General features: G+C 58.9%; 37 protein-coding genes and 1 tRNA gene (1 of these 38 cut by a window edge). 9 read left to right on the top strand and 29 right to left on the bottom strand.

Features of this window, described 5'->3' with window-relative positions; translation table 11 throughout:
- From UH5x_RS14880 to UH5x_RS14855, 6 genes are all read right to left on the bottom strand, one after another.
- Positions 1 to 907, bottom strand: the beginning of a protein-coding gene (locus UH5x_RS14880; RefSeq protein ID WP_482632853.1) for a hypothetical protein. The gene continues 2,378 nt to the left of window position 1, outside the view; 907 of the gene's 3,285 nt are visible here — the first part of the coding sequence; the start codon lies at positions 905 to 907; the stop codon falls past the left edge of the window.
- Positions 904 to 3,168 (bottom strand): hypothetical protein, encoded by a 2,265-nt coding sequence (locus UH5x_RS14875; RefSeq protein ID WP_482632852.1) that lies wholly within the window; start codon positions 3,166 to 3,168, stop codon positions 904 to 906. Before UH5x_RS14875 ends, UH5x_RS14880 begins: the two co-directional genes overlap by 4 nt.
- The gene (locus tag UH5x_RS14870) at positions 3,165 to 5,225 is read right to left on the bottom strand and encodes a BatA domain-containing protein (RefSeq protein ID WP_482632851.1); all 2,061 of its coding nucleotides are present in this window, start codon (positions 5,223 to 5,225) and stop codon (positions 3,165 to 3,167) included. Before UH5x_RS14870 ends, UH5x_RS14875 begins: the two co-directional genes overlap by 4 nt.
- Positions 5,222 to 6,046, bottom strand: a complete 825-nt coding sequence (locus UH5x_RS14865) for a DUF58 domain-containing protein (protein WP_482632850.1) — start codon at positions 6,044 to 6,046, stop codon at positions 5,222 to 5,224. Before UH5x_RS14865 ends, UH5x_RS14870 begins: the two co-directional genes overlap by 4 nt.
- A gap of 371 nt (positions 6,047 to 6,417) precedes the next feature.
- Positions 6,418 to 6,786: an endonuclease domain-containing protein gene (locus UH5x_RS14860; protein ID WP_482632849.1), complete on the bottom strand. Its 369-nt coding sequence runs from the start codon at positions 6,784 to 6,786 to the stop codon at positions 6,418 to 6,420.
- Positions 6,787 to 6,971: 185 nt separating this feature from the next.
- Positions 6,972 to 8,009 (bottom strand): AAA family ATPase, encoded by a 1,038-nt coding sequence (locus tag UH5x_RS14855; protein ID WP_482632848.1) that lies wholly within the window; start codon positions 8,007 to 8,009, stop codon positions 6,972 to 6,974.
- 174 nt (positions 8,010 to 8,183) lie between these two features.
- Between UH5x_RS14855 and UH5x_RS14850 the strand changes: the two genes are divergently transcribed.
- A complete protein-coding gene (locus UH5x_RS14850; protein ID WP_482632847.1) occupies positions 8,184 to 9,950 on the top strand; it encodes a DUF1559 domain-containing protein in 1,767 nt (588 codons plus the stop codon).
- A gap of 235 nt (positions 9,951 to 10,185) precedes the next feature.
- Here the strand turns inward: UH5x_RS14850 and UH5x_RS14845 are convergent, their stop codons facing one another.
- The 8 genes from UH5x_RS14845 to groL (UH5x_RS14810) form a co-directional block, all read right to left on the bottom strand.
- Complete coding sequence (locus tag UH5x_RS14845) at positions 10,186 to 11,826, bottom strand: L-serine ammonia-lyase, iron-sulfur-dependent, subunit alpha (protein WP_047817466.1); 1,641 nt, start codon at positions 11,824 to 11,826, stop codon at positions 10,186 to 10,188.
- An 843-nt stretch (positions 11,827 to 12,669) separates the two neighbouring features.
- The gene (locus tag UH5x_RS14840; protein ID WP_047815669.1) at positions 12,670 to 13,476 is read right to left on the bottom strand and encodes an MBL fold metallo-hydrolase; all 807 of its coding nucleotides are present in this window, start codon (positions 13,474 to 13,476) and stop codon (positions 12,670 to 12,672) included.
- Positions 13,477 to 13,755: 279 nt separating this feature from the next.
- Complete coding sequence (locus UH5x_RS14835; RefSeq protein WP_482632846.1) at positions 13,756 to 14,037, bottom strand: FmdB family zinc ribbon protein; 282 nt, start codon at positions 14,035 to 14,037, stop codon at positions 13,756 to 13,758.
- 90 nt (positions 14,038 to 14,127) lie between these two features.
- The gene (locus UH5x_RS14830; RefSeq protein WP_047815671.1) at positions 14,128 to 14,730 is read right to left on the bottom strand and encodes a nucleotide exchange factor GrpE; all 603 of its coding nucleotides are present in this window, start codon (positions 14,728 to 14,730) and stop codon (positions 14,128 to 14,130) included.
- Positions 14,727 to 15,905: a molecular chaperone DnaJ gene (gene dnaJ, locus UH5x_RS14825; RefSeq protein ID WP_047815672.1), complete on the bottom strand. Its 1,179-nt coding sequence runs from the start codon at positions 15,903 to 15,905 to the stop codon at positions 14,727 to 14,729. Before dnaJ ends, UH5x_RS14830 begins: the two co-directional genes overlap by 4 nt.
- Positions 15,906 to 16,110: 205 nt before the next feature.
- On the bottom strand, positions 16,111 to 17,733 hold the full coding sequence (gene groL / locus UH5x_RS14820; protein ID WP_047815673.1) for a chaperonin GroEL: 1,623 nt from the start codon (positions 17,731 to 17,733) through the stop codon (positions 16,111 to 16,113).
- A gap of 45 nt (positions 17,734 to 17,778) precedes the next feature.
- Positions 17,779 to 18,084, bottom strand: a complete 306-nt coding sequence (gene groES, locus UH5x_RS14815; RefSeq protein ID WP_007330007.1) for a co-chaperone GroES — start codon at positions 18,082 to 18,084, stop codon at positions 17,779 to 17,781.
- A 79-nt stretch (positions 18,085 to 18,163) separates the two neighbouring features.
- The gene (groL, locus tag UH5x_RS14810) at positions 18,164 to 19,879 is read right to left on the bottom strand and encodes a chaperonin GroEL (RefSeq protein WP_482632845.1); all 1,716 of its coding nucleotides are present in this window, start codon (positions 19,877 to 19,879) and stop codon (positions 18,164 to 18,166) included.
- A 587-nt stretch (positions 19,880 to 20,466) separates the two neighbouring features.
- On the opposite strand from groL (UH5x_RS14810), the gene UH5x_RS14805 reads away from it, so the two are divergent.
- On the top strand, positions 20,467 to 22,446 hold the full coding sequence (locus UH5x_RS14805; RefSeq protein WP_482632844.1) for a hypothetical protein: 1,980 nt from the start codon (positions 20,467 to 20,469) through the stop codon (positions 22,444 to 22,446).
- Positions 22,447 to 22,665: 219 nt separating this feature from the next.
- On the opposite strand, the gene UH5x_RS14800 is transcribed toward UH5x_RS14805, so the two are convergent.
- The 6 genes from UH5x_RS14800 to UH5x_RS14775 all read right to left on the bottom strand — a co-directional run bounded on the left by UH5x_RS14800 (position 22,666) and on the right by UH5x_RS14775 (position 34,141).
- The gene (locus UH5x_RS14800) at positions 22,666 to 23,397 is read right to left on the bottom strand and encodes a hypothetical protein (RefSeq protein WP_047815675.1); all 732 of its coding nucleotides are present in this window, start codon (positions 23,395 to 23,397) and stop codon (positions 22,666 to 22,668) included.
- Positions 23,398 to 23,666: 269 nt separating this feature from the next.
- Positions 23,667 to 29,894 carry a hypothetical protein gene (locus UH5x_RS14795; protein ID WP_482632843.1) on the bottom strand — a complete coding sequence of 2,076 codons (6,228 nt, stop codon included), beginning with the start codon at positions 29,892 to 29,894 and terminating at the stop codon, positions 23,667 to 23,669.
- Positions 29,895 to 30,142: 248 nt separating this feature from the next.
- Complete coding sequence (locus UH5x_RS14790) at positions 30,143 to 31,354, bottom strand: DUF1559 family PulG-like putative transporter (RefSeq protein WP_482632842.1); 1,212 nt, start codon at positions 31,352 to 31,354, stop codon at positions 30,143 to 30,145.
- Between the two features lie 198 nt (positions 31,355 to 31,552).
- Positions 31,553 to 31,738 (bottom strand): hypothetical protein, encoded by a 186-nt coding sequence (locus UH5x_RS14785; protein WP_047815678.1) that lies wholly within the window; start codon positions 31,736 to 31,738, stop codon positions 31,553 to 31,555.
- Positions 31,739 to 32,035: 297 nt separating this feature from the next.
- Positions 32,036 to 33,631, bottom strand: a complete 1,596-nt coding sequence (locus UH5x_RS14780; protein ID WP_482632841.1) for an aldehyde dehydrogenase (NADP(+)) — start codon at positions 33,629 to 33,631, stop codon at positions 32,036 to 32,038.
- A 162-nt stretch (positions 33,632 to 33,793) separates the two neighbouring features.
- Complete coding sequence (locus UH5x_RS14775) at positions 33,794 to 34,141, bottom strand: ArsR/SmtB family transcription factor (protein ID WP_047815681.1); 348 nt, start codon at positions 34,139 to 34,141, stop codon at positions 33,794 to 33,796.
- An 85-nt stretch (positions 34,142 to 34,226) separates the two neighbouring features.
- Here UH5x_RS14775 and UH5x_RS14770 point away from each other — a divergent pair, with 85 nt between their 5' ends.
- The gene (locus UH5x_RS14770) at positions 34,227 to 35,909 is read left to right on the top strand and encodes an FAD-dependent oxidoreductase (RefSeq protein ID WP_482632840.1); all 1,683 of its coding nucleotides are present in this window, start codon (positions 34,227 to 34,229) and stop codon (positions 35,907 to 35,909) included.
- Between the two features lie 30 nt (positions 35,910 to 35,939).
- Here the strand turns inward: UH5x_RS14770 and UH5x_RS14765 are convergent, their stop codons facing one another.
- Positions 35,940 to 37,154: an NAD(P)/FAD-dependent oxidoreductase gene (locus UH5x_RS14765; protein ID WP_482632839.1), complete on the bottom strand. Its 1,215-nt coding sequence runs from the start codon at positions 37,152 to 37,154 to the stop codon at positions 35,940 to 35,942.
- 9 nt (positions 37,155 to 37,163) lie between these two features.
- Positions 37,164 to 37,919, bottom strand: coding sequence for a TIGR04282 family arsenosugar biosynthesis glycosyltransferase (locus tag UH5x_RS14760; RefSeq protein WP_482632838.1), 756 nt, complete (start codon positions 37,917 to 37,919; stop codon positions 37,164 to 37,166).
- Positions 37,920 to 38,179: 260 nt separating this feature from the next.
- Here UH5x_RS14760 and UH5x_RS14755 point away from each other — a divergent pair, with 260 nt between their 5' ends.
- Genes UH5x_RS14755 through UH5x_RS14745 form a run of 3 tightly spaced genes read left to right on the top strand, consistent with a single transcriptional unit; the run spans position 38,180 to position 42,393 of the window.
- Positions 38,180 to 39,712 carry a serine/threonine protein kinase gene (locus UH5x_RS14755; RefSeq protein ID WP_047815684.1) on the top strand — a complete coding sequence of 511 codons (1,533 nt, stop codon included), beginning with the start codon at positions 38,180 to 38,182 and terminating at the stop codon, positions 39,710 to 39,712.
- On the top strand, positions 39,709 to 40,935 hold the full coding sequence (locus UH5x_RS14750; protein ID WP_047815685.1) for a 1-acyl-sn-glycerol-3-phosphate acyltransferase: 1,227 nt from the start codon (positions 39,709 to 39,711) through the stop codon (positions 40,933 to 40,935). Before UH5x_RS14755 ends, UH5x_RS14750 begins: the two co-directional genes overlap by 4 nt.
- A 33-nt stretch (positions 40,936 to 40,968) precedes the next feature.
- Positions 40,969 to 42,393 (top strand): c-type cytochrome, encoded by a 1,425-nt coding sequence (locus UH5x_RS14745; protein WP_482632837.1) that lies wholly within the window; start codon positions 40,969 to 40,971, stop codon positions 42,391 to 42,393.
- A gap of 722 nt (positions 42,394 to 43,115) precedes the next feature.
- On the opposite strand, the gene UH5x_RS14740 is transcribed toward UH5x_RS14745, so the two are convergent.
- Together UH5x_RS14740 and UH5x_RS14735 are read right to left on the bottom strand one after the other, a co-directional pair.
- Positions 43,116 to 44,903, bottom strand: a complete 1,788-nt coding sequence (locus tag UH5x_RS14740; protein ID WP_482632836.1) for an aspartate kinase — start codon at positions 44,901 to 44,903, stop codon at positions 43,116 to 43,118.
- A 72-nt stretch (positions 44,904 to 44,975) separates the two neighbouring features.
- Positions 44,976 to 46,217: a cofactor-independent phosphoglycerate mutase gene (locus UH5x_RS14735; RefSeq protein ID WP_482632835.1), complete on the bottom strand. Its 1,242-nt coding sequence runs from the start codon at positions 46,215 to 46,217 to the stop codon at positions 44,976 to 44,978.
- 405 nt (positions 46,218 to 46,622) lie between these two features.
- Between UH5x_RS14735 and UH5x_RS14730 the strand changes: the two genes are divergently transcribed.
- Positions 46,623 to 47,807: an acyltransferase family protein gene (locus UH5x_RS14730; protein WP_482636000.1), complete on the top strand. Its 1,185-nt coding sequence runs from the start codon at positions 46,623 to 46,625 to the stop codon at positions 47,805 to 47,807.
- Positions 47,808 to 47,951: 144 nt separating this feature from the next.
- On the opposite strand, the gene leuS is transcribed toward UH5x_RS14730, so the two are convergent.
- On the bottom strand, positions 47,952 to 50,804 hold the full coding sequence (gene leuS / locus UH5x_RS14725; protein WP_482632834.1) for a leucine--tRNA ligase: 2,853 nt from the start codon (positions 50,802 to 50,804) through the stop codon (positions 47,952 to 47,954).
- Between the two features lie 330 nt (positions 50,805 to 51,134).
- Positions 51,135 to 52,178 (bottom strand): hypothetical protein, encoded by a 1,044-nt coding sequence (locus tag UH5x_RS14720; RefSeq protein WP_482632833.1) that lies wholly within the window; start codon positions 52,176 to 52,178, stop codon positions 51,135 to 51,137.
- Positions 52,179 to 52,201: 23 nt separating this feature from the next.
- Between UH5x_RS14720 and UH5x_RS14715 the strand changes: the two genes are divergently transcribed.
- Both UH5x_RS14715 and UH5x_RS14710 read left to right on the top strand, forming a co-directional pair.
- Positions 52,202 to 52,855: a phosphoribosylanthranilate isomerase gene (locus UH5x_RS14715; RefSeq protein WP_482632832.1), complete on the top strand. Its 654-nt coding sequence runs from the start codon at positions 52,202 to 52,204 to the stop codon at positions 52,853 to 52,855.
- Positions 52,856 to 52,931: 76 nt separating this feature from the next.
- A tRNA-Leu gene (locus UH5x_RS14710) sits at positions 52,932 to 53,016 on the top strand.
- A gap of 442 nt (positions 53,017 to 53,458) precedes the next feature.
- Here UH5x_RS14710 and UH5x_RS14705 read toward each other — a convergent pair.
- The 3 genes from UH5x_RS14705 to UH5x_RS14695 form a co-directional block, all read right to left on the bottom strand.
- Positions 53,459 to 55,117, bottom strand: a complete 1,659-nt coding sequence (locus tag UH5x_RS14705; protein ID WP_047815719.1) for a Na/Pi cotransporter family protein — start codon at positions 55,115 to 55,117, stop codon at positions 53,459 to 53,461.
- A 217-nt stretch (positions 55,118 to 55,334) separates the two neighbouring features.
- Entirely contained in the window at positions 55,335 to 56,294 is a 960-nt protein-coding gene (locus UH5x_RS14700; protein WP_482632831.1) for an acetyltransferase, read from the bottom strand.
- A 106-nt stretch (positions 56,295 to 56,400) separates the two neighbouring features.
- Positions 56,401 to 57,573, bottom strand: coding sequence for a sialidase family protein (locus UH5x_RS14695; RefSeq protein WP_482632830.1), 1,173 nt, complete (start codon positions 57,571 to 57,573; stop codon positions 56,401 to 56,403).
- Between the last annotated feature and the right edge of the window lie 98 nt (positions 57,574 to 57,671).

Below are 57,671 nucleotides of genomic sequence, written 5' to 3'. Positions count from 1 at the left end.
ATTCGGGCAAGTTCACGTCCGCGACGATCTTGGAAAGTTCGGGACGCAGCGTGGGTTTCAGCTTCACCGACTGCTTCACGTCGCCAACGGTGAGCGACATAGGATGTTCGCTGAGTTGAGGCGGCACCGCAAAGGCGTACTGCCCGTCGCGAAGGGTGGCTTGGATGGGCTTTTGTTGACCGATGTGCAGTTCGGCGGACTCGGGTTGCCAACGCGAATCCTCACTCAAGGCAACTGGCAGAACAACCGGTTCGCCGTGTGGGATGTAGACGTCGTTTGCCAACGCATCGATCCGGGTGAACGTGTAACGAGGCGTGGATCCCCAGGGGGCCAGCAACCGAGTCATCGCGTTGCCCGTTGCGGCGGGGTAGGTCACCGCCAAGGCTCCGATGGCCAGAACCGTTGCGGCGGCCAATCCGGTCCAGGCTTTGTACCAGGAGTTCGGTGCCGCGCCGCGGAAGTCTTTGCCGGCCGCGTCGTCAGCGACTTGCGTCATCGCCGCTTGGCAAAGCTGGGGCGAGCGGGCTTGTTCGGATGCGTTGTGAGTCAGCTCGATCACGCCCAACAATCGGTCCCCGATCGAGGGCATCTTTTGGCTCAGCAATTTGGCCAGCGGCTCGAGGGCTTGGTGCTTGTAGACCCATTTGTAGATGGCCCACGGCACGATTGCCATCAAGGCGAATCCGCCGAGCCAGAGCAGGCCGCGGAGAACCGCCGGCGTGTCGGTGAAGCGGTCCATCCCGTAGACGAGCAGGAACGCCAGCCCGATTCCGGCGACCACGATCGCGACGGCCTCGGTCAGCTTGATCTGCCAAACGCGACGCCGGTACGCCAGCAATTGCTGCTTGAGCGAATCGGGAATGCGCAGATTTGTTTGCGCGGGTGAATGGTTGTCTGCAATCTTCATATCAATCCGACTCCCTTGCGACCGATCCAAAACAATGCCAACAGAGCGATGAATCCACCGACGATTGCCGGGTGACTCCAAAGTGCGATGCGACGAATCGAAGGCGGACGATCGGGCATGGCGGACAGCCACGCGATCACGTCTTCCACTCGATCGACGGTGAAGACTTGCCCATTGGTGACGCGAGCGATTTCTTGCATCACGTCGGGGCGAGCCGGTTTTCCAATTTGTTCCAACGCGACTCCTTGAGCAAACACCGTGGTCTGCAGTGAGTCACCGGTTTGTTTGCAAAACAAAGTCAACTTGTGTTCGCCGGGTTCTTCCGGTGTGAAGCGGCCTGCGAACGCACCCCAGGCTTCACCCGAGGATTGCAATTGAATCGTTTGCGAACGACCCGACGGAGCCACAATTTGCAGCGTCACGTCACCACCGGAAAGAGGTTCGCCACTGGCTTCCATCACGTTTGCATTGACGCTGACCGTTTGACGGACTTGCGGTTGTTCGGGGGAGTAATACAGCCGCATCGTTTCGCCCTGCGCCATGTTCCGGCGATACGCCATCCAGCGAACAACTTGGCCCCAGAACCGATAGTGGTACAAATCCTCGACGCCTTTTCGCCAACGCCAGGCACCGTCGGTTCCCATGAACAGAACCTTGCCCGCCCCATACGTTCGCGTGACCAGCAGCGGCAGGCGGCCGAATCGGTTGCTGACCTCTTGGTGAACGAGCAGCGTTTCCGACCCCGGTTTCGCGGCCAGCACTGGGGCGTACCACTGGAAGCCAGGCAGGTTGCCCCAGACTTCCAGGTTGTCGTCGGCGGTGTCGGCGAGTTTGGTCAGCAGACTGCGACGACCCAGTTGTGTGAGTTCGAAGTGCTGTGCGGTGCGTGATCCCCAACCGCCCGGTTGGCCTTCGTCGAGCGTGACGGGCAGCAGGTCCTTCAGCGGTGTTTCCTGCAAGCTGAACTGGCGACCTTCCCAACCGGGAATGAAGACGAGACCGCTGGCCTGTTGTTCGACCAAGCCATGCAACCACTCGCATTGTTCGAGCGTCAGTTGATCGTCGTCCAAGCCCACGTCGCCGAGGAACACGACGTCGTACTTCGATAGCTCTTCTTTGGTGTCCGGGAAGGTCTCGATGTAATCGGCGTTGCCTCCGCCGCGAGCGTCGAGGCCCGGGTGAAAGAGCAAGCACGAAACTTCGACACCGGGGTCTCGCGACAAAGCGTTTCGTAGATAGCGGTATTCCCAGCGAGGCACCGATTCAATCACCAGCACTCGAAGTTTCTCTTCTCGAATCGAGATCGGGGCGGCGATCTCGTTGTTGTCATCGAGCAGTTCGTTGGGATGTTTGCTGATCGTCAGCGTCAGCGTTTCATCGCCGAGGTCTTCTGGTTCCCAGTCGACTGAATCGTTGGTGCGGCCCATCGCGGCGATGCGAATGTCCTTGGTGATCGCCTCACCTTTCGAGGTGGTCATGGTGACCGTCGCGGCGTGGTCTCGCGGCAGCGAACTTTCGATCGAAAATGGGATGCGAACTTTCTTGCCGCCGATTGCAAACGTTGGCACATCGAAGCTGAGCAGTTCGACATCGGGCAAACGTTCTTCGCTGCCAACGGGAACGGTGAACACGGGAATGCCCATCGATCGCAGACGTCCCGCGGCACGCACGGGCGCGTCGCCTTGGTTCCAATCACCGTCCGATGCCAGCACGACACCGAGCAAATGCTGGTGCTTGCGAACGACGTCCAGCAATGGACTGGAAAGGTCGGTGCCTTTCTCTTCCGCGAACTCAGCGGGCTCACCAGGGGTGACTCCGGCGGGGTTGGAGATTGGATTGATGCGGTTGGGATTGTTGGGGTCTGGTTTGGTTTCGGCGAAAGGTTCGATGACCACTTCGGCGCGTGACTCGAGCGACTTCCAAGCATCCATTTGCGTTAGCGATGCGATGGCTTCTTCGCGGGTTTGAGGTTCGGACTGCACCACGTCCCGTGTTTGCATGCTGCCGGAATCGTCGTACAGCACCGCGACGACGGGTTTGTCATCAGGGACGTACTGTTCGACCCATTCGGGACCGCCCAGCAAGATCGCGGCGATCACAACCACGATCAAACGCAACGCTTCCAGCAGCACGGTCGCTTTGCGGAAATGGTTCCGCCAGCATGCCAGGAATCCAACCACGAGCGTCAACACAATTGCCACCACCGCGATCGCGATGGTCCACGGTGTCCAGGCAAACGAGAGCGAATGGGTTTCGATCATGCCGTGGCACCTCCGACGGATGGGGAGGCCGCTTGGGCGGATTGCCGCGGCAAACACAAGATGGCTTCACCGATCATGGCGATCAGCATCAGAATCAGAAACGCTCGCCAGACTTCGTCGACCAAGGAATTGGATTCGCCCGCGGTTTGGTTGACGCGTTCCAACACCAAGCCTTGAAAGAGGTCATCGATCTGAGATTCTTTCAGCGTGTCGGTGGCGTCTTCGCCTGCCGAGCGATTGATGGCGTTGAAGCGATCGCCGTCGGCGTAGACCCCTGCGGTGAAAGCATGTTCGGTGGACAGTGAATTGTCAGGACCTTGCAGTTGTTTCCAGTTCGCCGCCAGTTCTGCATCAATGGTTCCCGCATCCAGGCGACCGGTGTTGGCGAGCGAAGCGGCACCGTCGACCAAGGCTCGCTGGATCATCACGTACAACACCACACCGTCGGACGAAAGAGTCGAATCCTTGCCGGCCGGTGTTGTGCCGCAGAAGTAAACGCCGCCGCGTGGCGTGGGGACTCGGACCAGCACCGGTTCGTCGTTGGATAACTTGGCCAGCGGGGTGGTTTCGCCAGAGAGTGCCGCAAGGCGATGCACCTTCAGCTTTCCAACTGGCAGGGAGGCTCCCGCCAATGTCTTGCCGAGCAAATCCGCTTCGCCTCGCCAAGTCGCGATGGACACGTCGTCTTTCAGGTCCGTCCAGGGAGCATATGAGACGCCGAATAATTCTGCCTTGGGATCCGGGTTGGCGGGAGGGAAGAAGATCACTCGGCCGCCGCGGTCCAAGAATGATTCCAAGCGTTTGCGAAGCTCGGCATTGGGAGCACCGGTGGGCAACGGGGCTTGCCAAAGCAAGAGTGCGGTTTCGTCCCAGGCGATCGATGGAACTTCGGCGGGCAGGAGGACCTCGGCGGATGCGTCAATGTTTGGGTCGGGCGTGATCTCGGCGGCCAATCGCAGCACGTTGGCAACGTCTTCGTTTGAAGACACGACCACTGTTTTTCGAGGCGGTGGTTGGTCGAAGACGAAGTAGTACGTGTTGTCAGCGTTGTTGCCATCGGCGGGCAAAGACACGTGCCCGAGTCCGCGTTCTTGCTCGCGATCCAAGGGGACTCGCAAGTCCGTGAATTCACCTGAACCAGAATCAAGTGGCAGCTCGACAATCGATTCGGCTCCATCGAGATCCATGCGGATGGATGTGTTCGCCGGTGTGTTCGACGTGTCGCTGTCTTCAGAATCGCTTTGAAGTTTTCCTGACAGCGTCAACACTCGCTCGTCGCCTTCGGTTCGCAGAGCAATGTCGTCGATGCGAATCGATCGGTTGGGCTGGTCCGTTCCCGCGACGGTCAGCAATCGGAAACGAACTCGGCGTCCGAATTGGGCCAGTGCTTCGCGAAGCGTGGGCCAACGCCCGTCTCGTGATTGCCAATCATGCTCACGAGCGTCGGAGCAAATCCAAACGTCGGTTTGCCCCATCGAGTTGGCTTGGATGGTGTCCAGTGCTGCCAACATCATCGCCGGGATGTCCGCCGATGCATCGGATGGTCCGGTCTGAGGGAGGTCCAGCAGTTCCTCGGGCGACGCCAGTTCTCGAGCCGGAGAGGAGTCCGATGCCGCGACGGTGTTGCTGTCGATCAGCAGGACTCGGCCTGCACCGAGTGTTTGCAGCGTTTCCGCAATTTGAGCGACGCCGGCTTCGAGTTTGGTTCGCGAGTCGCCCGCTGCATTGGCGTTCATGGAAGGCGAACGATCCAGCAACACGATCGTGTTCGCGGACGAACCTCCTGAGAGCGAGCTGACCAATCCACCACCCAGTGAACCGCTGGCGAGTGGTCGGCCGATGGCGATGATCAAGGCCAGCAACACCAGCGTTCGCAACGCCAGGATGGCCCATTGTCGAATGCGAGCGTAGCCACGATTCATCCGGTTTGCGGCCAGCAGAAACATCATCGCGGCCCACTGCGTCGTTTGATAACGACGCTGGTTGATCAAATGAATGATGATCGGTAGCAGGGCGATCGGCAGGGCAAACAGCATCCAGGGTTGAAGAAAGCTCATCGTCCCCCCTTTGCCATGGCGCGACGCGTCAGGAAGTTGGTCAGCACTTCCGGATAGGGTTGGTCGATGCTGACCCGGTGGTAGTCAACTCCGGAGGACACCACGATTCGTTGCAGTTGATCGAGGTAGTCTTGCAAGGCGTCGTGATACCGATCTGCGATCTCACTGGGTTCGGCGAAGATGGCTGTGCCATCTTCCATGTCAAGGAAGCGTGTGGGGCGAGAGAACTCAAAGTTCAGTTCCATCGGATCCAAGAGATGGAAGAGTGATAGATCGTGTTTGCGGAAACGCAGGTGTTCGAAGCAACTTCGCAGTTGATTGGGATCGACAAAGAAGTCCGAGATCACGATCACCATCGCGGCTTGGCGGGTTGTTTCGGCCAGTTCGTGCAAGACGTCGGCGAGATGGGTTTCGCCTTGGCCGCGAGTTTCTTCGAGGGCATCGAAAATGGTTTTCAGGTGAGCCGGGTTGCGGCGTGGAGGCAGGTGACCGGTGATGCCATTGGAAACACATGACAGCCCCACGGCGTCGCCCTGTTGCACCGCCAAGTATCCAATCGCGGCGGCGATGCGACGGGCGTACTGCAGTTTCGTGAGTTCGCCGGAGCCGTATTCCATCGAACCGCTGGTGTCCAAAACCAATTGCAAACGCAGGTTGGTGTCGGCTTCGAATTCTTTGACGTAATAGCGATCGCTGCGTCCGTGTGCACGCCAGTCCAATCGTCTCAGGTCATCGCCGGGAACGTACTTCCGGTACTCAGCAAACTCCACACTCGCGCCCCGCATGGGGCTGGTGTGCCGACCGGAAACATTGCCTCGCATGGGCCGGCGCAAACAACGGCAACCCCGACAAGCCTGCCAAGACCTTCGGTTCCAAAAATTCGCGAGGGGTGTGTTGTTCTGACAAAGTGCTGAGTTGTGAGTTGTGAGTTGTGAGTTGTGAGTTGTGAGTTGCGAGTTGCGAGTTGCGAGTTGCGAGTTGCGAGTTGCGAGCTAGGACTAGGACTAGGACTAGGAGCTAGGAGCTAGGAGCTAGGAGCTAGGAGCTAGGAGCTAGGAGCTAGGAGCTAGGAGCTAGGAGCTAGGAGCTAGGAGCTAGGAGCTAGGAGCCCCAAGGAGCAAAGCGACGCGTCGTCCCCTCTCCCCCGGTTTCCGGGGGAGAGGGCAAGGGTGAGGGGGCATTCCAAACACCATCATTCACGCCCCCTCCATTCCTCACCCATCGCCCGCAAAATCGCGACACCAACGGCTTCGGTGTTTTCCAAGACATCCGCATTGCAAAACCGGATCACGGTCCAACCTTCGCGATTCAAGTGGGCGGTTCGGCTCATGTCTTGTTTGGCTTGCTGTTCGTGGTGGTCGCCATCGAGTTCCACGATCAATCGTTTCTCGGCGCAGGCGAAGTCGGCGATGAAGGGTGGGATTGGACACTGGCGTCGGAATTTGTGTCCGTTGAGTCGACGGTTGCGAAGCAGAGTCCAGACGAGTGATTCGGGTTCGGTTTGGTTCGTGCGGAGCTTGCGAGCGTGGTGGGTGAGTTGAGGTGGTTGGCGGATTGGCATGGCTGGTTCTTGTTGGTGGATTCCCCCTCACCCTTGCCCTCTCCCCCGGAAACCGGGGGAGAGGGGACGACGCGTCGCTGACGCTCCTTTGCTAACAGCTAACAGCTAACAGCTAACAGCTAACAGCTAACAGCTAACAGCTAGTAGCTAGTAGCTAGTAGCTAGTAGCTAGTAGCTAGTAGCTCTCATTCCTCTTCGAGTAATCTTGTCACGATGTCTCGGGCGGACATGCCTTCGGCTTGGGCGGCGAAGGTGGTGATCAGCCGGTGCGTCAGGACGGGCAGAGCCACGGCGCGGACGTCTTCTGTGCGGACCATGTAGGAACCTTCCAAGGCAGCGCGAGACTTGGCACCCAAGATCAAATCTTGAACCGCTCGCGGGCCGGCTCCCCAGGACACCAAGGGCAGCAACCACGACGGCGCGGTGCCGCCAGCCGGTCGAGTCTTGCGGACCAATTGGGCGGCTTCCGTGTAGATGTGATCTGGCACCGGGATCCGGCGGACGAGGTCTTGATTGGCGATGATGTTTTCAGCCGTCATCAAGTGCTGGAGTTCAGGCAGGCGTCCGCCGGTGGTCGTGCGAGCGATCGTGATCTCTTCTTCTTCGGATGGGTAGTCCAGTTCAATCAAGGCCATGAAGCGATCCAGTTGTGCTTCTGGCAACGGGTACGTGCCTTCTTGTTCGACAGGGTTTTGTGTCGCGAGCACCATGAATGGTGGGGGCAAGTCAAAGCCTTTGCCGACGACGGTGATGCGTTGCTCTTGCATCGCTTCCAGCATCGCGGCTTGTGTCTTGGGTGGAGCCCGGTTGATTTCATCGGCCAACACAATGTTGGCGAACACGGGCCCATGAGCGAATTGGAACTCGCGACGCCCATCACCGTTGTCTTGCAAGATGTCGGTGCCGGTGATGTCCATCGGCATCAAGTCCGGTGTGAACTGGATGCGACTGAACTGCAGCGACATCGTTTCGGCGAGCTTGCTGACCAGCAATGTCTTGGCGAGTCCCGGGACACCCATCAGCAAAGCGTGCCGCCGCGCAAACAGACACACCAACAACAAATCGACCGTTTCCCGTTGGCCGACAATCACCCGAGCCAGCTCGTCTCGGAGTTGCTGTGTCAAACGTCCGAGGCGGTCGACGGCTTGGACATCGTCATCGCTCAGCGATGGTTCCGTCACCGAGGAAACGGATGAACTATTGGAGACCGCCGATTGCGACATCTGGAATATCCCGTCGTGAACATGGTTGTAGCGAGCAGGTTACTATAACGCCCATCTGTTGGACGAAGCAAAGTTTGAATGGGGAGTGGCCGTTGTTTTTTCCAAGACGAAAGAACAAATGCCGCCGTGCACCATTGAGTCTGGAACAAAACTTTTTTTGCCTTGAGGGGAGTGATGATGCAGGACACTGTTTGCAAAGGCCGCGGAAAACAGCGGCAAAATGGATTTGACGGGCACTCGAAGTGGCTGGGGATGATCCTGGTGCTCGCCGCGACGGCGGTGCCGGGCGGTTCCTCGAAAACTCATGCACAAGACGCTCTTCGCGCGGTGGTGCAGACGGACTTGTTGGCGGATCCATCGCCCGTCGAGAAGGTCGGTGGGCGATATGTCCCCGATGATGCGATTGGGCTGTTGATGATTTCATCCGAATCCTTGTGGAACAATGAGATGTTCCAACTGTTTCCAACGGAAGTCTTTCGGGTGCAGGCGATGGAGACGGTGGGCTTTGATCCGATGGAGGTCCGTGAGATCCGCGCCTCATTCGCTTTGTCTCCGACAACCGGCCAGCCCGAGTTTGGTGGCGTCGTGACGGTGGATGGATCGGTTGACGAGGCGGTGCTGCTGGAGGCCCTGGATGTGAACGCCCAGCCCATGCAGTTGGGTGGTCGCACGGTGTATCAGGTGCAACCTTCGCCACCGGTGGTTCTATGTCAGTTGGAAAAGAACGCTGCCGATTCAGAAGTTTGGTACATCGGGACCTTGGAATACATGGACCGGGTGGTGGCGGCGAAGGCGGAAGTGATCGAAGCCGAGCGAGGTCCCTTGCCCAATCGAGTCGCGAAGTTGCCGGCTCGCGATGGAGTGTCGCTGGTCGTTGAGATGCAATCGATCCGGCCGATGGTGAGTGGGTTGGCGATGAATGCGGCGGGAAGTTTGCCGCCGCGGTTGCAGCCGCTGGGGCAGATCCCCGGTTTGACCGATGCGGTGCTCTTGCATCTCGGTCTGATCGACGAGGCGACCTCAATGGAGTTGACCGTGGTTGCGATCGACGATTCCGCAGCGGAGCAGATCGAGTCCATTGTTCAAGATTCGTTGATCGAGGCGGAAGCGATGGCCGACGCTGCGATTCAGAGAGAACTCAACGCGTCGGAGATGTCCCCAGCAATGCGGCAGGCAACGGAAGCGTATGCCGAGCGAGTCTCAGCCTTGGTGAAGGAGGCGATTCAACCCATTCGCGAGGACACGGAATTGACCATCGCGGTGGAGTCGCAGATGGGGATCGCATCCACCGGTGTGTTGGTTGGATTGTTGTTGCCGGCGGTGCAAGCTGCCAGGCAAGCGGCGCGTCGGATGCAGTCATCCAACAACATCAAGCAGATCATGTTGGCGATGCACAATCACCACGCCGCTTTTAGCGAACTGCCTCTCTCTGCCATCGTGGATGACGATGGGAACCCGTTGCTGAGTTGGCGAGTGGCTTTGTTGCCCTTCCATGACGAGAATGAGCTGTACCAGCAATTCCGATTGGACGAACCCTGGGACAGCGAGCACAACCTTCCCTTGGCTCAGCAGATTCCTTCGGTCTATCAGCCGCCCGGCGTGATCGTCCCGCCAGGGCACACGATCTACCAAGCCGTCGTTGGCGACACGATTGGTCTGAAACCGAGGCAGCGAACTGGGTTTCGGGAATTCTTGGACGGACTTTCGAATTCCGTTTTGGTTTTGGAAACGAATGCGGAGCAAGCCGTTGTCTGGACCAAGCCGGAAGACATTGCGATTGACCTGGACGATCCGCTGAAGGGACTGGGGCAGGCTTGGCAGGGAGGCTTTCATGTCGGCATGGGCGACGGCGCCGTGAAGTTCATCACTGATCAGATCGATCCCGAGCTGTTTCGGAAACTGCTCACTCGAGCAGGGAAGGAGCGGGTCGAGATTCCTTAGTGATTCGGAATGGGGCTGGGGGCTTCGCAACGCCTGGTCAATTGCTGAACGCCCGGTCAATTGCTGTTGGTGCCGACAAGGTGACACGTCCCTTCCGCAGCCTGACGCTGATTGCTCGAGTGTTGCTGGCCTGTTTTTGAGCCAGGTTGGAAAAAAGGGGACGTGGAAAAAAGGGGACGGGGGTCTTTTAGGAAAAGACCCCCGTCCCCTTTTTGCGTGGGTTGGTGTGGCGACGTTAGGTTGCCGTCGGCACCTTGGCGTCCAACTGCACGGGTGCGGGGCCGCCGCTGCATCCACAGCCCGTGCCGCATTGTTGCAGTCGTTTTTCGATCTGCAGCGATGTCGGTGTGGTTGCCAAGCCGCCCAGTGCAGTGCAGCGGTGTTCGCGGGGCATGCGTTCGGAAACTCGGCGTGCCGCGTCGATGGTTTCGTCCAGTGGAATGACGGGATCGAATCCAGCCAAGCACATGTTGGCACATGAGATTGCGTTGCTGGCCGCGATCACGTTTTTGCCCAAGCAGGGGACCTCGACACGATTGGCAACGGGGTCGCAAATCAAACCCAACATGTTTTGCAGTGCCATCGATGCGGCGCCGGCGGCCTGTGTGGTGGTTCCGCCCGCCATCGTGACCAGTGCTGCCGCGGACATCGCTGCGGCCGAACCGCCTTCGGCTTGGCATCCGCCGACTTCGGCAGCGAAGCTCCAAGCGGTCGCGATGAACACGCCGATCAAACCGGCCGCCAGAAACGCTTTGGCGATTTCTTCGTCGGAGAGAGACAGGGACTCGCCCATCGCCAAGCAGGTTGCAGGCAGTGCCGCGCAGGCTCCCGCAGTGGGGGCGGCAATGATGACGCCCATTGAGCTTTTCACTTCCATCATCGCGGTGGTGTAAAGCACGATTTGGTTGAGTGCACCTGCATCAAGCAGTTGTCCCGACTGCAACTTGTCGCGAAAACCGCCGGACTGGTATCCGAGCACTCGGTCGGCGTACTCGGTGCCGTTCAGGCCGGACTCAATGCTGGTGCGAGCGATCTGGACGATCTCGATCATGCGGTCCAAGACTTCACGCTCGGTCAAACCGCCACGCTGCATTTCATATTCGACCGCCCATTTCCAAAGTGGCTTGGAATCCACATCGGCTTGCGATGTCAGTGTGTTGCAATCTTGGAACGGGAGTGTTGCGTTGGGGCGCGAGCGGATGGGAAGCACTGGTGCCAGGTGCACCATCGGCTCGATGATTTTCCAGGGCAGGGCGGTTTGCAACGCGGTCGAGTCGAGTGGCCTGCTCGATTGAATCTGCAGCATCACATTGTTGTCCAGCGTTCGCACGTGAACGCAATCGGCTGACAATGCTTGAGCGAGGGCGCCGCCGTCGAGCGACTGAATGGTTGTGCTGGAGGCGAGTTCATCGAGGCGAACGAGGGTCTCGTCAAAGCCACCGTCCATGGAGACCTCGAAGTCATCGATTGAGGTGACTTCAATCATTCCCCCGCCGGTTGAGATTGCGATCAAGGTGTGTGATTCTTGCTCGCCGCAAACCGTCAGGCGGTAAGTGTTCGGATGAGCGTCGCCGAAGTCGCCGTATTCGAATTCAAAGGCGATGCCATTGTCGATCAAGTGTTGGCGAGAGTTGGGCAGGCGTTCGTCGTGGGCTTCCCATCCGAGCAGCCCGCCGAACAGGCCCATGTCAGATCCTTGGCTGGTGTGGGTCGCTGGCAGCGATCCGGATTCGTCGAACTGGATCAGCACATGCTGGAGATCGCCTCCCACCAAGTCACGGGCCAGACGCCCAATGCGGAGTGCCGCGGCGCAGTGCGAACTGCTGGGGCCACGCATCACTGGGCCGATGACGTCATTGAAGATGCTGACGGTCATGGAATCGCTCAACTGCAGCAAGAAAAGGAGAAGGAGGAAGCGAAGACTCTGACTCAATTGATTAGCTGCGTCAAATTATCGGCGGTTCGACGGCGGCGGATGGATGCTTGTTTCCCCTAAGGGGTCGATTCGGGAGTCGTCGGCGTTGTGCGTTTGGTTGTGTGGCGAAACGTCGGGTTGTGTAGCGAAACTCGTCAAGGGTTTCGACTGGCTCAAAGAACTCTCCATGCCGCCGTGGCCAAGGACCATGGCGGCATGGAGAGTGGCGGCGTGAGGGGGGCCATGTCCGTCGGTGGCGCTGTCGCATACCGACGGCTACCATCTGCCATCCCTCCCGGGATGGAAACTCGCGCAACCATAGTGCGTCACAACCCCAGACATTTGGGCAGGTACGCAGGTGTCATCGGGGATGTGAGCCGTTTGGCGTTAGCCACGGTTCCCACGCAAAACCGGGGCGAGCGCTGGGCTGTCAAAAGGTTGGTATTGACGCGGAAAATGCGACGTTGATTTTTGTTCTGTCCTACGCCCCAACGGGGCAGCTCTAAGATAGCCCCAGGCATCGCCTGGGGTTTCGTTACGGAGATTCCGACAGCAGCCCCAACGGGGCGGCCCTAAGAAAGACTCCCCAAAACCCGCTAGGACCGCCCCCGTTGGGGCTTTGTAATCTTGGTCCCGCCACAACCCAGGGCGTTGCCCTGGGCTGGCATAGGGCTGCCCCGTTGGGGCGAAGTCGAGGAACAAAACCTGCGCAGTCCAAAGCGGTGTCAATACCAACCTTTTGACAGCCCAGGCGAACGCTCAAACGGCTCGCATGGTGGTGCGCGATCATTCCTGCCGACCTGCTTAGAAGAACATCTGCTGCGTCAGCTTCAGGTTCTTGGAGGGGGAGATTCGCAGCGGCTGAGTGGCGAGATAGCGGTCGGCACAGATCAGGTGCAGTTGATCGCCGAGGCATTCGCGGTGCGTTCGCAGTGTCACGTCGGGATCGTTGTTCTCGTCGGAAAGGTGAGCCAAGCAAGCCCACTGCAGGTGCTCGCTGGCGTGCGAGATCACTTCCGCAGCTTCCCGGTTGGAGATGTGCCCGCCAGAACCCGAGATGCGATCGCGAAGGAAGTCGGGGTAGGCCGAGGCGGCCAACATGCCTTCGTCGTAGTTGCTCTCGATGAGCAAGGCATCCAGCGTGTTGACACTGGCGAGCAGGTCATCGAAGACGCATCCCAGATCCGTCCACAATCCAAATCGAGAGCATCCGTTGTCGAGCGTGAAGGCGGCTCCGTCGACACCGTCATGCGGCGTGGGCATGGTTTCGATGGAAGTCTCGCCGACGGTGAATGTTTCGCCGGGAACGAAGTGCTGGATGTCTTGGACCGGGCCAAGTGGAACACGGTGCTCAGTCGCTCGCAGGGTGCGCCGGCTGATGTGAATCGGCACATTCAGTTTGCGGTTCAGGACGCCCAGGCAACCGATGTGGTCGCGGTGCTCGTGCGAGATCACAATGGCATCGATTTCCGATGCGTCACGCCCGGCTTCGTTCAAGCGTGTTTGGACTTTGCGGAAACTGATTCCCGCATCAAAGAGCAAGCATTCCGAGCCCGTGTCGACGAAGACACAGTTGCCGCTGCTTCCTGATTGCAAACACAGAACATCCATGCGTGCAATCGTAGCAGGTTCTCAAGCGATGTTCGACAACGGGTTTTGAACGCCGATTGCCGCGTTTGAGCTGGTAGCAAACGCTGCGTCAATGCTGAAATGAGGTTTCCGTCTGAAGCGACACTCGTCAAGAGTTTCGACCGTCAGGAGATCTTCGAAAGTCTTGACGACTTTCGCTACGTCATTCTCCGGAAAATAAGCTGCATCGGGCCACGAGCGAGTTCTGGCGAATCTGGTTTTGCCGAACGACTTTTGTTCGCATTTCAGTGTGCAAGCGGATCAGTCCTTCGACTTCTTCGCTTTGCTGTCGCCCTTTTTCGCATCGCCTTTGGGTTCCGCCTTGGGTTTGTCGGCGCTTTGGCCTTTTTTGTAGCTCTCGCTGCGGTAGTCGGTTTGGTAGAAGCCGCTGCCTTTGAAGACGATGGCGGCCCCGGTTCCAAACTGGCGTTGCAGTTTGTTCTTTTTGCATTCCGGGCACTTCTTCAGCACTTCGTCGTTGATGCCTTGGAACACTTCCAACTCGTGACCACAGGCTTCACACAGATAATCGTAAGTCGGCATAGGAAGGGATTGAAAGAAGAAGGGAGAGGGAGGAATGGTTTCAAAATCGAGTCGGTGATCTTCGAAATTCTTGACGACTTTCGCTACGGATCAGGCGGAACCATCACCGGTGCTGACGACGACTTGAGCCGGACGCACAACGCGGTCGTGCATTTGGAAGCCAGGTGTGGCGACGTGAGCGACCATGCCCGATGCAATCTCGGGATGAGGCATCTGCGAGATGGCTTCGTGAAAGTTCGGATCGAACAGTTCGCCTTCGGCGGGGATCTCTTTGATCGCGTGTTTGGCCAGCACATCATCGAGTTGCTTGCGAACCATGGAAACACCTTCGATCAATCCGCCGACGGATTCCCCTTCCCCCGCAGCCTTTGCCGCGTCGATTGCCCGCAACAGATTGTCCCGGACTTGGAGAATGTCGGTGACCAGCGGCATGCCAGCAAATTTCAGTTGGGCTTCGGTGTCGCGGCGCAAGCGTTTGCGGAAGTTTTCCGCTTCGGCTTGGGCTTGCAAAACACGCTTGTTCGCTTCTTCCACTTCGCCTCGTAGACGCATCATTTCTTCATCGCGAGTTTCCTCGCCGGCCTGCGTGAACGCTTCGTCGTTGGAGGCGGAATCGTTTTCAAACGAAGCGTTGGCTTGCGATTCCAATGCTTCGTCTTCGGATTGGAATTCTTCTTTGGATGGTTCGTTCATGAGTCTTTCTCCGTGTCGGTTGAGCCGGTGTTGGCGTCTTCCGGTTCGGGGTCAAAAAAGTGGCGAAGTTTGTCGAGAAACGAAGTGCGTTCGGGAAGCACGGAGTCGTGGTCGAGTTCGGCCAATTCGCGAAGCAATTTTTGTTGTTTGTCGCTGAGCTTCTTGGGGACTTCGATGAAGACCTGGACCAGCAAGTCGCCGGTTCGTCCGCTGCGAGGGTCCACGATCCCCTGGCCACGAATGGTGAAGACGTGCCCGGTCTGTGTTCCGGCGGGGACGGTCAGTTCGTGCGGTCCATCGAGAGTCGGCACATTGATCGCAGCGCCGAGTGCGGCCTGGGCGTAGGAAATGGGCATCTGCAAAATCAGATGCTGGCCTTCGCGTTTGAACAGGTTGTGTTCTTTGACGGAGATGAAGCAGTAGCAATCGCCGTTGGGGCCGCCATCGGGGCTGGGTTCGCCTTCGCCCTGCAAGCGGACTCGCATGCCGTCGTCGACCCCAGCAGGGATCTCGACGTTCATCTCGGCTTTTTCGTTTTGTGTTCCCGTGCCACGGCACTTGCCGCAGGGTTCGCCGATTTGTTTGCCGGCTCCTTTGCAGGTCGGGCACGTCGTTTGGACACGCAGGATGCCTGCCGATTGGATGACTTGTCCCTGCCCGCCGCACATGGTGCAGGTGACGGGTTCGCTGCCCGCGGCGGCGCCACTGCCGTCGCAGGTGTCGCAGGAAACGCGGCGTCGGAAGACGATGTCTTTGTGGCATCCCCGAGCGGCTTCTTCCAAAGTCAGCGTGACATCGCAGCGAACATCGGCGCCGCGTCGAACGCGTCGTCGTCCGCCACCGCCTCGCCGGGAGCCTCCGCCGAAGAAGTCGCCAAAGCCGCCACCGAACAGGTCGCCGAAGGCTTCGAAGATGTCCTCGACATCGCCGTATTGTTGCGTGGTGCCTTCGACCCCGGCGTGGCCGTATTGGTCGTAGCGGGCTCGCTTGTTCGCGTCGCTAAGGACTTCGTAGGCTTCGGTGGCTTCTTTGAATTTTGTCGTCGCGGAATCGTCGTCACGGTTGCTATCGGGGTGGTACTTGATAGCAAGTTTGCGATACGCGCGATCGACCTGCTGCTTCGTGGCCGTTCGCTCGACCTTCAGCACTTCGTAGTAGCAGGTTTGGGTGGCCATGAGGAATCAAACAGTGTGTGTTCGTGGTCGGTGATCACCTCGGCGCCGAGTCGTCCATCGGTCCGGCAGGGATGAGATGGAAAGACGCTGGGAGGGTCATGAAAACGGGCCGCTCACCGATGGCGAACGGCCCATTTATAAATTGCAGTGCCGGAGGCGGAATCGATGATCCCGTCCTTCGACGCTGGCGAATTTGGAAAGGCGATTAGCTAATCATGCCTTCGACAGGACGCTTGTCCTTGTCTTCTTGCTCGAAGTTCGTGACCAAGGCTTCGGTCGTGAGCAACAAGCCTGCGATGCTGGCGGCATTGGTCAATGCGGTGCGAACCACTTTGACCGGGTCGATGACGCCGGCTTTGACCATGTCGGTGTATTCGCCCGTGTGAGCGTTGAAACCGATCTTAGGATTGTTCTTTTGCAAGACTTCGTCGACGACAACGCTGCCGTCGATGCCGCCGTTGTCAGCGATTTGACGCATGGGAGCATCCAAGGCTCTCAGGACAATCTCGACGCCGACTTTTTCGTCGCCTTTGGCCTTCTTCTTGGCTGCTTCCACGGCTTCGCGGCAGTGAACCAAAGCCACACCGCCACCAGGCAGGATGCCTTCTTCGACTGCAGCGCGGGTGGCGTGCAAAGCGTCTTCCAGGCGAGCCTTGGTTTGCTTCATTTCAGCTTCGGTTTCGGCACCGACGCTGATGACAGCCACACCGCCGGCCAGTTTGGCCAAACGCTCTTGGAACTTTTCCTTGTCGTAATCGCTGTCCGTTTGCTCAATTTGAGCGCGGATTTGAGCGACACGTTTGTCGATGTCTTCGCGTTTGCCGGCACCTTCGACAATGGTCGTGTTCGACTTGTCGACGGTGACTTTCTTCGCGCGACCGAGGTGTTCCAGGGTGACGTTCTCGAGCTGCATGCCGAGGTCTTCGCTGATCAGCGTTCCGCCGGTCAACGTGGCGATGTCGCCCAGCATGGATTTGCGACGATCGCCGAAGCCAGGAGCCTTGACCGCACACACGTTCAGCGTGCCACGCAATTTGTTCACCACCAACAACGTCAATGCTTCCGCGTCGACGTCTTCGGCGATGATCAGCAAGGGCTGACCGGTTTGAGCGGTCTTCTCGAGCAACGGCACGAGGTCGCGGATGTTGCTGACTTTCTTTTCGTACAGCAACACCAACGCGTCTTCGAGGCTCGCTTCCATGGTGCTGGAATCGTTGATGAAGTACGGCGAGACGTAGCCTTTGTCGAACTGCATCCCGTCGACGTATTCGACCTCGGTGTTCCGGCTCTTGCCTTCTTCCACGGTGATGACGCCGTCTTTGCCGACTCGTTCCAGCGCGTCGGCGAGCAATTCGCCGATCACGTTGTCGTTGTTGGCCGAGATCGCACCGACGTGAGCGACTTCTTGTTTCCCGTTGACTGGGCGTCCCATTTCAACCAAGTGATCGCAAGCGGCTTCGACAGCCTTTTCGATCCCGCGACGAATCGCGGTGGGGTTGCTACCGGCAACGATGTTTCGCAGGCCTTCTTTGAAGATGGCACGAGCGAGCACGGTGGCGGTGGTGGTTCCATCGCCGGCCAAGTCGCTGGTCTTTTGAGCGACTTCGATGACGAGTTTCGCACCCATGTTCTCGAAGCGATCTTCGAGTTCGATTTCTTTGGCAACGGTCACGCCGTCTTTGGTCACGGTGGGACCGCCAAAGGATTTGTCGATGATCACATTCCGACCGGTGGGGCCCATCGTCGTTGCGACGGCCTTGGCCAGTTTTTCAACGCCGGCCAACATGCGGGCCCGAGCGTGATCGTCAAAAAGCAATTGTTTTGCCACGACTGAATTCCTCGTAGATGTTTTGGGGTGAAAGAACGAACCGGATCAGCCGATCTTGGCCAAAATATCGCTTTCGCGAAGAATCTTCATTTCGTGTCCGTCGACTTCGATTTCGCTTCCGCCGTACTTGCCGTAGATCACGACGTCGCCGACCGAAACGCTGAGTTCACCGCGGTTGCCGCTATCGAGCAACTTGCCAGGTCCAACAGCGACGACGGTGCCGCGTTGTGGCTTTTCTTTGGCCGAATCGGGGAGCACGATGCCGCCAGCGGTGGTTTCTTCGGCTTCGCTGGGTTGAACCACGACGCGGTCATCGAGAGGACGCAGGTTGATTTTTTTAGCAGTGGCCATGAGTTGATTCCTGTGAGTTGAAAGTTGAGTTTGATGTGGGGGTGAAAAAAGGATTGAAAGGAGGGTCGCGGGCAGCGGCTTACATCATGCCGCCCATGCCACCCATGCCTCCCATTCCGCCCATGCCACCCATTCCCATGCCGCCCATGTCTGGCATTCCGCCGCCCATGCCGTGATCGTGATGATCGCCACCGGCTGGTTCTTCTTCGACGGGGATTTCAGCGACCAACGATTCGGTGGTCAGCAACAAAGCGGCGACCGATGCGGCGTTGGTCAGCGAGGTGCGAACCACTTTGGCGGGGTCGACGATGCCGGCTGCGACGAGATCGCAGTACTTGTCAGCGTTGGCGTCGTAGCCTTCTGTTTTGCCCTTCATCTGAAGCACGCGGTTGACGACCACGGCTCCGTCGAGGCCAGCGTTGTTGGCGATCGCCCGCATGGGCTGATCGAGCACGTTGCGAATGATTCGCACGCCGAGCTTTTGATCGCCTTCGGTTGCTTTTTCCAGTTTTTCAACGGCAGCACGGCAACGCAGGAGGGCGGTTCCGCCACCGGGGACGATGCCTTCTTCGAGTGCCGCTTGGGTTGCGGCACGCGCGTCGTCGATGAGGGCTTTGCGTTCCTTCATCTCGGTTTCGGTTGCTGCACCGACGTTGATCTGAGCCACACCGCCGGCGAGTTTCGCCAAACGCTCTTGCAGTTTTTCGCGGTCGTAATCGCTGTCGGTCGCTTCGATCTCGCGACGGATTTGAGCGACTCGGCCTTCGATGTCAGCTTTCTTGCCAGCACCACCGACGATGGTGGTGGCTTCGCTGTTGATGCGAATTTGCTTGGCGCGGCCGAGGTCGGAAACCTTGACGCTTTCCAGGTCGATGCCGAGGTCCTTGAAGATCGCCTTGCCGCCGGTCAGGGCAGCGATGTCGCCGAGGATGGCTTTGCGGCGATCGCCGTAACCAGGAGCCTTCACAGCACAGGCCGACAGGATGCCACGCATCTTGTTGACGACCAAGGTTGCGAGCGCTTCGCCTTCGGTGTCTTCGGCGATGATCAACAAGGGCTTCTTGGCTTTGCTGATCGCTTCCAGCAAAGGAATCATCTTCTTGTTGTTGCTGATCTTCTCTTCGAACAAGAGGATGTAGCAATCGTCCAATTCGACGGTGACATCGTCTTGGTTGGTGACGAAGTGAGGCGACAAGAATCCGCGATCGAATTGCATGCCTTCGACAACGTCGACGTAAGTCTCGTTGCTGCGGCCTTCTTCGACTGTGATCACGCCGTTTTTGCCGACTTTGGTGAAGGCGTCTGCGAGGACGTCACCAATTTGTGGGTCGTTGTTGCCGGCGATCGTGGCGACTTGCTTGATGTCGCTCTTGCTCTTTTCGTTGATCGGGGTCGCCATTTTGGCGATGTGAGCGATCGCGGTGTCGACAGCCTTTTGGATGCCGCGAGACAGTGCCATGGGATCGGCTCCGGTCGCGACCATTTTCAGGCCTTCGCGGAAGATGGCTTCGCTGAGCACCGTTGCGGTGGTCGTGCCGTCACCAGCCACGTCGTTGGTCTTGCTGGCAGCTTCTTTGACCAGTTGAGCACCGAGGTTTTCGAATGGATCGTCCAGTTCGATGTCCTCGGCAACGGTCACGCCGTCCTTGGTGACTTTGGGGGAGCCCCATCCTTTGTCCAAAACGGCGTTGCGGCCGCGAGGGCCAAGTGTGCTGCGGACAGCACGGGCCAGCTTGCTGACGCCGGCAAGCAATGGGCCGCGTGCGTCATCGTCGAAAACGATCTGCTTTGCCACGATGTAGTTCTCCTGAGGTGGTTTGGATCCGACAGGCACGCGGGGTTGGACGATCGCAAAGTGCGAGTCCAGGCGGCCACGGATTCGATGCCAAGAGGGAAAGAGACGGGGGAATGTGTTCGGGTCGAACGAGGCGGTTCGGCCATTCGGGCACGAATGCGTTCGTTGGGGCTCGCAGGTAGCAATCGCCGTACCGAGCGTTTTGGATTTGTTGTAAGTCGCTAGCTGTGAGTGGGTTACGGAATTGGTGTGGTTGCCAGGCCAAAGTCAGGGGCCTGGTTCTTCGGTCCGCGGTTGCCAACGTGGCAGGAGGCCCTTGGAGGGCGTGAAATCACCACGTGTCCGGCCAGGATCTTTCCCAACCGCTGCAATCGTTTCGACCGGCAGCCAACGGCCCGAAATGCTTGCCAAGCGGTGAACTGCCGCTCAAGAATCATTGACCTTTGGGCTTTCAAAACCTTCACTTGCGGCAACTGCGCGTCGTTGCGTGGTTTTCAAAAAGTTGAGTTCGAGTTTGATCTGGCCCCTGAGATGCGGTCGGTCAGTCCGTTCATCCCGATATGATTCAAACCTGATTGGTTGTGCTGATGCGTTGGTGTCATCGCCGATATGTGTTGCCGTTTGCCGTCCTGAGCCAGTTGGTGGGCTCCTTTGCCGCGCCCGTTGCCAACGCGTGCTGCTTGACGGATTGGCTGTATGGCAAGCAACCCGCTTACGTCGCCGGGTACACGCCGGTCGTGGGTGCGCCTGTCACAACGATCACCACGATGCCTGGGCCCGCCATGGGGGCTCCCGCGATTGCGCCTCCGCCTGGTTATGCCGCCAATTACCCGGGCTACACGGCGGGTTACACACCGCTGATGACCGCCGCGCCAACTTCGTCGGTGTTGCCGCTCAATCCGACCAGCATTTACACTCCGTCGCCGTCTTATTCGTTGCAGCGTCCCGCTTACGGAGCCGTGCCGCTGGACAATCCATCGGTCTACACCGGGTTGCCGACCGCGAATTCACCCGTCGTTTCGGGGTACCGAGGCGCCGTTTCCACGGGCGCCAACTTCATGGGGGCGGGCAACGTGTATCCCAACAGCAGTTACGCGGCCAACCCCGCAGGTGTCCAGCCCGTCACGGCCTATCGGCCCGCCACTGGTTATCCACCAACGACCGGTTACCCCACCCCAATCCGAAGTGGACTGTCGCGGTTTTTCAATTCGTTGCTGGGCACGGGCTATCGCAGTTCCTATTACACGGCACCGATCACCTACTATCGGCCTGCCACGACGTTGGATCCTGTCACCGGGACCACGGTCACGGTTCAACGAGCGTGTGATTCAACCGTTCAGCAGTTGCAGCGAACCCCTTACACCACGTTCCAAGGCATGGCATCGCAACCCGCCATGGTCGCTCCCACCACGATGGATCCGTGCATGACCACGGTCGATTCGTGCGGCGTTGCGACTTCGGTGGCTCCGGTCACCAGTCCCTACGGGGCTTCGCCTTACGCGGGCTCGCCTTCGACTCAGTTGGCACCTGCCGGGTCGTACGCGGCTCAGCCGAGTTGGGGCGGTGCGCCGTCCGCTTCGGCAATCCCCAGCACCATTGATCCGAATGGCTACGGCGGAGTCGCCCAAACGGGAGACCTGCAGCCGATGGCGCCGCCAGCTTCGGCTCCTTCGAACTTGCAGCCATTCGACGCTCAGCAGCAAACGCTTTCGCCGTTGACGGGGTCGCCCTACGCCAGTGAACCGTCTGTTGAGTCGCAGCCTTCGCCGTCGGATCAGCCGCCTGCATCGCAGTACCGTTACAGCATCGAGCCACCGGCTCCGTCGAACAGTCCTGCCTACGATCCGCCCGAAGCGGAAAGCAAGGATCCCAGCGATGCCTACGACAGCTATCGATACCAAAGCGAACCAGAAGAGCAGGGTGGCAGCGAAGGAAGCACTCCAGACTCGCTGGACGACTACCTCAGTCGAAGCCGGCAAGAGGTCCAGCGGGATCGCGAGGACTTGCGACGTTTGACCGCCGGAAACACTTCTGCCAATCCGTCTGCCGCTCCTCGTGTGCGACCCATTCCGGCACCGGAAGGTTATCGCCATGCGTTTGACGAAGGTTCCGCTCCAGCGGTCGCACCGGTTGCCCGTCCGAGCACTTCGCCGGTCCGTTCGATCCCTTCGCTGACACCGCCATCCACCTCGGGATCGGGGCAATTGCAGGCACCTGATTTGTTGCCTGCCCTGCCGCCTCCACCTCGCACCAGCGGTGGAGCTTACGAGCAAGCTCAATCACGAACGGTTCCTTCGTTGGAGGAGGAAGGTCCGGTTCAGTGGGGATACAAAGTCCGTGAAGCGTCGTTGACGGAACGTCGGCCCTCGATGCCAGAAACGACTGCGTTGTCCGAGCCTGCTGGCGACTACCAGCCTGTTCGACAGCCCGTTCAAGAGCGATTGAATCGCGTGCAAAATCGACGTCCCGCCTTGGCTCCCGTCCAGGCGACTCCTCGGGCTTTGCAACCTGCCAAACCAAAAGCCACCCAGCATCAAGAGTCGGGCTGGCACGCACTGAATCGCTGAGCCTGGTGCTGCGTCACAGCTTCGTCGTCTGGTGAGCCGTTTTGACGCCAGCGGGCTGTTGATTTAGTCGGTTTTCGATCTTTCATGTGAGCCGTTTGGCGTTCGCCCCGGTTTCATCGCAATCACCGGGTTCGTCCAAAGTTGCAAATCAGAATCGCCGCAGTTGGATGAATCAGCCGATGCCCATTGGCTCGGCTCGACTCATCACTTTGCGTTGGTTCACTCTGCAGAATCGATTCGCACCATCGAGTTCTCTTCACTGAGGTCGATCTCTTCGTCCAGTTCGAAGTCATCGAAGCTTGGGGCACCCGACGTGGCCATTGCGAATTCGAAATTGCCTTCGCCGAGGGTCTCGAGCAGGCGATTGTAGATCCGCGTTTGTCGGCCCATGTCGTCATACGGGCCCGCGATGTACGTCGGTTTGCCGTTCATTCCAAAGGCAAGTGTGTCGCCCACGGACGCGGGCTCGATGTGATGCCACAGCGGTGCGAATTTGCTGTAGTCGGGGTGCGGTTGCAGGCCACATGATTCGGCATACGCGATCGCGGCTTCCACCACCCCGCGAGCGAACTCGGGCTCGCAAGGTTGCAGCATCTGACGCGACTGCATGTCGGAGATCACATCGTTGTATTCCGTCTGGGTGCGATAGTTGCCAGCCACGTCTTTGACGCCCATGCAACCCAAGTCGACCAGGAAGAACGCCGCGGCAATTTGGCTGCCGGGTGCCGTTCGCGAAAGCATCACGTGCCCGATCGCGGGGCTGGTTGGATTGGGGGCCAGCAGATCCGGGCTGATCATGCAGTCCTTGATTGTTCCGGTGGCGGCAGCTCGCATTTTGCCGGCCATCGACGTCAGCATTTGCTGCTGGCGGGCCAGTTCTTTCTTTTTGCGAAGTTCTTTGGCCTTCAGCTTGGCCAGTTTTTTTTGCTTTTGTTGTTCTGATTTTGCCATCGTCGATCCTCCGTGGTTGAGACAAGTTCGTTGTTGGTTCAGGTACCTTCGAAGCGAATCCGCCTTGCCTAGTCGTTCGGCGGATGAGCGAAGGATTGGTTGTGGTCCCTCGCTCACGCGTCGGGTTGTGAGTCACTTCAACAGCAGGGCGTCACCCGTTGGGTTTCCTTCGCTGTCAACAACGCGATTTTGTTTCGTTGGCACTTGCGAGGCGGGTCAGTGTAGCGAACTTGGTTGCTTCGATGAGAGGCCAGGTTTGACCAATCGGACTAACTTTCCCAACTCGCCAATTGGTTGGCCCATTGGTTCAGTCGCGGTCGATGCTTTTCAATCATCGCCAATCCTGTCAGCAGCAGCAGTCCGGTCGTGATCCCAAACGCCCACCACGGCCACACCGCATCGATCGCTTGCGTGGAATGCCAGACCATGCTGGTCACGCCGAGGAACACGAAGATGGTGCCGAGATACAGGAACGGTTTGACTCGCAGCACCACGCCGAGCGCCATGCCGGCCAGAGCAAGCAGCACCAAAATCACCGGCCCCCATAGCGAGCGACCGATTTCAGACAGCAGCATGTCGGCCGTGCTGCTGAGGTAGATCACCAAGGTGCAAGCGTACCGAATCGCAGATCCCATGGCCGCCTCCAAACGCTCGCGTTGCAGGTGAGCGACCAGCAAGACGCAGGCGGCGGGCGGGATCAGCCAGGCTTGCGGGTGCGTGATGAAGTCCCAGCCAGGCACCTGGGTGAGCGTTACCCACAGGGCTGCGTTGGCAAGCACGACGGTGGCGATTCGAGGCAGCCCATTCTTCCACAGCAGCGACATCATTCCGTAGTAAATCGCACCGACCAGCAGCAGGCCTTGGTAGGACGTTGTGCCACGAAAAAAGGTCCAGGACCAACTCTCGGACTGGGTCACAACCGCGTACGAACCGCTCAGCCAGAACCCCACGACGGGAATCATCGGCAAGAACATGGAGGTGCGACGCATCACGTCGGCCAACACTTTGTCGTCGCGTCGCATCGCCCACTGGGTCAGACCAACACTGGCGAATGCGATCACCATCACCACGTACGGCCAGACCTGTCGCAGGCCCATGAAAGCGATTCCGGTTCGGCACAGGAACAAGTGCAACCAAGTTGTCGCGGCAACCCCTTGGGCGATGTACAGCAACCATTTCCGCTGCGAATCATCGAGCTGCACGCTCAGCAGAGAATTGGACAACCGGGAGTTGGGCAGTCCGGTGTTCGGGCCCGTCAGGATTGCCAAGGCACCCGCCATCGCCGCCAGTCCGCCCAGCGTGATCGCGACGGCGATCACCACCGGCATGCTGATGCCAGGGATGCCAACCACTGGCATCCGTACTGCAGACTCCAGCGCCAGCATGATGACCAGGGATCCGATGGCGACGATGCCCGAGATCAGCCCGCCGCGGGTCAAGGCTTCGCTCCAGCGATCCAGGAAAGGACCCTTGAGCAACTTGGGGATCGCTAGCAACAACACCGCCACCATCAAGACGCCGGCAATCAGCAGTCGCATCACCGCGATCAAGGCGGGGTGCTGCAGCGGCAGGCCGGTCAGCAACGCCATCAAAGCGATCGACCACAAGGCAATCGCGACGGTGATGTGACGTCTTCGCGAGGTGATGGCAGCGTTGTTGGCGAGGTTTCTTTCGGACAGTTCAAAGAACACCCAGGCGAGAGCGCCGGTGGCCAGGATGCAAACCCGCGGCCATGGTTCATGGGTGTGATCCAGTACCAGCCAGCAGGCCAGCAGGGAACTCAGTCCAGCCCACAGCAGCGTCACCTGTTCGAGCGAATTGGCCAATCGCAGGCGAGCGTGTCCAAGCAGGGAAGTGCCAAACGTCCAAGCCACCAAGGCCGCCGACACTGCCAGGTGAGTCACCGCCAACCCTTCGTTGGTTGTCAGGCCAGTTTGCGATCCAATCCAAAGGGCGACTTCGCTGACCGCGATGCAGGAGAGCACCACGCTGACAAACCAAACCGTTCGTCCGCTCGGCCGCAGCCAGGCGGACGCGGCGACCAATCCGAGCGAAGCCAATGTCAACGTGCCGCTGGTGACGCCAATCCAACCGGAATCAGCGAAGGCCGAGTTGGGCAGTGCAAGGTGCGACTCGATCCAACCGAATGCCGCGATGGGGACCATGGCACAAGCGGTTTCGATGTCGGCCAACGGTGCCGATCGATCGTTTCTCACGCTTCGCCAGACGATCACCCACAGCGCCATCCAAGCCAGCCAAATGGATGTCGGATCAAACTTGGCCACGGCAACGACGGGATCCAAGACTGTGTTCCAGAGCAAGAACCCACCCACCCCAACGGTCATCCATCCCAGCATTCGCGGCAGGATGAAACGCCAGTCCCAGCCGGCGAGTGAGGTGACCGAACCGATTGATTGCCAGGCTGGACGATGGTCGCTGATGACGTTGTTTTTCGAGTCGTCGTCGCTGGTGTTCACTCGCCCCAGCCGAGTGCAAAGGAGCCCTGCCACGGACAGTCCAAGGACCGCCAGGAAAGACAGTTCCCAAGGGGCAGTGTGGTTGTCAAACAACGCAACCCAAGCCATCGAGAATGTCAGTGAAGTCAGGTGCCACGCGTGCAGTGGGATGTTTCGAATCCAGTGCAGCACCGCCGACCCAATGGACGCGGCGAGCCAAAGACCGCTCAGGACAACCAGTGCTGATTCAGGCTGAACCCACTGCATCCAAACAATGAAGACGGTTGCGTGCCCGGACAACAGGCTGATTGCAAACGGCCAAGCGTCGCGAGCCGGTGTGACGACGCATCTCAACGCGATCGCGGCGGCAATCACGGATACCAAGCCACCGACGGGCAGCGTCCACAATGAAGAGAGGGGGTGCAGCATCGTTCCGGTCGATGAATAGGCCGCCAGCCCAGCTCCGATGCAGGATGCCAATCCAACGGTCAAAATCCAACCCCGCGAAAAATGGGGTCCCGCGGTGGAGCGCGGTGGGCCGTCGGCAGGTGAACCCAAGGTGCTGCGAACCAACCGATGCAGCAACCACCACGCCAGTGACCCCAGCACCGACATTTGTGTCCACACCAAAGGCTCGTTCGCAAACGGAACTCGCGTGGCGATCGCTGGGGTGGCAACACCAATCGCCAGAGGCAGCAAGGTGCTGGAAAGAAGCGAATGGGAATTCGCTTCGCGTTTGGAGTCCGCCTTGGAGGACAGCAGCCCGACCGATGCGATCACCCACCAACTGGTCACCGCGAGCGTGCTGAATCGATCCGGTGAAAGGTTGTTCGACAGAGGTGCGAACCAGCCTGTCGCCAGCAACACAATTGATCCGGCTGCGACCAGCCCGACGAGCATCGCGTGGATCACCGAACGCTCGGACGTGCTCGGCAGCAAGAATGCAGTCAGCGGATTTGGATGGCTCGATGCAAGCGATCCGCTGCCGAGTGGCAGCCAGGGGCTGAGCATGGCTTGGGACCGAAATTTCCAGGTCAACAAAAACGCACAGGCGAGCGTGGTGGTGATGACCAAACAGGCGGCGGCGGAGTTGGTCCACGCCAGAGAAAGTTGGCTCGCGAGATACAAGCTGGCTGCGCCAAGCAATCCTAGGAACCAATCTTGCCAGCCGTTTTCGGACCAGAGTGAATCTTCGGTGTGACGTCGTGAGAGAACGAACAACGCGGCCGTTCCCGCGATCAATCCCAAGCAGGCTGCTGATTCAAACCAAGCAAAATTCGCCGCGGCAATCCATTCGTTGGTGGGCCACTGCGCAATCGCTTCCAAGGGTGCCGCCACAATCGCGGCGTACTGGCGAGCGACGGTGAAGATGAGCGTGCCGGTCGCCAGCATGGCGAACAGGCCATCAGGCAGTTGAGCCCAATTCAGTTTGCGATCAGGAAACCAACTTCGAAGTGGTGCGACCATTCGAATGAGCATCCAGATCGCCGATGTCGCCGCGAAGATTGCCGCGACCCACCACGTTGCAATTCCGCCCAGCCACGATTCGGAATGCCAAGTCCTCACGCCCAGCGAAGCGGTGAGGGTGGTCGCGACGGTGATCGCGGAGAGGCCCATCGAAGTCTGCAGCCAACTTCTTTCTCGCAGCAAGATCGCGACCCCGAACAACGCGGTCACCAGCAGCCAAAGTTGACCGCTGGCGGACCACCACCCGGGCGCTGTGATCTCGTTGGATGAGAGCGACAGCAATCCAATCCCGCCGAGTGCCGCAGCAGACAGGCATGCCGTCACTCCTGCCGACAAAGCATGACGTCGCAGCGACACTTTGCTTGCTCGCGAAAGCGAGTTGGGTGGCTCGGTTGAGAGGTGTTGTTCGTTGACGTTGGATTGCCGGTGGAGCAGGTGCTTCGCGAGCAACGCGGCCGTCATCAACGACATCGTGACCGCGAGTCCGATCCAAGGTGTTAGGGTGAGGTCAGTGTGGAGACGCCCATCCGTCCAGGTGAAAAATCCGAGCACCGAGGTCCAAAAGGCGACCAAGATCACCGGTGTTGCCAGGGAGGCTCGCGAATCTTTGAAGGAACCCAGGATGCATCCCAAGGCGGACAATCCGAGCACCACATCGACCAGCATCGGCGGGACCTGACCAAGCCACGCGACCGGGGCAACGCTGAGTACCAACGCTTGGACAAACGCGAGTGCACCCCAGCCGCAGGCCGCCAGCCAGCTAGCAGTGACTTGGTTGCGAGCCCATGATTTCCCTGTCGCGAATTGGTCCAGGGCGAAGCCAGCCCCACCCAGCAGCGCGGCGATTGCAAGCGATGTCACCATCGGTTCGCCGCCCAGAACCAATCGCCACATCGGCAGATCGCCCCAGTTCATGTCACCCATCCAGACAGGAGACGACAGCATCGCGGCGATCCCGAGTGGCAGCGTTGTGCCAATGAGGCGAGAGAGTTGCCGGAGTGTGATCGAGGCCGCGCCCCACGAAGCCGCCGCAACCACCGCATGCATCCACATCCAGTCCAGTCTGCGAAGTGAAGCGGGCAAGATCGCCAGCACCGCGGCCATTGAGAGCACTGTCAGAACCGTTGCGATCAAATTAGAGTTGGCCATCCAGCCACGCTTGCGAGAGCCGCCGGTTGCGGGGACCGCGTCGACGCGAAACTTCAACATGTCGCTGTGGCAACTCGATGCAATCGCGATCCAAAATGGAATCGATGCGATCGCGATTTGAATCCAAGCGGTCTGCACCGCGAATTCGTTTTCCAGATTGCTGAACAGGAATGCAGCGTAAACCAGAACGCTGGCCATCGCCGAAGACGCGATCCCGAGCGATAGCCAACGATTTTTCCAGTGCCTTGGTCCGCCCAGGGAGGGCCCTCGCCCGTGCGAATTCAGGTGAGTGCGGCGTTGGCGTTGTGGCCAAAGCAACGCTGCCGCAACGCAGATCGCGGGAACCAAGATCGCAAATCCCGCGTGGGAGCCGAGCATGCGTGCGGCGGTCGGGAGCAATGGCAGTGAGAGCGTCGGTGCGATGACGCTGGCGGTCATCGGCAATGCATCGGCACGCCCGACCAAGCTGCGTGACGATTGCAGCAGCAGCCAACCGCAGCCCGCCAATCCAGCCACGATCGTGCCCAGCGTTGTGGGCTCGGAAAGCGAAACCGAATCCAGTCCTGCACCCGCCGCGGCCATGCCAGCCAACACGCACAGTGGGACCAGCAGCGTCGCAATGATCAACACCGCGCGGCTGGTGTGGCGCAGCTTCCATCGCCGCACCGTGTACAAACCCGCCGCGAAGATTGCCGCGTCGGCGGACATGAAGATCAACGAGGGGACAACTCGGTGGGCGGACGTCAGCGTGTTCCAAAGGCTGACGACCAGGCCAATCGAGCAGACCACGACCAGCAATCCAGCGACCAGTTCGCCCCAACGAATGTTGTTGCGAGCCAGGAACGAAGTGATGACTTCCGACAGCGCTCGCTTGGGCGTGCTTGGGACCGGAGGATCGTAGACGGCGTCAGCGGTGACCGCTTCTGCGACGAAGGGGGCAATGGCCACCGGTTCAATGGCCACGGGTTCGGTTGGCGACGTTGCGATCGACTTGGCTGCGATCGGGGGGAGGGAATCCGCGATTGGTTGGGGAGTCGCAGCGGTTGTGGCGGGAAGAATTGGCTCGACAACCGGTTCGACGTTCGTCGGTGTCGAGTCCAGGGCCAAGTCGTGGGCGGACGCTTTCAATCGGCCGGCGGTCTCTGCATCGACTTGGCCGGTCGCGGTCAACGCATCCATCATTCTTGAAAACGCGGCCAGGTCCGCGGAGGCTGATGGTTGGTCAACAAAAGCTGTCGAGCTTTTCTGGCTTTGGGGGGTGGATCGCTGCGTTTCAGGTGTTTCGACCCGGGGTGGTGGTGATGGATAGAGCGTTTTGGGAGCGAACACCAGGCGAAAGATGGTCGCGAAGACGACCCAGGTCAGGTGCCCGACCATCGTGATGATCAGCCAACCGATCGCAATGAAAAACAGCACTTCCATCATGGAAACCGCAGCAAGAAGCAGGGAAGGGACCGAAACGGTCGGATACAGGCCAATCTAGGCCAAGTGGTTCTCTGCTAGAGACCATGGAGAGGAAAATGCTTCGGGCGGATGCGATTTTTCTTGGTTGGTGGAGGGCGATGGGGGCGTTTCGAGTTGAGATCCGCACGAAAAAAGGCCACACCGATTGGAAATCGATGTGGCCTGGTCTTCAGGTTTCTGAGGGTCGCGAACGGAGTTCGCCAATCAAATCAGAGGGTGGCTTCGTTGGCTCGGGTCTCTCCTGAAGATGCCGTGCCCATGGCACCCCAGACGCCAAAGGGACTTTCGACACCGGCGTCATGGCCGGTTCCGGGCCCACGTGGGGTCACGGTTGTGTTGCTGTCCATGCCTTCGGTCGAGGCGTTGATCGAGTCGGTGATGAATTTGATCGAACCGTCGGTCATCAGAACGTGGGCTCCTCCTTGGTGACGGCTGGTGACGCTGTAGACGCCACCGGTCCAGTCTGACCCAGGGCCGGTGCTGTAGGTGCAGCTCACGCTGTTGGGGCCCAAGATTGTGTTGATGGCTGAGTTGCAGCTGACGGAATCGGTCCACCAGCGGCCGCGGTTGGATTGTCCGCCGTAGCTGCCGTAGCCGATCAGTTCTTGGCCGGGGGCATAAAACTGAGGACGCTCAGGATCAATCGTGTTCTTGCACTGAACCAGGTCGGTTTGGAAGTCCTGGCTTCCAAAGACTGCCGCGGTGCCGATGATCGAACGGTCATCGAGGAAGTTGGCCATTTCACCCATGATGATGGTTTGGCTGGTTCCGTCCAAGCAATCGCGGAATTTTTTCTTGTTGTTCCATCTCCACATGCCACGCCACACGGCATCATCGCCTGCCCACTCATAGCCAGGGTCGGTTCGTTGGTCACCGTCAAACCAATAGAAGGTGATGTACCGAGCCGCGTCTCCATAGCAGAACGCATAGTTGGTGCGGCCAATGGTATCGCCTTCGGCAGGGTCTGATGGACAACGCAACGTTGGGATTTGGAAACGGTTGGGAGTGTAGTCGGAACTCCATGGGAACCCGCCAAATTTGACGTAGGTCGTGCCACTGTCACTCGTATGGGGATTGGAAATCATCTCCCAAACGGCTTGCTGTTCCATGAAGGGCGTCATGGCCACGGTGGGACCCAGTCCACGCCATTGGGTTTGAGTTGCGACGCGACTATAAGGAAACGTGTTGTAGGCCGCGTGGTAGTTGTGAAGTGCCAAGCCCATCTGTTTGAAGTTGTTGCTGCAGCTCATTCGTCGGGCTGCTTCGCGAGCGGCTTGGACGGCGGGCAGAAGCAAACCCACCAAGACGCCGATGATCGCGATGACGACCAAGAGTTCGACCAGGGTGAATGCCGAGCGAGTCATGCGACTCGGGACAGGGTTGGGGCGATTGTGCCCCAGCGGTGAATGTGTAACGGACATCGATGCACCTAGGAAAAATGTGGTCAACGGACCACAGGAAGTTCGGAAGGAATGAAAATTCAGGATCGCCCGCCCATGAATGAGCTGGTGTTGTTTCCTGAATGAATTGGGATTTCGCCTCTTCCTGTTGGATGCAAGTGAATCGCACCGCTTGTGTTGCCCGCCTGTTCATCGCCATGCCATGAACGGCGATGGGCCTCATTCCGTCGGTCGCTCTGTTGCAGTCGCGTTGGCTCCGCCCATGATTTCTTCCACCGATGCCTGTTCGTCATCCGCGGCATCGAGGGGCAGCAGTTCCGTTTCGGAGCTGCCGCATCCGACCAAGGCTGTGAGAAGGAGGCCTGCGACCATCCATTTGCCGATTTGGCTCATCGGTTCTGTCATCTTTGCGTCCTGTCAGGTCATGAAACCAAACGGCCGGCAAAAGTTTCAGGATTCGATTGCTCTTTCAGTCGGCCACTGCAATGACCATAAGCACTTCGTTTTTAGATGCCAAATATCAATTGCGGTGGGTCGGGTTCTAGTACCGCGAAATTCAAAGGGTCTGAAGCGCGAGGGTGATTGGGAACTGTCAGCATGCTTCCGAAACGCCCCGGTGAAGGGCGTGGTTTTGAACGCTGATTTCTTCTGCAAAAAATTCAAGAAAGTTTGAGCTTTTTTGCTAAGAGCCCGGCTTTGTGCCTAGGAGATCACGTCTTGAGTCCAGGCTCCATCCACCAATCGCCATGTGTCGGGGGTTGGGGGCGTGGATTGCAGCAGAGCTGGTAAGCGGGAGTCTTTGACATTGTCATAACTCGTGAGCTTGCCAAACCGGATCAAGGAACCGGGGACTCCAACGGCAGTGAATCCGGGGTGCCCGGTCGCTGGGTAAGGGCCACCGTGATTCATCGCCGCGCTGACGGCCACACCGGTTGGCATTTTGTCATTGAGGATGCGGCCCACTTTGGGTTCCAGCTCAAACGCTACTTGCGTGTAAGTGTCTTCATCAGCACCTTGAGTCGCGGAGTAGATGCATCCGGTCAGGTTGCCTTCCAAGTGGCGGATCGCTTCGCAGAGTTGTTGGGTGTCGTCCGCGACCATGATCAACGATGCGTTTCCAAAGGCTTCGGTTTGGAAGCCTTCCGGATTGCCAAGGAACGCTTCGCCGCTGGTTTTCAACAATGTGTTGGCCATCGCACAGCGGTCCGTTTCGGCTTCGCCTCCGCCGGCAAGCAATTCGGCACCAAAGCCGACGAGTGCTTGGATGCTCTTGCCCAGAGAAGACGCGACAGCGGGTGACAGCAGGGTTCCGGCCGGAGCGGCGGTGAAACGCTCTTTCACCGCGGCGATGAATTTGTCCGTGGCTTGGCCTTGGACGAGCATCACCATTCCCGGGTTCGTGCAGAATTGCCCGGTGCCCATCAAGACGCTGGTGATGAACTCGTCGACAATTGCATCGCCGCGTTCGTCGAGGGCTGCAGGGGTGATGACCACGGGATTGACGCTGGAAAGTTCCAGGTAGATCGGTTTGCCGGCTTTGTCAGCGGCTGCCTTCAAGGTCAGGCCGGCGCCTCGACTGCCGGTGTAGCCGGTTGCTCCGATGCGTGGATCGGAAACCAGTTTTTCGCCATCCGAGTGGCTGGTTCGGTAAATCAGCTGCACCGTCGCGGCGGGGAGTCCGGTCTCAGCGAGGGCTTCGAGGGCCAGTTCGGCAAACAGACGTGTGGTGTCAGGATGCGAACTGTTGGCTTTGCCGATCACCGGGTTGCCGGCTGCGATGGCGGCGGCGAAATCGCCACCGGAAACGCTGCCGAACGCGAATGGGAAGTTGTTGGGGCCAAACACGCAGACGGGACCCAGTGGGCCCAAGCACGAACGAATGCCCGCTTGGGTGTCGATCGTGGGCATGGCCCAGTTGCCCGTCCGGCAGGCTTTCGCTGCGGCACGCAATTGATTGCTGGTTCGAGGCAGTTCGACGTCGGCCAAACGGGGCGAACGCGCCAGGCCGGTTTCAGCAAACGCGGTTTCGACCAATTGATCTTTGGCTGCGTCAATCTTGTCCGCGTACGCTTCGATGAAGTCAGCGATTTTGGCAGGCCCAAGTTTGCGAAGCTCCGTGGCGGCTTCGACGGCGGCATCGAGTGCCTCGTCGCAGTCTTTCCAACTGCTGACGGGGAACGTGGCGTCGAGTTTTTCGTTGCGATTGGGATCGGTGGCTTGGAAGGTCGACTCGGTGTTGGCTTCACGCCAAGTTCCAGCGATCAAAACAGGGTGAGTGGCGGGAGAAGCGATGGACATAGCAGGCAATCTTTCTGCGACGAGGTGTGACGGACGCGAAGGAACTCGATGGAGTTCGACCTGTATCGTCAATCATTCGCCGGGTTGTCTCAAGCGGTCACGTTTCAGTTGCCACTGGGCAAGCATCAGAACGCATCTGATCGCGGCGCAACTGGGGGTGGATCAATCGTCCCCCAGAAACCGTGACTCAACGCAAGCCATCAACTGGGTCAGGTGAGGTTCGACCACCTGGTAGTACACGCGGCGACCTTCGCGTTCGCTGTCCAAAAAGCCACATCGCTGCAGCAGTCGAAGGTGCTCGGATGCCAGGTTGTCTGCGATTTCGCAGTCGGCGGCAATTTCACCGACGGTGTAACGACTGTGCAGCAGCAATTGCACGATCCGTAGCCGGACCGGATGAGCCAGCGTTTTCAGGCATTCCGCAGCTTCGGAGAACGCTTGCACGTTTCCCGCAGGCTTGGTGGGGGCTTCCGAGACACGTTTGCTGGTGCGAGGTTTTGAAGCGGCCATGGCGGAGTGGCAGTTGCACTGAAGTGGGGGAATCGATATTCATGTGTCGTGATGTTACGAGATAACGACCAAAAAGGATAGTTAAATGTCGGCGGATTCAAATGCACCCGTTCGTTTGGTGATCGTTGGTGGTGTTGCGGGAGGGGCTTCGGCCGCCACCCGTGCCCGACGGATGAATGAACAGGCCGAGATCATTTTGTTTGAAAAAGATCACGATGTCTCGTTCGCGAATTGTGGGTTGCCCTATCACATTGGTCAGGAGATCGAAGATCGAGACGCATTGGTGGTCGCTTCGGCTGACTTTTTGCGACGACGGTTCCGGTTGGATGTGAGGACGCGAGAAGAAGTCGTGTCAATTGATCGTGCCAACCAAACGGTGACCGTTCGGCGTCACGGGGTCACGTCCGGGCAAGACGAAACGTACTCGCAAGCCTATGACAAATTGATTTTGGCTCCGGGGGCCTCACCGATCGTGCCGGATCTTCCCGGCGTTGACGCGGACAATGTGTTGACGCTCAGGAATTTGGTCGACATGGATCGAATCAAGGCTCACGTGGATTCCGGTGCGGTCCGTCGGGCTGTCGTGGTTGGAGCAGGTTACATCGGGTTGGAAATGGTGGAGCAACTTCGCCTTCGCGGGGTCGCCGTTGAGTTGGTGGAACTGCGTGATCAAGTGTTGCCGTTGCTTGATCATGAAATGGCACAGCCAATCGAAGATGCTTTGCATCGAAACAATGTTGGGGTTCACTTGGGCGTCGGGCTGCAGTCGATTTCGTGTGAAGGTGGGACTGCCACTTCGGTTTGTCTGAGTGACGGGAAAAAACTGTCAACTGAACTGGTCATCCTGGGCATCGGCGTGCGGCCCAACGCTGGCTTGGCGAGTGAAGCTGGACTGGAAATTGGCGGCACGGGCGGGATTGCGGTGGACGAGTTCTCTCGCACCAGTGACCCCGACATCTACGCGGTGGGGGACGTCTCTGAACCGGTGTTTGGCCCGCTGGGGAAACCGATGCGAGTGCCTTTGGCTGGACCTGCGAACCGTTCCGGTCGATTGGCTGGCGAGCATGCGGTGACGGGGGAATCCGCTGCCGCGACGCCGGTGTGGGGGACCAGTGTCGTGCGAGTGTTTGACGTTTCCGTTGGGATGACCGGTCTGACGCGAGCCTCGGCAGAACGATGTGGGAAGGAAGCGACCAGTGTGACGATCGTCGCCAAGCATCATGCGGGGTACTTTCCCGGTGCGGAAACGATGACGCTGAAACTGGTCTATGAGCCAGGGACAGGCAAGGTCATGGGGGCTCAGTGCGTGGGCGGCGAAGGCATCGACAAACGCATCGATGTGATTGCCACCGCGATGCACTTCGGGGGAACTGCTCGCGATTTAACCGGTTTGGATTTGGCCTACGCACCGCCATTTGGTTCGGCCAAGGATCCGGTGCACATGGCTGGTTTTGCGGCCTGCAACGCACTCGATGGCATCGAATCCTTTCGAGATTCGGATGCTTCCCTCAGTGATGTTCAGGTGGTCGACGTGCGTGGTGCCACGGAAATCGAAAAGGCACCGCTTCAGGAAGCCGCCGGGGCGATTCATATTCCGGTTGACGAACTTCGTGATCGCGTGGACGAGTTGGACCGCCATCAGCCAACCGTTGTCAGTTGTGCGGTGGGAGTCCGCGGTCACATTGCCGCTCGGATTCTGCGGCAAAACGGCTTTGACGTTCAAAACCTTTCCGGTGGAGCAACCGTTCGCAATCGATGCTTTGAGTGAACGGAATCAAACCCGGGGCAAACCAAACGGTCACCGCGGTGCCGTTTGCTGTTTGCCGACGGAGAAGTCGGACAGTTCCATGAAGGATGGTTTGCCCTCGATCGCATCGGCCATCGCGACAGCGGTTCCGCACGCCAAGTGGATCCCGCTGCGGTAGTGCCCACCCGCGACGAACAAACGAGGCTGGTCCGGCACGCGGCCAATCATCGGGAACCCATCGAAGGTCATGGGACGGTGTCCCGACCAGTGCGAAGCGACGCTGGCTGATTCCAATTCAGGGCAAACTCGATTCGCGAAGTATCGCAGTCCTTGGATGACATCGTCGGTGGTTCCCGGTTCGAACCCGACTTCTTCTTCGCAGGAACCGACCAACACGTTCCCGTCCCCTCGAGCGACCAAGTAGCGATTGCCAACGTTCAGAACGATGGGGTCGGTGAAGGTTTCGCTGTTGAGCAGCAGGATTTGACCGCGGATCGGAATCACCGAGGAGTCCAATCGGGCTTCGGGGAAGATGCTTCCCATCGAAGCGCCACCACAGAGGACCGTGCGGTCGCTTTGCAGCAGGTGATCGGTCGCATCTCGTGACTGAATGGTCGCGGAGCAGCCCGCTGCGTGGGAGGAAAGGTTGAGCAGTGTGTTGTGGGGAAGCAGCGTCACGCCTTGGCTTTGGCAAGCGGTGGCCAGGGCGGTCAGCAAACGTGGAGGTCGAATTTGATATTCGTCAGGCGTCCACCAGGCCGCACTGGTCGGATGGGATTGGATCCACGGATTGGTTTGAGCCCAGTTCTTCAACCGAGGTTGCCGGCGCAGCAGTTCTGATTCATCGATGCGCTCGCATTCCACCGCGAGGTCGGCCCAGTACGACATCATGCCGGTCAGTGCAGAGGCCTCGCCAACCGTTTCTGCCAAGTACAGCCCGCCGCAGCGAATCAGTCCGGGATCGATGCCGGTTTGATCCAGCAGCTGCTGAGACCACAGCGGCCACAGCGTGTGGCTGAAGCCGCGCAGGCGATCAATGGGATCGGTCGCACGATCAAAGTTGGCGGGGGGGAAGATTCCCGCGGCGGCCCACGAGGTTCCGTGAGCGATCGGGCCTTGGTCGATCACCGTCACGTTTTCGCCCCGGCGGACGAGTTCCCAGGCAATGGAAAGTCCGATCACGCCGCCCCCGACGATCAGCGTGCCGGTGGATTGGCGGTCGGAAGGGGCAGGGGCGTCGCTCGATGCGGGATGGATGGTAGACAAATCAGATCGCTAGCTGGAAAGGATGCGGCGTAGGTCTCGTGCGAGTTCGATGTGGGGGGTGGGGGCACCTGCATTGTCGGCTGGATGTTCGATTTGATGAAGGAGGGCTGTCAAATCTTCTTCCGTGTCGATGTCGGACCGGACGGGCAGCCTGCCAATTCTTCGCCCCATCGACTCAGCCGCGGCAACGGTGCGTTGGAAAACCTCGTCGGTGCTCCAGGGAATGTTGCTCCACAACGTGTCGAGAATGGGATCGGCGAGAGGGCCGGAAAGCCCGATCAGGTAGTAGCCGCCGTCCGCCGCCGGTCCCAGCACGAGATCATTTTCGCGCAAGAGTCGATCGGCCTCGTCGATATCTGCGGAAGTCAGCAAGGGGCAATCCGCTCCAATCAAAATCGCGTGAGTGCGGGGCAGAGCAGGGCGGTCAGGCAGGTGGTCGGCAAACCAGCGTCGCATGCGATCGCCCAGATCCCCATTCCCCTGGTCGGTGAGTCGCCACTTCGCTGGCGTGACTTGGGTCAGGTGCGAAACCGATTCGATCGGCGTGACCACCCAGTGCCGCTCATCTCCCCAGTCCCGTAGTTCGTGGAAGAGTTGGTCGAGGAATCGTTGGTGAATTTGGGCCGCATGGTCGAATCCGATGGTGGCACCCAGTCTTGTTTTGACCTTCCCAGGGGCCGCGACTTTGGCCATCAGGCCAAGTTTGCGGACGGCCCGGCAGTGGGCCTCCTGGGATGGATTCGAAATCAGGGATGGATGGGGCATGAAATTAGCTTTGAGAGAGTCAGGAATCGGCCACGCTCGCGACCACTCAGCGATGGCGGATTGGTTTACAATTCCGCCCTCCGCGGTTGGCAATCCCGCAATTTCGTTCTGCCAGACGTGAGTTTTTGGTTAAACTTGATTGAGGGTGCGGTCGGACGCGGATAACCTCGCCGCCTCACTGACCTCCTTTGTTTGGCGTCTCTGCGATCGAGATCTTCACCATCGGACTTGTCTTCTAACTGGATTTTCTTCCACACACCATGGCTTCGATCACATCGGAACGATTTGTCGAGATGGTTGCACGGAGCAACTTGGTTGACGAAGCCACGCAGGAACGGTTCCTAAAAAAGGTTCGTGAAAAGTGTGAGGGCAGTTTGCCGGCCAGTTCGAAGAAGCTGGCGATGGCCTACAAAAAAGCGGGCCTGCTCACCGATTGGCACATCGAGAAGCTGTTCACAGGGAAGTACAAAGGCTTCTTCCTAGGCAAATACAAACTGCTCGGCCACATTGGATCGGGCGGGATGAGCAGCGTTTATCTGGCGGAACACACCGGTTTGGGCGACAAGCGTGCGATCAAGGTGCTGCCCAAGAAACGCGTCAACGATGCCTCGTATCTGGCTCGCTTCAAACTGGAAGCCAAAGCCATCGCGTCACTCAACCACCCCAACATTGTGTTGGCGCACGACATTGATAACGACGGTGACGTCCACTACATCGTCATGGAATACGTGGACGGGGTGGATTTGCAGGTGTTGGTGCGGCGCGACGGACCGCTCGATTTTTCCACCGCCGCGGAACTCATTTCCCAGGCTGCCCGTGGATTGGCACACGCGCACGATCGCGGCGTGGTTCATCGCGATGTCAAACCAGCCAACCTGTTGATTGACAGCGATGGCCGGGTTCGGTTGTTGGACATGGGATTGGCCCTGGTGACCAAAACCGGGGATGATGAATCTCTGACCGTCGCCAACAATGAGAATGTCCTCGGCACGGCCGACTACCTGGCACCTGAGCAAGCCCTGAACAGTCACACGGTGGACCACCGAGTCGACATCTATGGTCTGGGCTGCACGTTGTATTTTCTGCTGACCGGCAGGCCACCCTTCGCCGAAGGCACGCTGGCCCAGCGGATCGCCAAGCACCAAAACGAAATGCCCAAGGCGATTCGAGAGCTGCGACCAGAGTGTCCCGGCGAATTGGAAGGGATCGTGGTGAAGATGATCCAGAAGGATCCTCGCTACCGCTATCAAAACGCCACCGACGTCGCCGAGGTGCTCAAGAAATTTGCGGCTGCCGTGCCCAAGGGCGAAATGATTCGAGTTGGGCTGGGCGAAGACCCGGGCGAAGACAGCAGTCTGTCTTCGATGGATTTCGACAGCAGTTCGGAATCGATGGTCACCCAGTCCAATCAAGACACGCTGACCAATAAAAACGATGACACCCTGGCGAGCAGTCGTTCCAAGCTCATTCGGGAACAGAATCAAGCGGCCAGCGAAAGTGGTCGATTGGTGAAGGTCGGATCGATGGGAACGCCCGCCGATATGTTGGAAGGAAGCTTTCTCGATTTGGAAGTGGAATCCGGTTACAAGGGCCCGCCCGGGCGGGCACCCAGTTCTGGAAGTCGACGTGGTGTGGGTTCGGGAATTGATCGCGGCCAGGCAGCTGACGCTCGAGCACAACCCGGTGACAACCGGAGCAAGGGCATCGATCCGGTGTTGCTGGGAACCGTGGTGACCTCGCTGTTCGTGGCCGCACTGGCTCTGGGTTATTTCCTCGCGAAAGTGACGTCTTGACTGTTGTTCTTGATCGGCCCTATGAGTTCGTGCCGCCTTATCGCGGGAACCTCTGGCCCACTGCAATTCAAACCTTTCGGTTGATTGATTGGCACCTTCGCAAGAAGGAGGCTGTGCTCGATTTCGAATGCCGGCACGCCGAGCGATTCGCGGAATCGTTGCAAGCCGGTCACGGAATCTTGCTTGCCCCCAACCACTGTCGCTATGCCGACCCGATCGTGCTGGGGTGGTTGGCTCGAGAGGTCCACACCCATCTGTATGCGATGGCATCGTGGCACTTGTTCAACACCAACCGGTTCGAGCAGTTTGCGCTGCGGCGAATGGGGGCCTTCAGTGTTTTTCGAGAAGGCAATGATCGCAAAGCACTCGAAACCGCAATCGACATTCTGGTCAGCGGGGAACGTCCTCTGGTGTTGTTCCCTGAAGGCACCACCAATCGAACCAACGACGTGTTGAAGCCCTTGCTCGATGGCGTTTCCTTCATCGCTCGAGCTGCCGCGAAGAAGCGTGCCAAGCGAGAGGACGGGCAGGTCGTCATTCACCCGGTTGGTTTGAAGTACCTGTGCCTCGAAGACGCACATGCCTGGGCGCACGAGCAGTTGGCGGAGTTGGAGCGAACGCTGAGTTGGTTGCCAGCTCCCGGTCCCGGGGCCATTGGAAATTTGGTGGAGCGTTTGTTTCGAGTCTCGCAGGCCTACCTGGCTTTGAAAGAAATTGAGTTCACCGGGCATGCTTCCACTGGCGAACTCAGTCCTCGGCGTGATCGTTTGATTGAGCAGTTGCTTCAGCAGTCCGAAGAACGGTATAGCTTGGTGGCGAAACCGACGGAGGATGTGCGAGAACGCGTGCGGAAGATTCGTGCGGCGGTCTCTAACACGTTCTTTGCTGCCGAGAACACCGTTCGCGACCCTGCGACTTTTCGTCGCGATGCAGAACGCGCGGACTTGGCACAGTTTCTCCTCTCGTTTCCCGATGAATACTTGACACCGGGAAAAATCACCGACACTCGCATTGTGGAAACGATTCAACGCATTCAAGAGGCCATTTTTGGCAAGGCGAAGGAGTCACTGCCAATGAAAGTGGTGATCGAAGTGGGGGAAGCCATTCCGGTTCCCGCCGGGCGCCCGCCACGCGGTGAAGCGGATCCAGTGCTTTGCCAATTGCGGGACCAATTGCATACAATGGTGACATCGTTGTCCCAAGAGGCCACCTTGTTGGCCTGAGTCATCTCTTACTCATCTCACGCCAACACGATCATGCCGTCCAAATCTCCTCGTCGTTCGAAATCCCTCACTTGTTTGACTGGGGCGTTCGCGATCGCGGCCGGGTCGACGTTTCTTGGCGGTTGCAGCGAGCCGAAGCCGGTCGCGTTTGAGCCCAACCTCGTGCACGCGATGAAGTACGAGTTGAAGGAGGGCATCGAGATGGAACAGGCGTCCCAGGATGCGTTTTGGATCGTGACCGAGATGTTCGGGACTCCCGATCAGCCCAAGTTGCCAGCAGCGGCGATGGAAGACGAAGACTTTGCGACGTTGGTGTCACTCGACAATCTGATGATGGCCTCGGGCCCCGCGGACGCAGAAGGCCGTGGGCTTTATCAAAAACAGTGTGCCATCTGTCACGGCATCAGCGGCGATGGACGCGGCTCGTCCTCCGCGATTTTGAATCCGTATCCTCGTGATTACCGCAAGGGTGTCTTCAAATTCAAATCGACCGAACGAGGCGAGAAACCCACCCGAGAGGACTTGGCGACGTTGATCAAAAACGGCATCCAAGGCACCGCGATGGTGGCTCTGTCCAGGCTGACCGACGAGCAGATCGAGGACCACATCGGCAAAGCGATCGACACGCTGAGCGGCGAGGAAGTTGAGGCGGTCAACCAAGAAGTGATCGACCAACAAACCGAAGCGCTGACCGACTACGTGATCTACCTTTCCTGGCGCGGTGAGTTGGAGCGAACCCTGCTCGACGACGCGATCTTTGAGTTGGATTTGGAAGGCGGCGATCGCATCATCAATCCCGCTCACAAAAATTCCACCGACGAAGAAGAAAAGGAATTGTTTGATGAAGGTTGGGAGATCGCCGAAGACTACGCGTTGGAAATTGCTGACGCTTGGTTGGCAGCTCCAGACACGGTGGTCGAAGTTCCTGAACCACCGGCTGACCTGCCGGTCGCGGACAACTATGAAGAGTTCGTCGCGTTTCAAAACGGCGACCAGGCCGAAACCTTGGCCGAATCCGTCCAGCGAGGGCAAGAACTGTATCTCGGCAAGATCGCTTTGTGCAGCAAGTGCCACGGCGTGAAAGGATTGGGCGATGGGCAAACAACCGACTTCGACGATTGGACCAAGGAGTGGACGCTCGGCATCGGCATCAAGCCTGAGAATCGTGATCAGCTGATTCCTTTGCTCGCCCGGGGTGCGTTGCCGCCGCTGAATGCCTCGCCACGAAACTTCACCACAGGATTGTTCCACGGGGGTGGAACCGCGAATGATCTGTACATTCGAATCACGCAGGGCATCGAGGGTTCGCCGATGCCAGCGGCTACCTTTGTGGAAGGTGAATTCGAAGAAGATGACGTGTGGCACCTGATCAACTTCCTGCGTTCACTTCAAACGCCACCGGAACCGGAAGAAGAACCCACCGAAGAGCCAAAACCAACCGAAGTGGCCGCTCGGTAGAACGTCGGCCAGGTCCCACCTGGCATGGTGAAATGCGAGGCTATCGGATGCCACCGCTCCGCGGTTGGGGGACGCCTTGGCTTCAGTCGCGGAGCGACGACAGTTGGCAGCGAGTTCGGATCCACCTGTTGCCGTTCGGGACGTTCGGAAAATAAATGGTGGCTGGCATCTGGGTTTCGCCCCGGATGGGGCCGTCATGCTTAGCTCGGGGCGGAAGCCCCGAGAGACCGATGCCGGAAAATAAACGGTCGCCCCGGATGGGGCCGTCGTGGGAGTTGGGGGAGTCCCTCGCTCACGCGTCGGGTTGTGATGGTTGGTCTAGGCAGGTCGGCTGGAATGATCGGGCACAACCATGTGAGCCGTTTGGGCGTTCGCCCCGGTTGCGCGTGAAAACCGTGGCTAACGCCAACGGCTCACATACGCGATGACACCTGTGTACCTGCTTTGGCCGACTCTGACGGGCAAGAGTGCCCATCATTCGTTGAAACGTCGTTGACGACTGAGTCGACCAGCCGTCACCATTGACGCTCTGATTGCGAATGCCAATTTTATCCCTGGATTGCACCCCGCGGCTTGGGGCCGGTGCGGGGCACCTGGACCTCGGGTTGAAACCCGAGGCTGTCGAATGCCACCGCTCCGCGGTTGGGGGGGCGTCTTGGCCTTCGTTGCATCGGAAATGGTTGCCAGGTGCAACCTGGCCGTCGGGCATCTCACCCACCACTTCAGTGCAGGGCTTCTGCGAAGGCTTGTTTGAGCCTGGCTGCGGCGTCCCCGGCTTGGTCGCTTTGGATGACCACGTTCACTTGCAGTTCGCTGGTCGCGATCATCTCGACGTTGATGCCGGCGCTGGCCAGTTGCTCGAACAGCACCGTGCCGACTTGCGTGTGGCTTCGCAGTCCGATGCCGCTGACACTGAGCTTGGTGATTCCGGACGCACCGCGTACGTCTCGCATTTCATGTTTGTCACAGATCGCTCGAGCGACCTTGGTGGCGGCATCCACATCGGCCTGTTCAACCGTGAAGCTGACGCTGGTGCTGCCGTGTTCGCCGTCGTAGCCTTGCACGATCATGTCGATGAAGATGCCAGCTTCACCGATCTGTTCAAAGATGTCGGCTGCCACACCGACTTGGTCCGGCACGCCGTCGAGTGTCACGCGAGCTTGTTCGGGCACGATGGAAATGTCGGTCAGTGTGAGCGCTTCCAACGCGTCGTTTTGCAAGCGAGAGACGACGTCGGCCACATCGGCTTCCTTGGCATGGCTGGCTTTGATTTCGTTCCATGTTTTTGCGTCGCGGGGACGCTTGTCCAATGAGAACGCTTCGTGCACCGCACGCAGGGCTGTGTTGGCTTGATCACGAGGAACCAAGCAGGAGATTTTGATCTCGCTGGTCGTGATCATGTGGATGTTGACCTTGGCCTCGGCCAGGGCTCGGAACATGCTGGCAGCGACGGCCTTTTGATGGGCCATCCCCAGTCCCACGACGCTGACCTTGGAGACTTGATCGTCGTGGGTCACACCATCGGCACCGAGCGACGCCAGGATTCCCTCAAGTGCTGCGAGGGTTTTTTTGAGTTCGCCGCCCGCGACCGTGAACGACACATCAGCCTTGCCAGAGGAGCCCACGTTTTGGACGACCATGTCGACGGCCACCTTCTGCTCCGCGATCGCCGAGAAGATCTTTTGACTCATGCCAGGAACGTCTGGCACGCCCAACACGGTCACGCGAGCCTCGTCGCGGGTCAACGCCGCGCCTGAGACGGGAGCGGTTTCCGATTCGGGCTGGGCGACGATCATCGTGCCGTCTTGATCCGAGAAACTGCTGCGGACGTGGATCGGCACCTCAAATTTCTTCGCAAATTCGATGGAGCGGGAGTGCATCACACCGGCACCCAACGAAGCGAGTTCCAGCATTTCGTCGTAGCTGATCACATCCACCCGGCGGGCTTCTGCCAGCAGTCGTGGGTCGGTGGTGTAAACGCCATCGACGTCCGTGTTGATTTCGCAAGCGTCCGCGCCCAGCACGGCCGCCAGTGCCACCGCGGTGGTGTCGCTGCCGCCTCGGCCGAGCGTCGTGATGTTCAAGTCATCGTCGATGCCTTGGAAACCCGCCGCGACGACGATGTTGCCAGCGTCGAGCAAGCGTTCGATGCGACCGGTGTCGATCGATTGAATGCGAGCCTTGCTGAAGCTGTTGTCGGTCTTCAGGCCGATTTGTCCGCCTGTCAGGCTAACCGCTTTTGATCCCATGTTGTGGATTGCCATCGCAACCAACGCCACGCTGACCTGTTCGCCGGTGCTGAGCAGCATGTCCATTTCGCGTGCCGGTGGTTCATCGCTGATTTGCGACGCCAGATCCAGCAGCGTGTCCGTGTTTTTGCCCATCGCACTGACAACCATCACGACTCGATGGCCGGCTTTTTGCGCACGAATAGCCTTCCGCGCTGCGGCACGAATCTTTTCAGTGTCGGCAACCGACGTGCCGCCAAATTTTTGAACGATCAGGGACATGGAAGTGACGAAGCGAAACGGAAGGAAGGAGGGAAAGGGATTGGCAGTCCATTTGCCAGCGGACCCGAAGGATCAGCCTTTTTGAATGTAGGCGTCCATCATCGTCCAACCGGGATCGAACACCCATCCGGATGCCTTCGCGGCGATCTCGTCGAAGGTCGTCGCGGAGTCAGTTTCGATGCCGGTGCCGGCCATCGTCAGGGGCACGGGGCCGTGCGTGTGTTTCTTGGTCCGGCAAAACGTGGGGTGATCGGGCAAGATCAACATGCGGTGTTCGTCGTGCTTGGAAAGAGCTTCCCAAAGCGGTGCAACGATGTGCTGGTCGATTTGCTGCAACGCTTCGATCTTGGCCTCGACGTTGCCCTCGTGAGAGGCTTCGTCAGGAGCTTCGATGTGGACGCAGACGAAATCATAGTCCGCGAGGGCTTGGATTGCCGCTTCGCCTTTGCCAGCGTAGTTCGTGTCGAGGTACCCGGTGGCACCTTCGACTTCGATCCGCGGCCAACCGGCAAGGGCACCGATGCCGCGAAGCAAGTCGACCGCGGTGATCATCACGCCGCGAATGCCGTAGCGTTCCTCGAATGTCGACAATTGAGGCGCGCCGCCGGAGCTCCACAACCAAACGTGGGTGGCGACGTCTTTGCCGGCCGCTTTGCGAGCGACGTTGATCGGGTGTTTGGCCAAAATCTCCGCTGACGCGTTCATCAGGTCCACCAAGATCTGGCTGCCGGGACCACGTGGGAAATCATCCATCACGCTTAGGTCAGTCAAATCGTGCGGGGCGCTGGATCGTGTCGCGTTGGTGAACGGCGAGGGGTGATCGGCGTCGCCGCGGTACAGCATCAAATTGCGATAGCTGACTCCGGGGACAAATTCCAATCGGCTGGCCAGGTCAGCGTTGCCCAGAGGTCCGTTTTCGGCGAACAATTCCTTCGACAAATCCGCGAGCAACGTGGTGGCTTCTTCGGTGCTGATGTGATCGGCGGTGAAGTCGATCATGGTCTGGTCGCGAATGGTGACCAAATTGCATCGCACGGCGCAATCGTGAGGGCCCAATTCGATGCCCTGCGCGGCGGCTTCCAAAGGAGCTCGGCCGGTGAAGCACACATTGGGGTCGTACCCCAGCAGGCACAGGTTGGCGATTTCGCTGCCAGCAGGGAAATCAATCGGCGTGTTGTCGGTCACGCCAACACGGCCCAGCGAGGCGATCTGGTCCATCGCGGGCAGGTTGGCGGCTTGCAGAGGTGTGCGTCCGTTCAGTGATTCGAGCGGTTCGTCGGCACAGCCGTCGGGGATAATCAGGACATATTTCATGGCGAAGGCTCCGCCTGGATGGTCGAAAGAATTGCGGCAGTTTCGTTGAACGCCCGCGAAAACGAAAGGGCCCGACCCAAACCGATGTCGCGGGAACCCGCAAAATCGATCCTATCGTCGTCTCCGTTGCTGCCGGATCGACCGATACAGACCGACGCGGCAGCAGCGGACTTGCGCCAGTCAAGCAAAAATCGGTGGTGAAGAGGGAGGGGGTGACCCATCCTTGAGAGGACACAGAGATCCTTCTCGTTCCAGGTCCATTGTTAAACGATGCATTCTGCCCCACCACCATCCGATTCCCCATCGGCGACTGGCCTTTATTCAGGCCCGTCTTCGGCATGCACATGGGAACAATCCGCCGAACCGGTGGCCCTCGCGGTGAGAACTTCCGCCGACGTCCGCCATTTGGCTCGCGCTGTCCGCAGGGGACGCAACGTGTCCCCGATCGTGGCCGCGTCAGAGGAGCCCGGCCAAGACCCCAGTGGGTCTGGTGCCGGTGAGTCTTCCTCGTCGCTGAAGCCACATCGCCGGATTCTGGAACTCGACGCGCTGCGTGCGATGGCCGCGATCAATTTGGTGCTGTTCCACTTCACGCACGTTTACGCGGTCAAGTTTGGCTTCTCCAGTCCGCTGGGCGGGGAGTGGCCCTACGGTGCCTACGGCGTCGAGCTGTTCTTCATCCTCAGCGGTTTCGTTAACAGCATGTCGCTGATGCGTCGTGGAAAGCCCACCGACTTCGTGGCCGCTCGACTGATTCGAATCGTGCCGCTGTTCCTGATGGTGATTTTCGCGAACCTTTGGATCGTGACGTTTGCCCCGTTGAATGGGCAGCCGATTTCGACGCAGCAGTTCCTGGCAAATTTGACCTTGATGCCGCGAGTCTTCGGCTACGAGTGCATCGATCCCGTGATGTGGACCTTGCAAGTCGAGATGATGTTCTACTTCGTCTTGGTGACGCTGTTCTGCAAAGGCTACTTGCAACGCTACTTCGTCGGTTGGGGATCGTTGCTCGCCGCTTCATTGGTGCTGTGTCCCGCGTTGGATGCAGCTCAGGCCAGCTATGGTGACACGTCCATGTTCGCTGCTCTGACAGCGGTCAGGCATCTGCTGGTGCTCGACTTCGCACCGTTGTTTGCGATCGGGTTCTTGCTGTATATGATCAAGACCGGTGTCGGGGCGAAGTGGCAGAACTTGCTGGGCATCGTCGTTGCCGCGGGAGTCTTCCACAGCATCGATCACGGCAAGCACAACCCGGCTGCGACGGCCCTGATCATCGGCTTGGTCACGATGGCCGCCTACGGAAAAATTCCCGTCTTGCGGCTGAAACCTTTCGTGGCCATCAGTTCGATCTCGTACGCGTTGTACCTGTGTCACAACAATCTGGGCTGCGCGTTGCTGCATGCCTTTGATCAAGCCGGCCTGCCACCGATCGTGTGTTTGGCGATCGTGATCGGGTTCTCATTCGCGTTGGCCTGGATGGTGACCGTTTGGATCGAGCAACCGATCACGAAGGCACTGCGTCGCTTGTACGCCAATGTGTCCGTGCGACTACGTCGGCCATCATCCGTCACCGAACCAGCCATCAGCTGATTCGTCGTCGCCCACAATCATGTCGCCCATCGACTCCGCTCGATGGAACCGGTAACGCGTAGCCGGATTCGCCAGGATTCGGACACGAACACGAACCGAATTCTTGGCGAATCCGGCTACCTTGGCCTACGTTCGCTCACCGGGTCACTTGACGACCAGGTTCACCATTCGGCCGGGGACGGCGATCGTCTTGACGACCTTTTTATCGCCGATCGCGTTTTGAACCGCGGGGTCTGCCAGCGCTGCTTCGCCCATTTCATTGGGCTTGGCATCGGGTGACAACGAGATCTTCGCTTTCAGCTTGCCATTGATCTGAACCGGGATCTCGATGCTGGACTGGACCAACGCGGCTTCGTCCCATTGCGGCCATGGCTGCAACGAAATCGATTCGTTGTGACCCAGGTGCTTCCACAGTTCTTCGCACAAGTGAGGTGCGTAAGGCGCCAGCAAGATCAGGAACGATTCCATCGCTTCGCGTGGTCGTGTTTCGCAGCGGGTGAAGTGATTGGTGAATTCCATCATCTTCGCAATTGCGGTGTTGAAGCTCATCGCTTCGTTGTCTTCGGTGACCTTCTTAATCGTTTGGTGCAGCACGCGAAGTTGTTCTTCATCGCAGGGCGTGTCCACCACCGCGGCGGAAACCTGCAGCTCGTCTTCAGGTTCGTCGATGATCATCCGCCAGACGCGATCGAGGAAGCTGCGAACGCCGCCGACGCCGTTCATCGCCCAAGGCTTGGTTGCTTCCAGCGGGCCCATGAACATCTCGTACAAACGCAGCGAGTCCGCTCCATAATCGCGAACGACCGAGTCGGGGTTGACCACGTTGCCGCGGCTTTTGCTCATCTTGAACGCGCGGCTATCGACCTTGATCGAGGCGTCCGACGCCAAGACAAAGCCTTCGCCTTTCTTGATGACTTCTTCTTCGGTCAACGAAACGATCTCGACCTGTTCGCCAGTGGCTTTGCTGACACGGTTGCCCTCGGCGTCCTTTTTGACGTCTTTGGTGGAGACGTGTTTGCCGGACGGATCCACGAAGCTGGTGAATTCCACTTCGCCCAGAATCATGCCTTGGTTGACCAGCTTGCCAAACGGTTCGGGGCAAGACACATGCCCACGGTCGAACAGGACCTTGTGCCAGAACCGTGAGTACAACAAGTGCAGCACAGCGTGTTCCGCACCGCCGACATACAAGTCGACTGGCATCCAGTCCTTTTCCTTTTGTGGATCGATCAGCGCGTCGCTGTTCTTGGGGTCGATGTACCGCAGGTAGTACCAGCATGAACCGGCCCACTGAGGCATCGTGTTGGTTTCGCGGCGATAGCGTTTGCCGTCGAGCTCCACGATCAACCAATTGTCGTCGGCTTTCGCCAGCGGTGGCTCAGGGCGACCGTGCGGTTTGAAGTCAGCCAGTTCTGGCAACATCACCGGCAATTGATCATCGGGTACCAAGCGACGCACGCCGGTCGCGTTGCCTTCGGAATCAATTTCGTGCAAGACGGGGAAGGGCTCGCCCCAGAAACGTTGTCGGCTGAACAACCAATCCCGCAACTTGTAATTGACGGCTTCGCAGGCCAAGCCTTGTTGGGCCAATTCCGCGGTCAAAGCGGCTTTGACTTCCGCGGTCGTCTTGCCATCGTACTCGCCGCTGTTGATCGCGACGCCTTCTGCGGCGAAGCAAGCTTTGCCAGCCATGATTTCTTCGCGTTGTTTGTGGTCCGCAGGAGGATCCACCACGGGGATCACAGGCAAGTCAAACGCCACGGCGAATTCAAAATCGCGTTCGTCGTGAGCGGGAACGGCCATGATCGCGCCGGTTCCATAACCCGCCAAAACATAATCCGCGACCCAAATCGGGATGCTGCGTCCGTCCGCTGGGTTGATCGCGTGCGAACCCGTGAACACGCCTGTCTTGGCTCGATCGCCATCGGTTCGTTCGCGGTCACTTTTGAACGAAGCCTTTTCGCGATAGGCGTCGACCTCGGCCTTTTGTTCCGGTTTGACCAGCACATCGATCAGTGGGTGTTCCGGCGCGACGACCATGTAGGTCGCTCCGAACAAGGTGTCGGGACGCGTTGTGTAAACACGCAAGCAATCCTTGCCGGGGTCGGCTGGGAAGCCTTCCGTTTCTCGAGCACGCTTGAACGCGACGAATGGTCCGGTGTCGTCCCCGACGGCGCCGCGTTGCAAGTAGAAATCGACTTCGCCACCGGTGCTGCGACCGATCCAGTCGGATTGCAATTTCTTGATGCCGGAGGGCCAATCCACGTTCGCCAATCCGTCCAACAATCGTTCCGCGTAATCGGTGATCCGCAACATCCATTGCCGCAGCGGGATCCGCTTGACCGGGTGCCCACCGACTTCGCTCTTGCCATCGACCACTTCTTCGTTGGCCAGCACCGTGCCCAATTTCGGGCACCAGTTCACCAAGGCGTCGTCCAGGTAAGCCAAGCGGTTTGAGTCGCGATACTGCTCGATTGCCAATTCGCCTTCCGCGGTGACTTCCGCGGGGATCGGCAACTCCGCAATCGGGCGGCCTTTTTGTTGCTCGTGATCGAACCAAGTGTCGTACAACACGCCGAAGATCCACTGCGTCCAACGAAAGTACTCTTCGTCCGTCGTCGCCAAGACCCGATCCCAGTCGTAGCTGAAACCGAGCATCTTCAATTGACGAGTGAAGTTGTCGATGTTGCGTTGGGTTTGAACGCGAGGGTGTTCGCCCGTCTTGATCGCGTGCTCTTCCGCGGGCAATCCAAACGCATCGAATCCCATCGGGTGCAAAACCGCTTCCCCGCGAGCCCGAGCGAAACGCGAGACGATGTCGGTCGCCGTGTAACCTTCCGGGTGTCCAACGTGCAGCCCGTCGCCGCTGGGGTAGGGGAACATGTCCAGCACGTAGCGTTTCTTCTGGCCGACCTGATCGGGCGTGGCGAAAGTGTGGTGTTCGTCCCAGTAAGCTTGCCAGCGAGGTTCAATTTCGTTGGGGTTGTAGCGGACCATGTCGTCTTAGCGATGCGGGGAAGGGCAGGGCAGAGCAGGGCAGGGCACTCGAGATGAAAAAAACGACCACCTTGCGTTGCAAACAGGTTCCCTCAGGGGGCGTTTTCGGGCAAGCGGTCTGGTGCGAGAGCTGCTCCGGCAAGTTCGCTTGCGTTGCCAAGTCGCTGCCGGATGGGCGTCGCAAAGCCTCCTTCATCCGGCCTACGCAGACCGGAATCGCCACGACGGGACCCGTGACAAAGGCCGTCTGCGTCCGCACCCAAGTAGGCCGGATCAAGCCACTCCGGCAAGTCCGCTGCCTGCTAAGTGATGCCTGCTAAGTGATGCCTGCTAAGTGATGCCTAGCACGCGGACGACAACCAGCACGCCTGCCGCGACCACCAGGCTCACGGCCGCCGTTCGCCGCAGCCAGACTCCGGCGGGTTGGGTCACCGCGACCCATTCGGCCCGAAACGCCATTTCTGTCCAGTTGTCGCCCTTGTCTGGGGACTGCAACGCTTCCGCTTTCTGATCGCGGATGCCCAGCGAAGCCAGTTCCAGCCGGCGGACCGGCGAGGCGTCGAGCCAAGTCCAGCCCGAGATCGCGACCATGAGTGCCACGCCAATGGCCCATGCCCAGGCGCGAGTCGGCCACGAGATGGGCAGCGTGTTCACTTCGATGGTCTTGGCAAACATCGCGATCCGCTCCGCGTTGGCTCGCTCGTACCCCGCCAACCATTCGTTGGTGCGGGTTGTTTCGCTCTGCCAAAACGCAGCCCACTTGGACGCTTTGGAGGGAGGTTGGGAAGTCGAGTCGGAAGTCGAGTGGCTGGCCAATCGAAGCGGCGACTCGGAATCGCTTTCGTGCGAAGCGACTTGGTTTAGTTCGGCTTTCGCGTAGAAGGCCGCCACCTCACTCCGCCACCGCACCCATCCCACATTGGCGGATGCTTTGGGCTGTTGAGCGTCCAGCAGTCGCGTGCGGAACCCGTCCACGTTGTCGCCGGTGACAACGCGATGCGACCAGACGTTCGCGTTGGGACCTGTTTCAGAAGATCCAGCGCGAACCGGTTGCGGGTAAGAAACCCGATGCCGGCTCGGCTGCGGCGGCCAGATCGCCATCACCAGCGTGAAACTGGCGATCGACGTGATCGCGATGCCGACGAGCGGGTTGCGTGTTAGGATTCTCAATGCAGCGAACTTGCCAGACACGAAACGATGCCACTGAAAATGCGAGGGATCGGCGGTTCGAACGTGCTCGCAGAAATCTCGAGACCGTCCATCTTGATGATCGGCCGGTTCCACTTCGGTGATCCAGGAAACTTGAAACGATTGTGACAACCTTGCCTCCGTCAGGTCCCACCACTCCCCCCACCACCCGTTCTTTGCGGTCACCGTTCGCGATCAAAATCTGCGGCATGCGAAGCGTGCAGGACGTATGGGCCGTTGCCGATGCGGGAGCGGACGCGGTGGGGCTGAACTTTTACGAACCCAGCGTCCGATCGCTCAACCCCGATGCTGACGAAACGTTCCAGATCAATGACGCGGTTCGCCAAGCGGGGTTGATTCAGGTCGGATTGTTCGTCAACCATGACTTGGCATTCATCCAGCGGGTGGTTGAATCGTTGCAGCTTGATTGGATCCAGTTGCATGGTGACGAGCCCATGACACTGGCCGAGGAACTGATCCGCCGTGGCGGGCGAGTCCTGAGAGCGATCCGGTTGCCGCGCGGGAATCTCGAGCCCGGGCAGATTGATGCCGCGATCGGTCAATGGAATGACGCGGGTGTTTCACTGTTGCTCGACGCGGACGCGGGGGCCTCGTTCGGCGGAGGCGGCCAGTCGCTGGATTGGCCCAGCATTCGAGATTGGGCGGATCGCCGCGGCGAATCAGCGGCCGGGTGGGTGTTGGCTGGCGGCCTGAATCCCGAAAACGTGCCAGAAGCGATTCGGATCAGTGGAGCGACCAGCGTCGACGTTGCCAGCGGCGTCGAGCAGCCCAAGGGGCAGAAAAACGCCGAGAAAATCCGCCAATTCGTCGCAGCCGTCCGGCGGGGTGAGGAAGCTCTGTGAATCCAGGCTGACTGGGCGTTGACGTCGGACGGATTTGTGCCAAACTTTGCCACCCAGTCAAAGACCAACACAGCTCGCGGCCGTGGCGGAACTGGCAGACGCGCTAGGTTGAGGGCCTAGTGGGAGTTAATCCCGTGGAGGTTCGAGTCCTCTCGGCCGCATCCAAAGAACCCCGTGATTCACGGGGTTTTTTCATGCGCGGACGGAATTTTCCGTCGTCGGCATTCCCGACAGAATGGTCAGCAACGGGCCCTGATTCACCACGGTTGCCTGAATCTCGTGCAACCAGTGGTGCAACCGTTCATGTGATGGTGCGGCCCGTTTGGGATTCTGACTCCGCAACGTCTTCCCCACCAAGCCAGGTGGTGCGAGGTGTCACGTCGGAATCGAGTCGAGGTGGCGTCCACCAACGTTTCCTGTTCGTCGAGCGTTGTCATCTCTCTGTGGTCGACGGCCAGCGATTCAGAACCGGACGCGATCGCATTTCGGCTGACGAGGTGGTTGGTCATCGTGTCGGCCGCGGGACGCTCGTCCCCGGTTTCGGTGCGTGGTTGGGGGAGGTGGTTGGCAGGCTCCGCTGTGCTGAATTGCGTCTGACCAAGATCATCTTTCGTGAGCGATCGTTTCGGCAATGTTTCGGGCGTGGTCACGGACGCGGATGTAGGCGTTCAAGGCGGCCATGAACGCGACGCTGACCACGGGAGGAATTGTGCCCGCGGATAACTCTTCCAGGTGCTTGCGACGCAATGCCTTAACTTGATCTCGAATGCGTTTGCCGCTGGCATCGGTGCTGGTCAGAACGTTGGGGTTCGATGCGGTCAGGGCCTCGTGGATCTCACGGGTGTAGGCTTTCACGCTGCGATTGAGTGTTTCCAGGTCGGCCCGCTGCGAATCGGTGAAGCGAAAGCCGTCGCGTCTCAGTTTTCGGTCAAACTTGTCCAGATTGACGATGTAATCACTGATGGATTCGTATTCGTCGGCCAGTCGCAATTGCCGTCGCGCCTCTTCGGCCGTTGCGTGCGACACATTCCCTGAGAGCAGATTGGTGATGAACGCAGCGACCTCGTCTTGGACAGAATCCAGCACGCGTTCGCGTTGCCGCAGGCGGTCGCCGAGTTGCTTGTTCGGTTTCTCGGCTTGCATCAACTCCAGGTGCCAATCGAGCATCTTCAGGCAGCCATCTCCCATCTTGAGAATCTCTTTGCGAGATTGCTCGATCGCTAGGAGAGGTGTTTCCAAAATACGGACGTCCAAATCGGTCAGGCGTGGTTTTTCTTTGTAAGACAACGACGGAATGACCCGTTCCAGGAAGCTGACGATCGGCTTCAAGAACGGCATGAACATCAAGGTGTTGCAAACGTTGAAAACGCTGTGAGTCGCCGCAATGGCTGCCACGGTGTTGGGGTAGGTTTTGTTCCCATCAACGATCACGGATTCAGCCACATCGACGCCGATGATGCCTTGGATCAGTTGGATGTACCACTGGAAAATCAGCGTGATCCAAAACACACCAATCAGATTGAAAATCACATGGAAATACGCGGCTCGCTTTGCATTGGTGGTGGTCCCCAGGGAAGCCAAGAAAGCGGTGATCGTCGTCCCAAGGTTCTCGCCCAAGATCAACGCCGCGGCGGTGGGATACGAAATCACACCTTGGGTCGCCAGCGAAATCGTGATGCCGAGCGTTGCGGAAGAGGATTGGACCAACGTTGTGAGCACGCAGCCGACCAAGGCACACTTCAACACACCCACGTAAGTGTCTGCCTGGAAGCGGGCGAACCAGGCTTCGAAGTCGGGCATCTCTTTGATGATCGAACAAGCGTCCTTCATCACTTCGAGCCCAAAGAACACCATCCCGATGCCCATCACGACCATCGCCCAATAACGCCAGCGATCACTGCGGGTGAACAGATAAACGAACGCGGCAAACCCCAGCAGCGGCAACCCGTACTTGCCAATCTTCAGAACCAAGATCCAGCCTGTGATCGTCGTGCCGATGTTGGCTCCCATGATCACGCCGACCGCTTGCGACAGATTCATCACACCGCTGTTGACGAACCCCACGACCATCACGGTCGTGATTGAGCTGGATTGAACGATGCAGGTCACGATGACGCCGACCATCGTGGCGAAAACGCGGTGGTTGGTGACAGCGCCGACCAGGCGACGCAGGCTGTTCCCAGCGACGGCTTGCATCCCGTCGGACATGTGCTTCATGCCCAACAGAAAGATGCCGAGTCCGCCGGCCAGTTCAAAAATCATCTTGATCAGCGTGGATGAATCCAAGGGGGCCCGTCCCGAAACTTCGAAAGTGAATCGTTAAGATTGCATGAAGAGATCGCAATTCGGCGGGATTGTAACCTGACGGGCCTGCTTTCGGGGTGCAGCCGAAGGATTTTCACGGTGGGCGCGTGCGATCTGTCCCAGCGGGCCGGCACGCGGTCGCTGGGGGTGGGAGCCCGAGGGTGCGAGGGACCACCTAGCCGGCGAATTGTTGCTGCATGGTGTCGAGGAATTTTTGCAGTTGGTCGGCGGGGAGTTGGTTGATGCCCGCCGCGGCTTTGCGGCCGCCTCCGGTTGGGAATTGACGGACAAGTTCGTCGGCACCGGTCTTGGTGGTCAAGGGAGCGCGGACGCTGACCAGGTACTCGCCCGATGGCAGTTCGCTCAGCAACGCGTGGGCTCGGTTGGGATTTTCGCGGGCGAGTTGGTTGCTGTAGACGCCGCTGACTCGGCGCGAAAAGGAATCGTTGGGGAACAAAAACGCCGCACACGATTCGGTCGCCAGCTTGGGGGCGATCGAAGCGGCTCGCTGCATGTCACTGTCAAAACCGTCACGAAGGGTTTCAAACGTGGTGTCCGCCGCGATGAACTCAAACGGATCCGCATACGGTTGAACCTTGCGATACAACTCGTCGGGAGCGAAGTAAAGGTCGTCGAGCGTTCCCCCGTAGCCGTTGTAGTTGAGCAAGGTGCCGAGTTGTTCCAGTTCCCCGAGTTGTGAATCGCTGAGGTTCAGAGGTTCGGCGGCCGATTTGGCGGCGTCGTACAAGTTGTCACCGTACAGAGCGGTGATCGCCCAGGGCAAGAATTGACCGTGGAGGAACTGATTGACCAGCAGCCCCGTGCACACATCACCGGCGGTGTCGATGTGTGTCGACAGCAGCGGCGACGCCGGAATGTCGCCCGCGAAATGGTGATCGAAGTAGGTGACGGGAACTTCGGCGGCCAAGATCCGTTGGAGTTCGTCGCGGTTCTTATCGAGCGAAATGTCGAGCACGGTCACGGAATCGCCCGAGCCCGCGAGGACTCGTTTGAGAAGGTTGATGTCTCGTTTGACGCCAGTCACGAGCGTGCTGTCTTTCGGTTCCGCCAGCCGCAATTGGTGCAGCGCGCAAATGCCATCCGCGTCGCCATTGAAAACGTCAAAGTGAGTCACGTTGGTATCTCTGTGAGAGTGAAAGCTGGAGGGCACGAGCAGTGGGGCTTGGATGTTCTGATTCTAGTTCCCCATTGCGAAAGCGAAACCGTGCCTGCAGAGTGGGTCACAGGCCAAATTCGTCGAGTGAGATCGTTTGAAATTCCAGGTCGGCTCGCGACGATTCGTACAGAATTCCGACGGTCCTGTCGTCGACCATCACGAGCGAACTGTAGGATCCGCCGTCGGCGTCCAAGGCGATTTGTCGATCGGATGGCCAGGTCGCACCGTCATCGAGGCTGGCACGAACCGTCATGTTGGCACGGCGAGTTTTGTGATTTGGGTTGCTGAAGAACAGAACACGACGACCATCGGCCAACTTGTGCGAGATCAGACTGGCCATGCAGACAGGTTCGGGCAGGACGCCGTGGTCGCTTGGGTGAACCGTCCAGGTCTGGCCCAAGTCGCTTGTCACGCTGATGGCTCGTCCGTTGGTTTCGGATTTGTCTCGGCGGTTCCGGTTGTCTCGCATGTTCAGCATCAACGAACCATCGGCCAACTCAGCAACGGCGCATTCGGTCGTGTCGGATCGTGCGGGGGCCGAGACCGTCCAAGTCTTCCCGTGATCACGCGAGTAGATGAGATTGGAAAACGGAAGCCCGGTTTGGTCGCGGCCTTGTGTTGGAATCACCAGCGTGCCGTCGGTCATGGTGATTCCATTGCCGGGCGCGGGAGCGAACAGGTACCACTTGGGGTCCTTGAGTTGCTTCGTCCAGTTCTCGGGGGACGACCAAGTTTGTCCGTCGTCGCTGGAACGCACGGCCAAGAACTGGGTGGAGGTGGCAACGTTCAGTCCCGGTTCGGAGCCATTGCCACGCCATTGATGCGTGCCTGGTTTGCCATGAGTCCAGACGGCGGTGACGATGATTTCTCCGGTTTGTGTGTCGACCAAGATATTGGGATCAGAGCATCCGTTCTGATTTTCGGGCAATCCTCCGTGGGTGCCCATGTCCATGATGGGTCGAGGAGCGGACCACGTCTTTCCGCCATCGGTGGATCTCGATAGTCCGATGTCCATGTGGCCTTGCAGATCGCGACGACTGTCGTATCGCATGTCGTAAACCGCCAGCAAAGTGCCCGCGTTGGAACGAGCGATGCCGGGAATGCGAAATGTGTGGCAATCGTGATCACCTTGGCGGTGCAGAATCACCGAGGGACGTTGGTCAGCCTTGGCGATGGGTGTCAGCGAGCATCCAATGAGTGTCGAAGTCAGGACCATCGCGAGGCAACGTGGCGACATGAAGCGTTGGGACATGGGAGGGAGCTTGGCGGGACGGGTTTGGCGGGAGGAAAATAAAAAAGCCGACGCGAAACTTGGCTGGCAAGTTTCGCGTCGGC

Source organism: Rhodopirellula sp. UH5 (genome assembly GCF_056839225.1).
This window is presented reverse-complemented; position numbering and strand designations above follow the sequence as displayed.

Excerpts from the sequence above, each read along its gene's own strand:
- UH5x_RS14875 (WP_482632852.1), bottom strand. The coding sequence starts at position 3,168 with ATGATCGAAACCCATTCGCTCTCGTTTGCCTGGACACCGTGGACCATC.
- UH5x_RS14870 (WP_482632851.1), bottom strand. The coding sequence starts at position 5,225 with ATGAGCTTTCTTCAACCCTGGATGCTGTTTGCCCTGCCGATCGCCCTG.
- UH5x_RS14865 (WP_482632850.1), bottom strand. The coding sequence starts at position 6,046 with ATGCGAGGCAATGTTTCCGGTCGGCACACCAGCCCCATGCGGGGCGCG.
- UH5x_RS14860 (WP_482632849.1), bottom strand. The coding sequence starts at position 6,786 with ATGCCAATCCGCCAACCACCTCAACTCACCCACCACGCTCGCAAGCTC.
- UH5x_RS14855 (WP_482632848.1), bottom strand. The coding sequence starts at position 8,009 with ATGTCGCAATCGGCGGTCTCCAATAGTTCATCCGTTTCCTCGGTGACG.
- UH5x_RS14850 (WP_482632847.1), top strand. The coding sequence starts at position 8,184 with ATGATGCAGGACACTGTTTGCAAAGGCCGCGGAAAACAGCGGCAAAAT.
- UH5x_RS14845 (WP_047817466.1), bottom strand. The coding sequence starts at position 11,826 with ATGACCGTCAGCATCTTCAATGACGTCATCGGCCCAGTGATGCGTGGC.
- UH5x_RS14840 (WP_047815669.1), bottom strand. The coding sequence starts at position 13,476 with ATGGATGTTCTGTGTTTGCAATCAGGAAGCAGCGGCAACTGTGTCTTC.
- UH5x_RS14835 (WP_482632846.1), bottom strand. The coding sequence starts at position 14,037 with ATGCCGACTTACGATTATCTGTGTGAAGCCTGTGGTCACGAGTTGGAA.
- UH5x_RS14830 (WP_047815671.1), bottom strand. The coding sequence starts at position 14,730 with ATGAACGAACCATCCAAAGAAGAATTCCAATCCGAAGACGAAGCATTG.
- dnaJ (WP_047815672.1), bottom strand. The coding sequence starts at position 15,905 with ATGGCCACCCAAACCTGCTACTACGAAGTGCTGAAGGTCGAGCGAACG.
- groES (WP_007330007.1), bottom strand. The coding sequence starts at position 18,084 with ATGGCCACTGCTAAAAAAATCAACCTGCGTCCTCTCGATGACCGCGTC.
- UH5x_RS14805 (WP_482632844.1), top strand. The coding sequence starts at position 20,467 with ATGCGTTGGTGTCATCGCCGATATGTGTTGCCGTTTGCCGTCCTGAGC.
- UH5x_RS14800 (WP_047815675.1), bottom strand. The coding sequence starts at position 23,397 with ATGGCAAAATCAGAACAACAAAAGCAAAAAAAACTGGCCAAGCTGAAG.
- UH5x_RS14795 (WP_482632843.1), bottom strand. The coding sequence starts at position 29,894 with ATGATGGAAGTGCTGTTTTTCATTGCGATCGGTTGGCTGATCATCACG.
- UH5x_RS14790 (WP_482632842.1), bottom strand. The coding sequence starts at position 31,354 with ATGTCCGTTACACATTCACCGCTGGGGCACAATCGCCCCAACCCTGTC.
- UH5x_RS14785 (WP_047815678.1), bottom strand. The coding sequence starts at position 31,738 with ATGACAGAACCGATGAGCCAAATCGGCAAATGGATGGTCGCAGGCCTC.
- UH5x_RS14780 (WP_482632841.1), bottom strand. The coding sequence starts at position 33,631 with ATGTCCATCGCTTCTCCCGCCACTCACCCTGTTTTGATCGCTGGAACT.
- UH5x_RS14775 (WP_047815681.1), bottom strand. The coding sequence starts at position 34,141 with ATGGCCGCTTCAAAACCTCGCACCAGCAAACGTGTCTCGGAAGCCCCC.
- UH5x_RS14770 (WP_482632840.1), top strand. The coding sequence starts at position 34,227 with ATGTCGGCGGATTCAAATGCACCCGTTCGTTTGGTGATCGTTGGTGGT.
- UH5x_RS14760 (WP_482632838.1), bottom strand. The coding sequence starts at position 37,919 with ATGCCCCATCCATCCCTGATTTCGAATCCATCCCAGGAGGCCCACTGC.
- UH5x_RS14755 (WP_047815684.1), top strand. The coding sequence starts at position 38,180 with ATGGCTTCGATCACATCGGAACGATTTGTCGAGATGGTTGCACGGAGC.
- UH5x_RS14745 (WP_482632837.1), top strand. The coding sequence starts at position 40,969 with ATGCCGTCCAAATCTCCTCGTCGTTCGAAATCCCTCACTTGTTTGACT.
- UH5x_RS14740 (WP_482632836.1), bottom strand. The coding sequence starts at position 44,903 with ATGTCCCTGATCGTTCAAAAATTTGGCGGCACGTCGGTTGCCGACACT.
- UH5x_RS14735 (WP_482632835.1), bottom strand. The coding sequence starts at position 46,217 with ATGAAATATGTCCTGATTATCCCCGACGGCTGTGCCGACGAACCGCTC.
- leuS (WP_482632834.1), bottom strand. The coding sequence starts at position 50,804 with ATGGTCCGCTACAACCCCAACGAAATTGAACCTCGCTGGCAAGCTTAC.
- UH5x_RS14715 (WP_482632832.1), top strand. The coding sequence starts at position 52,202 with ATGCGAAGCGTGCAGGACGTATGGGCCGTTGCCGATGCGGGAGCGGAC.
- UH5x_RS14705 (WP_047815719.1), bottom strand. The coding sequence starts at position 55,117 with ATGATTTTTGAACTGGCCGGCGGACTCGGCATCTTTCTGTTGGGCATG.
- UH5x_RS14695 (WP_482632830.1), bottom strand. The coding sequence starts at position 57,573 with ATGTCGCCACGTTGCCTCGCGATGGTCCTGACTTCGACACTCATTGGA.